The organism is Variovorax sp. GW821-FHT09B01 (genome assembly GCF_059418345.1).
In genome coordinates this window covers 170,494-227,242 of sequence record NZ_JBWKPQ010000001.1, presented here as the reverse complement: position 1 = coordinate 227,242, position 56,749 = coordinate 170,494, and the positions used below count along the sequence as shown (strand labels likewise).

The 56,749-nt window shown below is 71.0% G+C and carries 49 protein-coding genes (2 of these 49 running past the window's edge); 26 read left to right on the top strand and 23 right to left on the bottom strand.

Annotated features, from left to right (window positions below):
* On the top strand, positions 1–867 hold the 3' portion of the coding sequence (locus AC07RV_RS00900; protein ID WP_208508543.1) for a LysR family transcriptional regulator. The gene continues 78 nt to the left of window position 1, outside the view; 867 of the gene's 945 nt are visible here — the last part of the coding sequence; its start codon lies off the left edge, out of view; the stop codon is at positions 865–867.
* A gap of 3 nt (positions 868–870) precedes the next feature.
* On the opposite strand, the gene AC07RV_RS00895 is transcribed toward AC07RV_RS00900, so the two are convergent.
* On the bottom strand, positions 871–1,989 hold the full coding sequence (locus tag AC07RV_RS00895) for a Fic family protein (RefSeq protein WP_296783649.1): 1,119 nt from the start codon (positions 1,987–1,989) through the stop codon (positions 871–873).
* Positions 1,990–2,243: 254 nt separating this feature from the next.
* Here AC07RV_RS00895 and AC07RV_RS00890 point away from each other — a divergent pair, with 254 nt between their 5' ends.
* From AC07RV_RS00890 to AC07RV_RS00875, 4 genes are read left to right on the top strand one after another with little or no spacing between them, the layout of a single operon-like run.
* The gene (locus tag AC07RV_RS00890; protein ID WP_296783651.1) at positions 2,244–4,136 is read left to right on the top strand and encodes a diguanylate cyclase; all 1,893 of its coding nucleotides are present in this window, start codon (positions 2,244–2,246) and stop codon (positions 4,134–4,136) included.
* A 32-nt stretch (positions 4,137–4,168) separates the two neighbouring features.
* Positions 4,169–5,227, top strand: coding sequence for a TRAP transporter substrate-binding protein (locus AC07RV_RS00885; protein ID WP_296783653.1), 1,059 nt, complete (start codon positions 4,169–4,171; stop codon positions 5,225–5,227).
* Complete coding sequence (locus tag AC07RV_RS00880) at positions 5,224–8,244, top strand: bifunctional diguanylate cyclase/phosphodiesterase (RefSeq protein ID WP_296783655.1); 3,021 nt, start codon at positions 5,224–5,226, stop codon at positions 8,242–8,244. The genes AC07RV_RS00885 and AC07RV_RS00880 overlap by 4 nt, the downstream gene beginning before the upstream one ends.
* Positions 8,245–8,289: 45 nt before the next feature.
* Entirely contained in the window at positions 8,290–8,922 is a 633-nt protein-coding gene (locus AC07RV_RS00875) for an NAD(P)H-binding protein (RefSeq protein WP_296783658.1), read from the top strand.
* A gap of 102 nt (positions 8,923–9,024) precedes the next feature.
* On the opposite strand, the gene AC07RV_RS00870 is transcribed toward AC07RV_RS00875, so the two are convergent.
* The 4 genes from AC07RV_RS00870 to AC07RV_RS00855 form a co-directional block, all read right to left on the bottom strand.
* Positions 9,025–10,029: a Bug family tripartite tricarboxylate transporter substrate binding protein gene (locus AC07RV_RS00870; protein WP_296783661.1), complete on the bottom strand. Its 1,005-nt coding sequence runs from the start codon at positions 10,027–10,029 to the stop codon at positions 9,025–9,027.
* A gap of 131 nt (positions 10,030–10,160) precedes the next feature.
* Positions 10,161–10,766, bottom strand: coding sequence for a thiamine pyrophosphate-dependent enzyme (locus tag AC07RV_RS00865; RefSeq protein WP_093346141.1), 606 nt, complete (start codon positions 10,764–10,766; stop codon positions 10,161–10,163).
* 8 nt (positions 10,767–10,774) lie between these two features.
* On the bottom strand, positions 10,775–11,293 hold the full coding sequence (locus AC07RV_RS00860; RefSeq protein ID WP_296783664.1) for a thiamine pyrophosphate-binding protein: 519 nt from the start codon (positions 11,291–11,293) through the stop codon (positions 10,775–10,777).
* A 48-nt stretch (positions 11,294–11,341) separates the two neighbouring features.
* Positions 11,342–12,820 carry an aldehyde dehydrogenase gene (locus AC07RV_RS00855; RefSeq protein ID WP_296783667.1) on the bottom strand — a complete coding sequence of 493 codons (1,479 nt, stop codon included), beginning with the start codon at positions 12,818–12,820 and terminating at the stop codon, positions 11,342–11,344.
* 185 nt (positions 12,821–13,005) lie between these two features.
* On the opposite strand from AC07RV_RS00855, the gene AC07RV_RS00850 reads away from it, so the two are divergent.
* Positions 13,006–13,848 (top strand): HpcH/HpaI aldolase/citrate lyase family protein, encoded by an 843-nt coding sequence (locus AC07RV_RS00850; protein WP_296783670.1) that lies wholly within the window; start codon positions 13,006–13,008, stop codon positions 13,846–13,848.
* A gap of 49 nt (positions 13,849–13,897) precedes the next feature.
* On the opposite strand, the gene AC07RV_RS00845 is transcribed toward AC07RV_RS00850, so the two are convergent.
* The 15 genes from AC07RV_RS00845 to AC07RV_RS00775 form a co-directional block, all read right to left on the bottom strand.
* Positions 13,898–14,824: a LysR family transcriptional regulator gene (locus AC07RV_RS00845; RefSeq protein ID WP_093345440.1), complete on the bottom strand. Its 927-nt coding sequence runs from the start codon at positions 14,822–14,824 to the stop codon at positions 13,898–13,900.
* Between the two features lie 46 nt (positions 14,825–14,870).
* Positions 14,871–16,247, bottom strand: a complete 1,377-nt coding sequence (locus AC07RV_RS00840) for an MmgE/PrpD family protein (RefSeq protein WP_296783675.1) — start codon at positions 16,245–16,247, stop codon at positions 14,871–14,873.
* Positions 16,248–16,260: 13 nt separating this feature from the next.
* On the bottom strand, positions 16,261–17,457 hold the full coding sequence (locus AC07RV_RS00835; protein WP_296783677.1) for a CaiB/BaiF CoA transferase family protein: 1,197 nt from the start codon (positions 17,455–17,457) through the stop codon (positions 16,261–16,263).
* Positions 17,458–17,462: 5 nt separating this feature from the next.
* Positions 17,463–18,626, bottom strand: a complete 1,164-nt coding sequence (locus AC07RV_RS00830) for an acyl-CoA dehydrogenase family protein (RefSeq protein WP_296783680.1) — start codon at positions 18,624–18,626, stop codon at positions 17,463–17,465.
* 22 nt (positions 18,627–18,648) lie between these two features.
* A complete protein-coding gene (locus tag AC07RV_RS00825) occupies positions 18,649–19,503 on the bottom strand; it encodes an HTD2 family dehydratase (protein WP_296783683.1) in 855 nt (284 codons plus the stop codon).
* Positions 19,504–19,626: 123 nt separating this feature from the next.
* Positions 19,627–21,384, bottom strand: coding sequence for a sigma-54 interaction domain-containing protein (locus AC07RV_RS00820; RefSeq protein WP_296783685.1), 1,758 nt, complete (start codon positions 21,382–21,384; stop codon positions 19,627–19,629).
* Positions 21,385–21,508: 124 nt separating this feature from the next.
* Positions 21,509–22,639 carry a branched-chain amino acid ABC transporter substrate-binding protein gene (locus AC07RV_RS00815; protein WP_208510110.1) on the bottom strand — a complete coding sequence of 377 codons (1,131 nt, stop codon included), beginning with the start codon at positions 22,637–22,639 and terminating at the stop codon, positions 21,509–21,511.
* A 35-nt stretch (positions 22,640–22,674) separates the two neighbouring features.
* A complete protein-coding gene (locus AC07RV_RS00810) occupies positions 22,675–23,361 on the bottom strand; it encodes an HAD family hydrolase (RefSeq protein WP_203207648.1) in 687 nt (228 codons plus the stop codon).
* A gap of 14 nt (positions 23,362–23,375) precedes the next feature.
* Positions 23,376–24,134, bottom strand: coding sequence for an enoyl-CoA hydratase/isomerase family protein (locus AC07RV_RS00805; protein WP_296783691.1), 759 nt, complete (start codon positions 24,132–24,134; stop codon positions 23,376–23,378).
* 42 nt (positions 24,135–24,176) lie between these two features.
* Positions 24,177–25,499: a phenylacetate--CoA ligase family protein gene (locus tag AC07RV_RS00800; protein WP_296783694.1), complete on the bottom strand. Its 1,323-nt coding sequence runs from the start codon at positions 25,497–25,499 to the stop codon at positions 24,177–24,179.
* The gene (locus tag AC07RV_RS00795; protein ID WP_296783697.1) at positions 25,496–25,981 is read right to left on the bottom strand and encodes a thioesterase family protein; all 486 of its coding nucleotides are present in this window, start codon (positions 25,979–25,981) and stop codon (positions 25,496–25,498) included. The genes AC07RV_RS00800 and AC07RV_RS00795 overlap by 4 nt, the downstream gene beginning before the upstream one ends.
* 199 nt (positions 25,982–26,180) lie before the next feature.
* On the bottom strand, positions 26,181–26,633 hold the full coding sequence (locus AC07RV_RS00790) for a PaaI family thioesterase (protein ID WP_296783700.1): 453 nt from the start codon (positions 26,631–26,633) through the stop codon (positions 26,181–26,183).
* A gap of 16 nt (positions 26,634–26,649) precedes the next feature.
* Entirely contained in the window at positions 26,650–27,366 is a 717-nt protein-coding gene (locus AC07RV_RS00785; protein WP_296783704.1) for a helix-turn-helix transcriptional regulator, read from the bottom strand.
* Between the two features lie 7 nt (positions 27,367–27,373).
* The gene (locus tag AC07RV_RS00780; RefSeq protein WP_296783707.1) at positions 27,374–28,369 is read right to left on the bottom strand and encodes a LysR substrate-binding domain-containing protein; all 996 of its coding nucleotides are present in this window, start codon (positions 28,367–28,369) and stop codon (positions 27,374–27,376) included.
* 94 nt (positions 28,370–28,463) lie between these two features.
* Positions 28,464–29,504 carry a VWA domain-containing protein gene (locus AC07RV_RS00775; protein ID WP_296783709.1) on the bottom strand — a complete coding sequence of 347 codons (1,041 nt, stop codon included), beginning with the start codon at positions 29,502–29,504 and terminating at the stop codon, positions 28,464–28,466.
* A 229-nt stretch (positions 29,505–29,733) separates the two neighbouring features.
* Between AC07RV_RS00775 and AC07RV_RS00770 the strand changes: the two genes are divergently transcribed.
* From AC07RV_RS00770 to AC07RV_RS00680, 19 genes are all read left to right on the top strand, one after another.
* A complete protein-coding gene (locus AC07RV_RS00770) occupies positions 29,734–30,243 on the top strand; it encodes a DinB family protein (RefSeq protein WP_296783712.1) in 510 nt (169 codons plus the stop codon).
* 171 nt (positions 30,244–30,414) lie between these two features.
* Positions 30,415–31,455, top strand: a complete 1,041-nt coding sequence (locus AC07RV_RS00765; protein WP_209544432.1) for an ABC transporter substrate-binding protein — start codon at positions 30,415–30,417, stop codon at positions 31,453–31,455.
* Positions 31,456–31,465: 10 nt separating this feature from the next.
* Entirely contained in the window at positions 31,466–32,557 is a 1,092-nt protein-coding gene (locus AC07RV_RS00760; protein WP_296783717.1) for an ABC transporter ATP-binding protein, read from the top strand.
* Positions 32,554–33,408 carry an ABC transporter permease gene (locus AC07RV_RS00755; protein ID WP_296783721.1) on the top strand — a complete coding sequence of 285 codons (855 nt, stop codon included), beginning with the start codon at positions 32,554–32,556 and terminating at the stop codon, positions 33,406–33,408. Before AC07RV_RS00760 ends, AC07RV_RS00755 begins: the two co-directional genes overlap by 4 nt.
* Positions 33,405–34,199 (top strand): ABC transporter permease, encoded by a 795-nt coding sequence (locus AC07RV_RS00750; RefSeq protein WP_296783723.1) that lies wholly within the window; start codon positions 33,405–33,407, stop codon positions 34,197–34,199. Before AC07RV_RS00755 ends, AC07RV_RS00750 begins: the two co-directional genes overlap by 4 nt.
* A 2-nt stretch (positions 34,200–34,201) precedes the next feature.
* On the top strand, positions 34,202–35,128 hold the full coding sequence (locus AC07RV_RS00745; RefSeq protein WP_296783725.1) for a polysaccharide deacetylase family protein: 927 nt from the start codon (positions 34,202–34,204) through the stop codon (positions 35,126–35,128).
* Positions 35,125–35,835 (top strand): GntR family transcriptional regulator, encoded by a 711-nt coding sequence (locus AC07RV_RS00740; protein WP_093345398.1) that lies wholly within the window; start codon positions 35,125–35,127, stop codon positions 35,833–35,835. The genes AC07RV_RS00745 and AC07RV_RS00740 overlap by 4 nt, the downstream gene beginning before the upstream one ends.
* Positions 35,832–36,485 (top strand): aspartate/glutamate racemase family protein, encoded by a 654-nt coding sequence (locus AC07RV_RS00735; protein ID WP_296783728.1) that lies wholly within the window; start codon positions 35,832–35,834, stop codon positions 36,483–36,485. Before AC07RV_RS00740 ends, AC07RV_RS00735 begins: the two co-directional genes overlap by 4 nt.
* Positions 36,486–36,652: 167 nt before the next feature.
* Positions 36,653–37,378, top strand: a complete 726-nt coding sequence (locus AC07RV_RS00730; protein ID WP_296783730.1) for a DUF3348 domain-containing protein — start codon at positions 36,653–36,655, stop codon at positions 37,376–37,378.
* 10 nt (positions 37,379–37,388) lie between these two features.
* Positions 37,389–40,046, top strand: coding sequence for a DUF802 domain-containing protein (locus tag AC07RV_RS00725; RefSeq protein WP_296783733.1), 2,658 nt, complete (start codon positions 37,389–37,391; stop codon positions 40,044–40,046).
* Complete coding sequence (locus tag AC07RV_RS00720; RefSeq protein ID WP_208508727.1) at positions 40,046–40,717, top strand: OmpA family protein; 672 nt, start codon at positions 40,046–40,048, stop codon at positions 40,715–40,717. The genes AC07RV_RS00725 and AC07RV_RS00720 overlap by 1 nt, the downstream gene beginning before the upstream one ends.
* Positions 40,710–41,393 (top strand): DUF2894 domain-containing protein, encoded by a 684-nt coding sequence (locus tag AC07RV_RS00715; RefSeq protein ID WP_296783738.1) that lies wholly within the window; start codon positions 40,710–40,712, stop codon positions 41,391–41,393. The genes AC07RV_RS00720 and AC07RV_RS00715 overlap by 8 nt, the downstream gene beginning before the upstream one ends.
* A 129-nt stretch (positions 41,394–41,522) precedes the next feature.
* On the top strand, positions 41,523–42,512 hold the full coding sequence (locus AC07RV_RS00710) for an SMP-30/gluconolactonase/LRE family protein (RefSeq protein WP_296783741.1): 990 nt from the start codon (positions 41,523–41,525) through the stop codon (positions 42,510–42,512).
* Complete coding sequence (locus AC07RV_RS00705; protein WP_296783744.1) at positions 42,509–43,204, top strand: GntR family transcriptional regulator; 696 nt, start codon at positions 42,509–42,511, stop codon at positions 43,202–43,204. The genes AC07RV_RS00710 and AC07RV_RS00705 overlap by 4 nt, the downstream gene beginning before the upstream one ends.
* 54 nt (positions 43,205–43,258) lie before the next feature.
* A complete protein-coding gene (locus tag AC07RV_RS00700) occupies positions 43,259–44,242 on the top strand; it encodes a Bug family tripartite tricarboxylate transporter substrate binding protein (RefSeq protein ID WP_296783746.1) in 984 nt (327 codons plus the stop codon).
* A gap of 8 nt (positions 44,243–44,250) precedes the next feature.
* Positions 44,251–45,318: a hypothetical protein gene (locus tag AC07RV_RS00695; protein WP_296783748.1), complete on the top strand. Its 1,068-nt coding sequence runs from the start codon at positions 44,251–44,253 to the stop codon at positions 45,316–45,318.
* Positions 45,315–46,421, top strand: a complete 1,107-nt coding sequence (locus AC07RV_RS00690) for an isocitrate/isopropylmalate dehydrogenase family protein (RefSeq protein WP_296783752.1) — start codon at positions 45,315–45,317, stop codon at positions 46,419–46,421. The genes AC07RV_RS00695 and AC07RV_RS00690 overlap by 4 nt, the downstream gene beginning before the upstream one ends.
* Entirely contained in the window at positions 46,414–47,502 is a 1,089-nt protein-coding gene (locus AC07RV_RS00685) for a Gfo/Idh/MocA family protein (protein WP_296783754.1), read from the top strand. Before AC07RV_RS00690 ends, AC07RV_RS00685 begins: the two co-directional genes overlap by 8 nt.
* Positions 47,503–47,523: 21 nt before the next feature.
* Complete coding sequence (locus AC07RV_RS00680; RefSeq protein WP_296783757.1) at positions 47,524–47,808, top strand: putative quinol monooxygenase; 285 nt, start codon at positions 47,524–47,526, stop codon at positions 47,806–47,808.
* Between the two features lie 10 nt (positions 47,809–47,818).
* Here AC07RV_RS00680 and AC07RV_RS00675 read toward each other — a convergent pair whose 3' ends face one another.
* Complete coding sequence (locus AC07RV_RS00675) at positions 47,819–48,139, bottom strand: ArsR/SmtB family transcription factor (protein ID WP_093345369.1); 321 nt, start codon at positions 48,137–48,139, stop codon at positions 47,819–47,821.
* Positions 48,140–48,239: 100 nt separating this feature from the next.
* Here AC07RV_RS00675 and AC07RV_RS00670 point away from each other — a divergent pair, with 100 nt between their 5' ends.
* Positions 48,240–49,331, top strand: coding sequence for an NADH:flavin oxidoreductase/NADH oxidase (locus tag AC07RV_RS00670; RefSeq protein ID WP_296783760.1), 1,092 nt, complete (start codon positions 48,240–48,242; stop codon positions 49,329–49,331).
* A gap of 49 nt (positions 49,332–49,380) precedes the next feature.
* Here AC07RV_RS00670 and AC07RV_RS00665 read toward each other — a convergent pair whose 3' ends face one another.
* Both AC07RV_RS00665 and AC07RV_RS00660 read right to left on the bottom strand, forming a co-directional pair.
* On the bottom strand, positions 49,381–50,064 hold the full coding sequence (locus AC07RV_RS00665; RefSeq protein ID WP_093345365.1) for an RNA polymerase sigma factor: 684 nt from the start codon (positions 50,062–50,064) through the stop codon (positions 49,381–49,383).
* A gap of 68 nt (positions 50,065–50,132) precedes the next feature.
* Positions 50,133–56,749, bottom strand: partial view of a filamentous hemagglutinin family protein gene (locus tag AC07RV_RS00660; protein WP_296783764.1) — the 3' portion only. 5,116 nt of this gene lie beyond the right edge of the window; 6,617 of the gene's 11,733 nt are visible here — the last part of the coding sequence; its start codon lies off the right edge, out of view — the gene reads right to left on this strand; its stop codon occupies positions 50,133–50,135.

The following is a 56,749-nucleotide window of genomic DNA, read 5'->3' as shown; positions in this document are numbered from 1 at the left end:
CATCTCGGCATCGCGCAGGCGACGGCCAGCATCGCGCTGAACAAGCTGCGCGCGCATTTCGACGACAAGCTGTTCACGCGCACGCCCTCAGGCATGCAGCCCACCGCCCGCGCGAGCGAGATCCTGCCCTCGATCCGCAAGGTGCTCGAGCTGCTCGAGCAGACCCAGAGCGAGCGCATCGCTTTCGACCCGCAGGCCTCGGCGCGCGTCTTCCGCGTCGGCATGACCGACATCCGCCAGGTGGTGATGCTGCCGCTGCTGGTGAACCGGCTCAAGCAGATCGCGCCCGCGGTGCGCATCGAGGCTGAGACGATCTCGAGCGACAGCCCGCGGCTGATGGAGGAAGGCCGGCTCGAGCTCGCGATCGGCTACATGCCGCAGCTCGAGGCCGGCTTCTTCCAGCGCACGCTGCTCGACGAGGGCTTCGTCTGCCTGGTGTCGGAGCGCCATCCGCGCATCCGCCAGCGCATCGACAAGCGCGCCTTCCTCGCCGAGAGTCACATCCTCGTCACGATGTCCGGCACCGGTCCGTCGATCGTCGAGCGCACCCTCGCGGCGCTGAAGATCAAGCCCGGCATCGGGCTGCGCGTGCCGAGCTTCCTCGGCGTGTCGCGCATCGTGGCCGAGACCGAGCTGCTGGTGGTGGTGCCGCGCAGCCTCGGCGAGGCCTTCGCGGAAAGCGAGAAGCTGCGCGTGCTCGAATCGCCGATCGCGTTCCCGCCCTACTCGGTGCGGCTGCACTGGCATGAGCGCCAGCATGCGGATCCGGGCAACGTGTGGCTGCGGCAGCTGGTGGCGCAGATGTTCGCGCGCGACGAGCGGCTGCCGGCCACGGCGAGCGGGAAACGGGCCGCGGGTGCGCGTTGAGGCTCAGGCGTCCATCAGCTCGTAACCGGTACTGCGCCCACCTCCCATCGACTTCTTCAGCACCCCCAGCGCCAGCAACTGCGTGATGTCGCGCAGCGCCGTGTCCGGCGAACACTTGGCGATGGCCGCCCACTTGCTGCTGGTGAGCTTGCCTTCGAAGCCGTCGAGCAGACGGTTGAGCAGCTTCGACTGGCGCTCGTTCATCGGCGTGCCGGCCCAGCGCTGCCAGAAGCGCGCCTTGGCCAGCACGCCGTCGAGCGTGAGCTGCGCGCTGGCGGTGGCCCGGCCCAGCGTGCCGAGGAACCAGGCCAGCCATGCGGTGACGTCGAGCGAATCCTTCTGGGTGCGCTCGAGGATGTCGTAGTAGGCCTTGCGCTCGCGCTGGATCTGCGCCGACAGGCTGTAGAAGCGCTGCCCCGCGCCATCGGCGCGGGCGAGGAACAGGTCGCCGACGGCGCGCGCGATGCGGCCATTGCCATCGTCGAAAGGATGCAGGGTGACGAACCACAGGTGCGCCAGGCCCGCCTTGAGGAGGGCCGGCTCGTCCGTCTCGCGGTTGGCCCAGGCCAGGAAAGCGTCCACCTGCGCGGGCAGCGTGTCCGCCGGCGGCGCCTCGAAGTGGACCTTGCGCCGGTTCACCGGACCCGAGACGACCTGCATCGGACCGGCCGCGTCGTCGCGGCAGCGGCCCACGGCGATCTTCGACAGGCCCGAGTAGCCGGTCGGGAACAGCGCAGCGTGCCAGCCGAACAGGCGCTCGGCGGTCAAGGGCTCGCCGCTGCGCGCGCTCGCGTCGTGCACCATCTCGACCACGCCTTCCACCTGCCGGTCCACGGGCGCCAGCGCGCCGATGTCCAGCCCGAGCCGACGCGCGATGGACGACCGGACCGAGGCCACGTCGAGCAGCTCGCCCTCGATCTCGCTGGTCTTGACCACGTCGTCGGTCAGCGCCGCCAAGCTGGCCTGGTCGCGCAGCGCGAGCCCCACGTCGGCCAGTCGGCCCAGCAAGGTGCCTTGCGAGCGGCTGACATCGGCCAGGGGCTGGACCAGGGCCGACAGGTCGTAGCGCCATCGCGGCCAGTCGCCGGCCTGCCAGATGTAGAGGTTTTCTCCGCTATCCATGCGGAGATTAGACGCCGGATTCGCCGCAGGGGCAACTTATTCACCGCAGAATGTGCGGTGAATTGACCGCGCAATCTCCGCGCGGGAGCGCGGGAATGGGCTCGAAACCGCCTGCCTCTGGAAGACTCCCGAACCGTTCGTCGGCCACCCGTGGCAACCAGGCCACGCCCCGGCCCACCCACCGAAGTCCGTAGGACACAATTGCAAACTTCTTCATTCATGCCGCCTGGCAGCGGCGCGTCTCCGTTTGCCCCATGTCCCTGGAATCCGCGTTCGTCCGGTCTCGCGCCTTCGAGGATGAGGACGGACCGGCACGCCCACGCGCCGCGCACCGCGCGCCCCGGCACTGGCTGCTGGCGCTGTGGCTGCTGTTCGCCGCGCTGACGCCGGCCCTGGGCGCGCCGCCGCCCGACACCCGAGCGCCGGTGCTCTCGCTCGCGCGCCAGGCCGCCGGCCTGCCCGCGGTGCTGCAGCTCCAGTTCTTCGAGGACACGACCCGCGCCCTGAGCATCGACGAGGTCCGCACCCCGGCCCAGGAAGCGCGCTTCACCCTGCCCGACCAGCCGCTGCGCGGCCAGGAATCCGACCGCGTGCTGTGGTTCAAGCTGCAGATGCAGCTGCAGGACCCGGCCGATGCGGCGCGCGAATGGCTGATGCTGGTGCCCACGGTGTCGACGCGCGACATCCGCTTCTACGGCCCCTTCGACACCACCGGCCACGCGCTGGCCGAGCCGGTGGTCACCGGCATGCGCCACCCCTGGGCCACGCGGCCGGCCGCCTCCGAGCAGATGGCCTGGCGCTTCGAGCTGCCGGGGCCGGGCGTCTACACGGTGTACTTCCGCGTCGAGTCGACCTTCGCGCGCATCTACGACGTGACGCTCTGGGACCCGGCGGACTACCTGCAGTCGACGCAGGACAAGCGCATGTTCGACGGCGTGAGCTACGGCCTGCTGCTCGGGCTCACGGTTTACGGCCTGGTGCTGTTCGTGGTGTTCGGCGAGGCGCTCTACGCCTACTACATGCTCGCCTGCCTCTGCGGCCTGCTGGCGCTCGCGAGCATCAACGGCCATGCGCTGCGCTATCCGTTCGCCCACTGGCCGGCCGGCGCCGGCTTCGCCTACACGGCCGGGCCGGCGCTGTGGGCGCTGTGCAAGCTGCAGTTCGGCCGGCGGCTGCTGCGGCTGTCGCACTTCGCGCCGCTGCTCGACCGGCTGGTGCAGGCCTTCTCGGTCGCGCTGCTGCTGGCCATTCCCTACGCGCACTGGGGCGCCCATCCGCTGATCACCTTCCGGCTGGTGCAGATGTCGGTGGTGGCCTCGACGGCGGTGATGGTGATCGGCGCGATGTTCGCGATCCGCCGACGCTACTGGCCGGCCGTGCTCTATTGCATCGGAGTCGGACTGCTGCTGGCCGGCATCGGCGCGATCGTGTTCGCGAGCTGGGGCTGGATCGAATGGGCGCCCGGCCAGATGAACGTCTCGCAGGCGGCGCTGGTGGCCGAGTTGGTGGTGTTCGCGGTGGCGATGGCCTCGCGGCTGCGGCTGGTGCTGCGCTCCGAGCAGGCGCTGACGGCGCGCACGCAGCAGCTGGTGGAGGCGCTGGGCACCGACGCGCTGACCGGCGCCGCGAGCCGCGCCGGCCTGGAGAGCCGCGGCGAGGAATGGCTGCGCAATGGCCAGCCCTTCGCGCTGATGCTGCTCGACCTCGACGGCTTCAAGGAGGTCAACGACGGCCACGGCCATGCGGTCGGCGACGCGGTGCTGGTGCAGACGGTGGCGCGGCTGCGCTCGCAGCTGCGCGCGAGCGACACGGTGGCGCGCCTGGGCGGCGACGAGTTCGCGATCCTGGTGCCGGGCCGGCCCTCGCGCGAGGCCCTCGCGCAGATGGCGCGCCGCATCGTCGACGCCGGCCTGCAGCCCATCGAGGCCGATGGCGCCGAAGTGTCGGTCGGCATGAGCCTGGGCATCGCCTGCAATCCCGAGGACGGCCGCACGCTGGCACAGTTGCTGCGTTGCGCCGACCAGGCGATGTACCGCGTCAAGCAGCAGCGCCAGGGACCGGGCTTCGCCTTCTTCGGCGACACGCACGCGGGCCCGGCGCGCCCCACCCAGGCCGGGCCGCTGGCCGGCGGAACGGGCATCGCCTGATGCGCCCGCCCACGCGAAGAAGGAGCCACGCCATGCCCCGCCTGCTCGCCGCCCTGCTGCTGCTCGCCGCGTTCGCCTGCCAGGCCCAGACCACGCCGGCGCCGGACACCCCGGTGCAGCGCCTGCGCATCGTCGGCGGGCTCGGCGGCATCACGCAGTACACGCGGCACGAGGAGAACTTCTGGGCCCGGGAGCTCGCCGAACGCACCGGCGGGCGCTACAGCGCCAGCATCGTGCCCTTCGACCGCGCGGGCGTGCCGGGCCAGGAGATGCTGAGCCTGATCCAGCTCGGCGTGGTGCCTTTCGGCACCGCGCTCATGAGCCAGATGGCGATGCAGTTTCCCGAGCTCGGCACGCCCGACATGGCCGGACTCAACCCCGACATCGCGACCCTGCGCCGGGTGGTCGCTGCCTTTCGCCCCTACCTCGCGGGCGCGCTGCGCGAGCGCTACGGCGCCGAGCTGCTGGCGATCTACATCTACCCGGCGCAGGCCGTGTTCTGCAACCGGCCGGTCGCGCGGCTGGCCGACCTCGCGAAGCGGCGCGTGCGCGTGTCGAGCGCCACGCAGGCCGACTTCATCCGCGCGCTCGGCGCCACGCCGGTCTACACCGAGTTCGCGGCCATCCTGCCGAACATGCGTTCGGGCAACACCGACTGCGCGATCACCGGCACCATGTCGGGCCACACGCTGGGCCTGCATGCACTCACGAGCGCGCTCTACACCATGCCGCTGAGTTGGGGCCTCGCGGTGTTCGCGGCCAACCGCGAGAACCTCGAGGCGCTGCCGCCCGACCTGCAGGCGGTGCTGCGCCAGGAGCTGCCGAAGCTCGAGGCCGCGGTGTGGGCCGAGTCCGAACGCGAGACCACCGAGGGCATCGCCTGCAACACCGGCGCCGACGCCTGCACCAAGCCCGTCCGGGGCCGCATGACCGCGGTCGCGCCCACGCCGCAGGACGAGGCGCGGCGGCGCGAGATCTTCGCCACCCGCGTGCTGCCGGCCTGGCTGCAGCGCTGCGGCCCGGTCTGCGCGCAGGTCTGGAACGACACCGTCGGTCCCGTGGTCGGCATCCGCGCCCCGCTCGTGCGATGACGCAGCGCTTCTCCCGTCGCGTCGCCGCCGTGGTCTATGGCGTGGCGCTGCTGTTCCTCGGCACGCTGGCGACCGTGGCCGCCAGCATCACCTGGGAGGCGCGCGGCCGGGCGATCGAGAACGCCGAGACCCAGGCCATGCGCTTCGTGGGCGGCTCCGAGGCGGCGCTCAACCGCGCGCTGCTGAGCATCGACATGCTGCTGGCCGGCGCCGGCGAGCAGCTGCGCGCCGTGCCGCGCGAACGCCTCGCCGAGGAGGCCGGCCGGCCCGAGGTGCAGCGGCTGATCGTCAACCTGGTACGGCAGAACCTGCTGGTGCGCTTCGTCGCCTTCGTCGACGCGGACGGCACGCCGCTCGCTTCCTCCGACCGCCGCGGCGCGCGGCTGCCGATGGCGCTGCCCGAGGGCTTCGCGCGCTCGGTGCTGGCGCAGCCGCTGTCGACCATGGCCGTGAGCGCGCCGATCGCCAGCCCGGCCACGCTGCAGAAGGTGGTGTTCTTCGCGCGCGCCGTGCCGCTGGCCGACGGCAGCCGCGTGCTGGCCGTGGCCGAGGTGCAGATCTCGCTGCTGGCCATGGTGACGACGCAGGGCGCGGCGATCCCGGGGCTGGAGATCACGCTCGAGCGCGATGCCGGTCCGCTGCTGGTGAGCGTGCCGGCGCGCGACGACCTGCTGGGCCGGCAGCTCGGGCCCGCGCTCAGCGAACAGACCAGCGACGGCAAGCCCGTGCGCATGGCCGCGCGCCTGAGCGGCGTGCCCGCGATCCTGGTGGCGCGCCCGACGCTGCACCGCAACCTGCTGATCGTCGCGAGCATCCCGCTGGCCGCGGCGCTGCGCGACTGGCGCGAGGAGCGCGACCGCATCGCGTGGACCGGCGCCGTCATCGGCGCGCTGATCCTCGCGATCGCGGCCTTCACCCACCTGCAGCTGCGGCGCCAGTGGCAGTCGCGGCAGGAACTGGTGCGCTCCAAGGCCACGCTCGACCAGGCGCTCGAATCGATGATCGGCGGCTTTGTGCTGCTCGATGCCGACGACCGCGTGCTGGCCTGGAACCGCAGCTTCGTCGCGATGTTCCCGTGGGCGCGGCCGCTGCTCGCGCCGCAGCTGCCGTTTCGCGAGCTGGTGGCCGAGACCGCGCGCCACGTGGTGCACGAGGGCGGCCCGCCCGGCTGGATGGCGCTGAACATGCCGCAGCTCGCGCAGGACCACTCCGAGCAGGAGGCGGTGCTCGAGGACGGCCGCGTGCTGCATGCCACGCGCAGCCGCACGCCCGACGGCGGCACCGTCTGCGTCTACCAGGACATCACGGAGAAGCGGCGCCACATGGCCGCCATCGTCGAGAGCAAGGCCCAGCTGCAGGCCACGCTCGAGGCGCTGCCCGACCTGCTGCTCGAGGTCGGCCTCGACGGCATCTGCCACGGCCACCATGCGCCGCGCGTGCCGCTGCCGGGCATCCAGGTCGACCAGCCGGCCGGGCGCCGGCTGCAGGAGCTGCTGCCGCCGCAGGCGAGCGCGGAGGTCATGGCGGCATTGAAGGAAGCCAATGAGACCGGGCGCTCGAGCGGCCGCCAGTTCGAACGCCGCTACGCGCGCAGCAAGGCCTGGTTCGAGATCTCGGTCTCGCGCAAGGCCAGCGGCGCGCAGGCCGATCCGCGCTTCATCGTGATCCTGCGCAACATCACCGAGAGCAAGCAGGCGGCCGACGAGGTCGAGCAGCTCGCCTTCTACGACACGCTCACCGGCCTGCCCAACCGGCGGCTGCTGGTGGACCGCATCAAGCACGCCATCGATGCCGTGCCGGGGCGCTCGCGCTGGAGCGCGCTGCTGTTCCTCGACCTCGACAACTTCAAGACCGTGAACGACGCCCACGGCCACGACACCGGCGACGTGATGCTCAAGCAGGTGGCGCAACGCCTGACCGCCTGCCTGCGCCGCGGCGACACGGTGGCGCGGCTGGGCGGCGACGAGTTCGTCGTGATGCTGGCCGAGCTGCACGAGCGGCGGCTGATCGCGACCTCCGAGACCGAGGCCATGGGCGCGGCCATCCTCGAGCAGCTCAACCGGCCCTACCAGCTCGGCGGCCAGCAGCACCACAGCACCTGCAGCATCGGCGTGGCGCTGTTCGACACCGCCGATGCCTCGCTCGACGAGGTCATCAAGCAGGCCGACATCGCGATGTACTACGCCAAGACCGCCGGCGGCAACGCGCTGCGCTTCTTCGAGACCAGCATGCAGACCAGCATCACCGCGCGCGCGGCGCTGGAGAACGAACTGCACGCGGCCGTCGAGCAGCGGCAGTTCGTGCTGCACTACCAGAGCCAGGTCACGAGCGAGGACCGCGTGGTCGCCGCCGAGGTGCTGGTGCGCTGGCAGCATCCGACGCGCGGCCTGCTGGCGCCCGGCGAGTTCATCGCCGCGGCCGAGGACACCGGGCTCATCATCCCGCTCGGCCTCTGGGTGCTCGAGACCGCCTGCCGCCAGCTCGCGGCCTGGAGCGAGGACCCGCGGCGCGCGCACCTGCAGCTGTCGGTCAACGTGAGCGCGCGGCAGTTCCGCACCGACGACTTCGTCAAGCAGGTCGCCCGCGTGCTCGAGCGCACCGGCGCCGATCCGCGCCAGCTCAAGCTCGAGCTGACCGAGAGCCTGCTGCAGTTCAAGGTCGCCGACACCATCGCCAAGATGAAGACCCTGGCCGGCATGGGCATCCAGTTCTCGATGGACGACTTCGGCACCGGCTTCTCGTCGCTGTCGTACATGATCCAGTTGCCGCTCAACCAGATCAAGGTCGACAAGTACTTCGTGCACGGCATCGGCCTGAACCCGAAGGTGGAGCTGGTGATCCAGACCATCATCGGCATGGCGCTCAACCTCGAGCTGCAGATCGTGGCCGAGGGCGTGGAGACGCAGGCGCAGCGCGAGTTCCTCGCGCGCCACGGCTGCCACCTGTACCAGGGCTATCTGTTCGGCAAACCGAAGGCGCTGGAAGCCTACGAGCAGGACCTGGACGCGCAGGCCTGATCGGGCCGCACAATGGCCTCCGGTGAACCACGCGAGGCGATCGACATGAAACTGCTGCTGTTGGGTGCGACGGGATTGGTGGGCGGCCGGGCACTGCAGCTCGCGCTCTCGAATGACGCCTTCTCCGAGGTGATCGCGCCGACGCGAACGCCGCTCGCGGCCCACGCCAGGCTGGTCAACCCGGTCGCCTCGCGGCTCGAGGACCTGGTGCCGGCCTGCATCGCGCACCGGCCCGATGCCGTGGTCTGCGCACTGGGCACGACGCAGGCGAAAGCAGGGTCGAAAGAGGCCTTCCGCCACGTCGACCACGAACTGCCGGTCGCCTTCGGCCAGGCCGCGCACGCCGCCGGCGTGGGCACCTTCGTGATCGTGACGGCCATGGGCGCCTCGGCCAGCTCGCTCTTCTTCTATCCGCGCACCAAGGGCGAAGTGGAGCGGGACGTCCGCGCGATCGGCTTCCGCTCGCTGACGATCTGCCGGCCCAGCCTGATCGGCGGCGAGCGCCATGAAGAACGGCGCGCGGAAGGCATGGCGCTGACCTGGGCGCGGCGCCTGGGGCCGGTGCTGCCGGCGCGATGGCGTGTCAATCCGGCAGCGGCCATTGCCGCGGCACTGCTCGACGCGGTCATCGCCGCGAAGCCCGGCTGCCACTTCATCGCCTCCGACACCATGCATTGAGCGGCAACGCGAAGGCCACGGGTGACCGGGTCCTTCGCAGCGCCCCCAACCTTCGACTGGGCCACGAGTTCGACCGGGTTCATGCGAGCCCCATCGGCCGCGTCACTCGGGCTTGATGCCCGCGGCCTTGACCAGCGGGCCCAGCCGGTCCATGTCCGCGCGCAGGGCGCGCGCGAGCTGCTCGGGCGCGCCGCCGAGGATCAGCGCGCCATCGGCCTCGAGCCTGGCCTTCACGTCGGGCGTGCGCAGCGTCTCGTTGAGCCTGGCGTTGAGCGTCGCGACGATCGCCGCCGGCGTTCCGGCCGGCGCCACGATGCCGTACCAGCTCACGAGCTCGAAGCCCGGGAAGCCGCTCTCGGCGATCGTCGGCACGCCCGGCAGCGCGGGCGAGCGCTGCGCCGAGGTGACCGCGATGCCGCGTACCTTGCCGCCGTCGATGAAGCCGCGCATCGTGACGCTGGTCCCGACCCAGGCGTCGAGCCGGCCGCCGAGCATGTCCGGCATGCCCTGCGCGATGCCGCGATAGGGAATCAGGTTGAACTTCGCGCCCGACTGCTTCTGGAGCAGCTCGGTCGCCAGCAGCGGGCTCACGGTCGGATAACCGATGCTCACCGAGCCCGGGTCCTTCTTCGCCTTCGCGATGGCGGCCGCGAGATTCGCCGCGCCGCTGGCCGCGTCGACCGTGAACACATAGGGCGTGGAGGCGATCAGCCCGATCGGCTGGAAGTCCTTCACCGGGTCGAAGGGCAGCTTGTCGTAGAGCGAGGGACTGAGCGCGATGTGATCGGTGAGCGTCAGGCCGAGCGTGTAGCCGTCGGCCCTGGACTTGGCCACCGCCTGCAGCGCGATGTTGCCGTTGGCGCCCGCGCGGTTGTCGATGATGACGCTGGTCTTGAGCAGCTCGCCGAGCGTCGGCGCGAGCACGCGCGCCAGCTTGTCGCCGCCGCCGCCCGGCGGGAAGGGCACGATCAGGCGCACGGGCTTGTCGGGGTAGTCGGTGTCGGCGCGCGCCGGCAGGCACGAGGTGAAGGCGAGCGCGAGGCCCAGGAGGCTCGCGACGGCGAGGCCGCGGCCCCGCGTGTTCGATGCGCTGTGGGTGTGGCCCATGAGATGTCTCCGGTGGGTTGTTGTGTGGCAGGCGGCCGCGCCCCGGCCGCCGGCGTTCGAGCCAGCCGTTGTCCGGCCTCCACGCATCCGCGACGTTGCGGTGCACGAAGGGATTGCCGGGGCCGCGGGCCTCAGACGTGCGCTTCGGCGCCCAGCAGCGCGGTGCGAAAGCGGCTGCGCAGGAACGGGCCGTCGCGCGGCGGCAGCGCCGTGGGCGCGGGATCGGTCGTGACCTTGATGGTTGCGAGCACCGGGCCCTGGCCGTGGAGGATCCTGTCGACCGCCTCCTCGAGCTCCGCGGCCGTGCGCACCGTCAGCGCCTGCGGGAAGCCCGTGGCCTTCGCGACCTCGGTGATGTTGACGCCCCGGCCCGCATGGGCCGGCTGCATGCCGGTCTCGGCGTAGTGCTCGTTGTCGATCACGACGACCGTGAGGTTCTCGGTGCGGTCGACCGCGGCGGTCGCCAGCGAGCCCAGGCCCATCATCATCTCGCCGTCGCCGACGAACACGATGACGCGCTTCTTCGGCTGCGCGCGCGCCAGGCCCAGGCCCACCATCACGGCGCCGCCCATCGCGCCCCAGAGGTAGAAGTTCTGCGGACCGTCGCCCGCGGCGGCCACGTCGAAGGTCGGGTTGCCCAGGCTGGTGATGGCCAGCGCCTCGCCCCGGTCGCGCAGGATGCGCGCCACCACTTCGCGGCGATTCAGGACGGCTTGGTTCTTGGCTGTGGATGACATGGCGGTGCTCACTTGTTGAAATTCTTCGTGCCGATGACGCGCTGCCCGATCAGCACCGCGACGCTGCGCCCGGTCTGGTAGGCGAACTTCGCGCCGGCGATCACGGTGGGCGGAACCTCCTCGGGCGAATCGGCGCGGTACACGTAGACGCCCGAGTCCTCGAGCACCGCCTGCGTCGACTTGCCCATCGCGACCTGCCAGGGGTTGAACTCGCCCCACTCGCCGCGCATCGTCACGATCATGAACAGCGGCATGCGCGTCTCGTGCTGCAGCGACAGCATGTTGATGCAGTTGCCGACGCCGCTGGACTGCAGCAGCAGCACGCCGCGGTCGCCGCCGAGCCAGGCACCGCCCAGCATCGCGACGCCCTCCTCCTCGGTGGTGAGCGAGACCGCGTGGATCTCGGGGTCCGCCTCGCACAGGCGGATCAGCTGGCTGTGGCCCGCGTCGGGGACGTAGGCGACCTGCCGGACGCCGAGGTTCTTGAAGCCTTCGAAGATTTGCTGAGGCCAATCGATGGTGGACATGGGAGTGAGTGGGGTGGTGAATGATGGAAGGAAGGGATCGATCGATGCTCAGCGCATGACGAAGGGGTTGGCCGTCGCCGCGCCGGTGTTGATCCAGACGCTCTTGGTCTGCAGGTATTCGTTGATCGCGTCCATGCCGTTCTCGCGGCCCAGGCCCGAATCCTTGTAGCCGCCGAACGGCGACATGAAGCTCACGGCGCGGTAGGTGTTGATCCACACCATGCCGGCCTGCAGCCGCTCGGACATGCGGAACGCGCGGCCCATGTCGCGCGTCCACACGCCCGAGCCGAGCCCGAAGCGCACGTCGTTGGCGATGCGCACCGCGTCGTCCTCGTCCTGGAAGCGGATGATCGAGAGCACCGGGCCGAAGACCTCTTCCTGCGCGATGCGCATGCCGTTGTCGACGTCGCCGAAGATCGTCGGCTGCACGAACCATCCGGTGCCGCAGGCCTCGCCCGTGGCGGGACCGCCGCCGAGCAGCAGCCGGGCGCCCTCGTCCTTCGCGATCTGGATGTAGCTCAGCACCTTGTCGTACTGGGGCCGCGTGGTCACCGGGCCGACCTGGGTGTCCAGCGACATCGGGTCGCCCATGCGCGCGGTGCGCGCCAGCGCCAGCAGGCGCTCGACCACCTCGTCGTACACCGCGTCCTGCACCAGCAGGCGCGAGCCCGCGATGCAGGTCTGGCCGGTGGCGGCGAAGATGCCCGAGACCGCGCCGTTCACGGCGTCGTCGAGGCTCGCGTCCGCGAAGACGATGTTGGGCGACTTGCCGCCGAGCTCCAGGCTCACGTGCTTGAACTGGCGCGCGGCCGCCTCGTTGATGGCGCGGCCGGTGGCGTCGGCGCCGGTGAAGGTGATCTTCGCGACCCGCGGATGCTCGACGAGCGTGGCGCCCACCTCGCGGCCGAAGCCCGTGACCACGTTGACCACGCCGGCCGGAAAGCCCGCCTCCTCGAACAGCCGCGCGAACTCCAGGCTCGATGCCGAGGTGAATTCCGAGGGCTTGATCACCACCGTGCAGCCGGCGGCGAGCGCGGGGGCGATCTTCCAAGTGGCCAGCAGCAGCGGCGAGTTCCAGGGCGTGATGGCGGCCACCACGCCGAGCGGCTCGCGGCGCGTAAAGTTGAAGTAGCCCGGCTTGTCGAGCGGCATCACGCGGCCCTCGACCTTGTCGGCCAGGCCGCCGAAGTAGTAGAACCACTGCGGGATGTAGTGGAGCTGCCCCAGCATCTCGGCCAGCAGCTTGCCGTTGTCGCGCACCTCGATCTCGGCCAGCCGGCGCGCATCGCGCGCGATCAGGTCGCCGACGCGGCGCAGCAGCGCACCGCGCTCGGTGGCCGTGAGCTTCGACCAGGGCCCCTCGGTGAAGGCCCGGTGCGCCGCCTGCACGGCGGCATCGACATCGGCCGCGTTGCCCGAGGCGATCTCGGCCCAGGCCTCGCCGGTGTAGGGGTTGTGTGTTTCGAACCAGCTGCCGCCGAGGGGGGCGGCATCCTGGCCGTCGATCCAGTGTGAGTAGCGTTTCATATCGGTGGACGAAGCTTCCTACATCGATGCGCGCGGCGCCATTTGCGATTCGCAAACAGGCACTTCAGGAGTGATCAAGACGGCCCGGCCGGTGTTTGGCCACGCGCAATGGCGGCTTGTGGAAGCGCAAATTGCGCGGCCCGCGCGCGGTGGGCATTCTTCAGGGCGAACTCACTGGCGAAACCATGACACTGCCCCAACGCTCCTTCCTCTTCGTGCCCGCGAACCGTCCCGACCGCTTCGACAAGGCGCTGGCCTGCGGCGCCGATGCCGTCGTCATCGACCTCGAGGACGCGGTGCCTCCCGAGAACAAGACCGAGGCGCGCCATGCCGTGGCCGCCTGGCTGGCGGCCCACCATCGCGTGATCGTCCGTATCAACGCGGCCGACACGCCCTGGTTCAAGGACGACCTCGCGCTGGCCCGGCTGCCCGGTGTCGCGGGCATCATGCTGCCCAAGACGGAGCGCATCGACGAGGTGTTCAGCGTGTCGTGCATCGGCGCGGGCACGGCGGTGTTTCCGATGATCGAGACCGCGACCGGGCTGCACAACGTCCACACCATCGCGCGGGCGCAGGGCGTGCAGCGGCTGGTGTTCGGCTCGATCGACTTCCAGCTCGACCTGGGCATCTCGGGCGACGAGCTCGAACTGCTGCCCTACCGCGCGCAGCTGGTGATGGCCTCGCGCCTGGCCCGGCTGGCCGCGCCCATCGATGGCGTCAGCACGTCGATCGACGACCAGGCCGCGCTCGCGGCCGACACGCTGCGTTCGCGGAGGCTCGGCTTCGGCGCCAAGCTGTGCATCCACCCGAAGCAGGTGGGCGCGGTGAACGCGGCCTTCTGCGCCACCGCCGAGGAACTCGCCTGGGCGCGCCGCGTGCTCGAGGCGGCCGCGCGTTCGGCAGGCGCCGCCGTCGCGGTGGACGGCAGGATGGTGGACCGCCCCGTCATGATGCGTGCCCAGGCGATCGTGCAGGAAGCGGGCGAACGTGCGTTGCGGCTGGCCGGCGCGGCAGCGGCGCAGTCATGAAGAAGAGCGACCCGGTGCTCGCGCCCTGCTCGAGCCCGGGGTCCGAAAATCAATCGGCCTCGCCGCCCGAAGACCGCGTGGCCGACAACGCATCGGCCTTCAGCAGCTCGACCAGGTCGCGCGCGAAGCCCGGCAGCGCCTCGAGGCTGCGAAAGCAGATCTGCAGGTTGCGCAGGGCCCAGTCGTCCTCGAGCTGGATGACCTGGACCGCCATGTACTGCCGGTAACGCTCGGCCGAGGTGCCCGGCATGATGCTGATGCCGACGTTCGATTCGGTCATCTTGCAGCAGGCCTCGAAGTTGCCGACCTGGATGCGCGGCTTGAGCACGCGGTTCATGTCGCGGGCGATCTGGTTCAGGAACGAATGGATGGCCGTGCCCTCGTTGAGCACCACGTGCTCGTATTCGAGGGTCTCGGCGAAGGGCACCGGCGAGCGGGCCGCGAGCGCATGGCCATCGGGCACCACCAGCACCAGCCGGTCCTCGCGATAGGGCACGACCTCGAGCCCCTCGGTGCGCACGCGTCCCGAGACGATGCCGATGTCGGTGTGGCCGTCGGACACCGCGCGCACGATGTCGCCGCTGCCGCGCTCGCGCAGGTCGACGTTCACGTCGGGATGGGTGATGAGGTAGCGGCTCATCACGGCCGGCAGGAAATCGGTGATGGCGGTCGTGCTCGCGAACACGCGCAGATGGCCCTTGATGCCGCTCGCGTACTCCTGCAGGTCGTTGCGCAGGTGCTCGAGCTGGCCGACCACCAGGCGCGCGTGATAGGCCAGCGCCTGGCCCGGCGGCGAGAGGGTCACGCCCTGGCTGCTGCGGTACAGCAGCTTGGTGCCCACGCTTTCCTCGAGGTTCTTGACGCGGATGCTCGCCGCCGAGACCGACATGAACGTGGCCTCGGCGCCGCGCGTGAGGCTGTTGGCTTCGGCGATGGCCAGGAACAGCCGCAGGTCTACCAGATCGAAATGGATCATCTTGCTTTCCGACTTTGCCCCTCGCCCGCCGCCGCCCTTGCCTGCGTCAACGAGGAACGACGGGCTCCAGCAGGGGACCGACGCGCGGCACCGACATCAGCGACCAGACCCAGCCGATGACGCTCTGCATCTCGGCGGCCGTGGCGCCGTGGCGGTAGAGCGCCAGGCGCGTCGCCTTCTCTTCCAGTTCATGGCGCTCGAGGGTGTTGCCGGGATCGCCCTTGGGTTCGTCGACGCGGCCCTCGAGACGACGGCCGTCGATGGTATCAACATGCACCTTGCCGATCCATCGCGCCGGGTAGGCCCGGTCCACCTCGGGGTCGAGGACCATGCGCACCTTGTCGTGGAAGGCCGAGACCGCGGCGTCCTTGAAGTGCCCGTCGAACTCCGCCAGGCCCGCACGGCCATGCACGGCCACCAGGCCGAGCACGGTGCCCATCGAGAACTTCGACTGGTGCACGGTCTGCGGATCCGTGACCGGGCCGAGGACGTCGATGGCGGCCTGGTGCACCTGCGCCGTCACCGCCTTCACGTCGCCGGCCGCGAGCTGGTGGCGCTGCAGGAGCTGCTGCAGTGCATCGGCCGCGGGATGCGTGTGGCGGCACGAGGCGTGGAACTTGAACGAGGTCTCGGGCAGCGCCCAGCGCGTACCGAGGCCGTCCGTGAGCCGGGCCGGATCGGCATCGATCGACATGCCCGCGGCCATGCCCTGCGCGCCGGTCAGGATGCGCCGCGCGCCCGTGAAGTCGTCCTTGGCGAGGTAGGCGGCCGTGAGGCCGGCGCCGGCCGCGTGCGCCGTGTGCAGCTGCTTCGAATCGGCGGCGTCGCGCAGGAACTCCCACAGGCCCGAGGCCTGGGTGCCCGCGGAACCGATCGCATGCAGCATCTGGTCGGGCGTGAGCGCCAGCAGGTGGCCGGCCGTCACCGCGGCCGCCACCGCACCCGCGGTGCCGGTGGTGTGGAAGACCTTGTAGTGCGAGCGGCCCAGGAACTCGCCGACGCGGATGCCGACCTCGTAGCCGGCGACCGCCGCGGTCAGCAGCTGCGCGCCGCTGAGGCCATGCGCCTGGGAGATCGCCAGCGCCACCGGGAACACCACGGCCGCCGGATGGAACACGGAGCCGTTGTGCACGTCGTCCTGCTCGGCGAAGTGCGAGGCGGCCGCGTTCGCCATCGCGGCCATCAGGGGGCTGGAGCGCGTGCGGTGGATCAGGATCTCGCTGCGGCCATCGCCCGCGCCCATGGCGGATGCGAAGCGGGTGATGGTCTCGACCGGGCGCGCGCCCTTGCCGGCCAGTGCCGAGCCGATCCAGTCGAGGAACAGGTCCTCGGCGCGGCGCAGCACGGCCGGCGGGATGTCCTCGGCCTTCAGGTCGGCGGCGAAGCGCGCCAGGATGGACTCGGGGGTGTTCGAAGTCGTCATGTCGGAGGTTCTTTCAGAGGATCTGGCTGGCACGCAGGCGCGCGATGTCTTCGGGACCATAGCCCAGCGCTTGCAGGATGGCATCGGTGTGCTCGCCCAGCGCGGGAACCGGGTCCATGCGCGGCGCGAAGCGGTCGTTGTCGGCCGGCGGCTTCAGCGCCGGGATCGGCCCGACCGGCGACCTCACCTCGCGCCAGCGCTCGCGGGCGCGCAGCTGGGGATGGGCCCACACGTCCGCGATGTCGTTGACGCTGGCGTTGCCGATGTGGGCGGCATCGAGCCGCTCGATGCACTGGGCCGCCGTCAGCGGCTGCAGCAGCGACTCGATCAACTGCTTGAGCTCCACCCGGTGGGCGCTGCGCTTGGCATTGGCATCGAAGCGCTCGTCGGTGGCCAGCTCCGGGTGCGCGAGCACCTGTTCGCAGAAGGCCTTCCACTCGCGCTCGTTCTGCAGGCCGAACAGCACGGTCTTGCCGTCGCCCGCGGTGAACGGGCCGTAGGGATAGATGCTCGGATGGCTGGCGCCCGCGCGCGCGGCCTGCGGCTGGCCCTCGAAGCCGTAGTAGAGCGGGTTGCCCATCCATTCGGCGAGGCACTCGAGCATCGACACGTCGATGTGGCTGCCCTCGCCGGTGATGCCGCGCTGGATCAGCGCCGCCAGCACCGCGCTGTAGGCATACATGCCGGCGGCGATGTCGGCCACCGAGATGCCGGCGCGCGCCATCTCCTCGGGCGATCCGGTCACCGACAGCAGGCCGGCCTCGGCCTGGATCAGCAGGTCGTAGGCCTTCTTGTCGCGGAACGGTCCCGCGCTGCCGTAGCCCGAGATGTCGCAGACGATCAGGCGCTTGTGCGCGGGGCGCAGCGCTTCCTCGGACAGGCCGAGCCGCGCCGCGGCGCCGGGCGCGAGGTTCTGCACCAGCACGTCGGCCTGGCCCAGCAGCTTGGCGAGCACCTGCCGCGCCTCGGGCTGCTTGACGTCGAGGGTGATGCTTTCCTTGGACCGGTTGATCCAGACGAAATAGGAGGCCTCGCCCCGGACCCGCCGGTCGTAGGCGCGCGCGAAGTCGCCGGCGCCCGGGCGCTCGATCTTGATGACCCGCGCACCCATGTCCGCGAGCTGGCGAGTGGCGAAGGGCGCCGCGACCGCGTGCTCGAGCGTGACGACGGTGATGCCTTCGAGCGGACGCCTGCCTTGGGTTCGCGTCATGGCGCTCAGAAGGAACGCGGCAGGCCGAGCAGGTGCTCCGCCACGTACGCGTAGATCAGGTTGGTGGAGATCGGCGCGACCTGGTAGAGGCGCGTCTCGCGGAACTTGCGCTCGATGTCGTATTCGTTCGCGAAGCCGAAGCCGCCATGGAACTGCAGGCAGGTGTTGGCCGCTTCCCAGCTCGCCTTGGCCGCCAGGTACTTCGCCATGTTGGCCTGCGCGCCGCAGGGCTGGTGCGCATCGAACAGCTCACAGGCCTTGAAGCGCATGAGGTTGGCGGCCTCGACCTCGATGTAGGCGTCGGCGATCGGGAACTGCACGCCCTGGTTCTGACCGATCGGGCGGCCGAACACCACGCGCTCGTTGACGTACTTCGTCACGCGGTCGATGAACCAGTAGCCGTCGCCGATGCACTCGGCCGCGATCAGCGTGCGCTCGGCATTGAGCCCGTCGAGGATGTACTTGAAGCCCTGGCCTTCCTCGCCGATCAGGTTCTCGGCCGGGATCTCGAGGTTCTCGAAGAACAGCTCGTTGGTCTCGTGGTTCACCATGTTCGGGATCGGCCGCACCGTCATCCCGCTCTTCTCGGCCGCGCGCAGGTCGACCAGGAAGATCGACATGCCCTCGGACTTCTTCCTGACCTCGGCCAGCGGCGTGGTGCGCGCGAGCAGGATCATCCAGTCCGAATGCTGCACGCGCGAGATCCAGACCTTCTGGCCGTTGACGACGTAGCGGTCGCCCTTCTTCACGGCCGTGGTCTTGATCTTGGTGGTGTCGGTGCCGGTCGTGGGCTCGGTCACGCCCATGGACTGCAGGCGCCATTCGCCCGAGGCGATCTTGGGCAGGTAGAGCTGCTTCTGCTGCTCGGAGCCGTGGCGCAGCAGCGTGCCCATGTTGTACATCTGTCCGTGGCAGGCGCCGGAGTTGCCGCCCGAGCGGTTGATCTCCTCCATGATCACCGAGGCTTCGGTCAGGCCCAGGCCAGAGCCGCCGTACTCGGCGGGGATCAGCGCCGCGAGCCAGCCGGCCTTGGTCAGCGCATCGACGAAGGCCTCGGGATAGGCGCGCTGCTCGTCGATCTTGCGGTGGTATTCGTCGGGAAACTCGGCGCAGAGTGCGCGCACGGCATCGCGGATGTCCTGGTACTTGTCGACGGCGTTCTTCGTCATTGGATCGCTGCTTGCTTGCTGGTTAGAAAAAACTGGCGCGGGCTTCCATCGCCAGCGCGCCGTCATGGTTGCGTGCCCACAGTTTCTGGGAACCGTCGGCCTCGGCCTTGCCGCACAGCTCGAAGGCGGCGGTGTCGAACAGGGGACGCACGGCCCGGAAGGCGAAGCCGCGCACGCGGCGCTGCGGCAGCCGTCGGCTCGCGAGCCCCAGCAGCAGCGTGGCCACCATCGGGCCATGGACCACCAGGCCCGGGTAGCCCTCCACCTCGGTGGCGTAGGGCCGGTCGTAGTGGATGCGGTGGCCGTTGAAGGTCAGCGCGGAATAGCGGAACAGCAGCACCGGATCGGGCACGACGGTCTCGCGGTAGTCCTCGTCCGTCGCCGCCTTCGTTCCCGCCGGGGCGGGCGCGCCCGCGGCCGGCATGTCGCGATAGACGATGTCCTGCTCCTCGGTGATGGCCAGGCCCCTGGCATTCGAGATCTCATGGCGGACCTTGACGAAGACCAGCGGCCCGCTCTTGCCCTGCTTGGCATCCACGTCGAGGATCCGCGACTGGCGCGTGATCTCGTCGCCCACCTGCAGCGGATGATGGAACTGCAGCTCGCCGCCGGCCCACATGCGGCGCGGCAGCGCGATCGGCGGCAGGAAGCCGCCGCGCACCGGGTGGCCATCGACGCCGATCTGGTCCTGGCGCGCCAGCGGGATGAAGTGCAGCCAGTGCCACAACGGGGGCACGTCGCTGCCCAGGTTGAAGGCGAGGTCATCCCGGTCGAACGTGGCGGCCAGCGCCGACAGGGACGCGGCGCCCACGTCGTCGCCCCTGCGCTCGGTGCGGCCGATCCAGGCCCGAAGGTCGACGGAGGTCTCGGTAGTCATGGCCGCAGCATTGCCCGATCCGGCGGAATGCGCAATTTGCCATTCGCAAAGTGCGCCTTGTTGGACATTCAACGCGCTGGCAGCCGCCCGGTGCCGGACGCCTTCGCGCCCATGCCATCGGGGTCAGTGCCCGGCCGGCCGCGCCTCCTCGGCATCGAAGGCGCCGCGCCCGCCGCGCTGCAGCCGCAGCCCATAGCCGCGGATCTTCGCGTAGAGCGTGGGCTTGGCGATGCCGAGCCGGCGCGCGGTCTCGGTCACGTTGAAGCCGCAGGCACGCAGCGCATTCGCGATCGCCTCCTTCTCGACCTCCTCGAGCGTGCGCACCTCGGAGGCCGGGCCCACCGGCGGCGGCGGCGCGGCGTCGGGCTTCGGGCCGCCGGAGAACCATGCGGGCAGATCGTCGACGCAGGCGGTCTCGGCATCGGTCATGTTCACCAGCCGCTCGACGGTGTTCTCGAGCTCGCGCACGTTGCCGGGCCACGGATGCGCGACCAGCCGCTGCATCAGGGCCGGCGAAACGCGGAACACGTTCTTGCGCAGCAGCTGCGCGTACTTGCGCAAGAAGTGGTGCACCAGCACCGGCACGTCCTCGGGCCGCTCGCGCAGCGAGGGCAGCTCGATGCCGATCACGTGGCAGCGGTAGTAGAGGTCCTCGCGGAACTCGCGCCGCTCGATCATGGCCTGCAGGTCGCGGTTGCTGGCCGAGATCACGCGCACGTCGATCGGGATGCTGCGCGTGTCGCCCACGCGCACCACCTCGCGCTCCTGCAGCACGCGCAGCAGCTTGGCCTGCACGTCGATCGGCAGCTCGGAGATCTCGTCGAGGAAGATGGTGCCACTGCTGGCCGCCTCGAACTTGCCGGGCCGGCCCTCGCGCGTGGCGCCCGTGAAGCTGCCGGGCGCATAGCCGAACAGCTCGCTCTCGATCAGGTCGCGCGGCAGCGCGGCGCAGTTGATCGCGATGAAAGGCCCCGCGGCGCGCGCGCTGGCGTTGTGGATGGCCTGGGCGAAGACCTCCTTGCCGACGCCGCTCTGGCCGATCAGCAGCACGTTGGCGAAACCGCGCGCGGCCTTGCGCGCGGCCTCGACGGCGGCCACCAGCGGCGGCGCCGTGCCCACCACGTCGTCGAAGCTGTAGCGCGCATGGTTGCCCGCGATGCGGTCGGCCATGCGGCGCGCGCGCTGGATCTCGCGAAACGAATTCACGATCGACACCACCTGGCCCGCCGCGTTCTTGATCGGCACCGCGGTGTCGACCAGGTGCAGGTGCCGCTGCGGCGAGTCGATGATCAGTTCGCGGTCGATGTAGCCCTCCCCGGTTTCCAGCAGCGGCTGGATGATCGGCGCGAAATCGAGCAGCGAGCCGAAGGGCTTGCCGATGCTCTCGCGCGGATGCAGGCTCAGGATGCGGCCGGCCGCGGCATTCATGTGCTTGACGATCAGCTCGCGGTCGACCACCAGCAGACCGTCGGTGATGTGCTCGACGATCGCCGACTGCTCCTGCAGCAGCGCGCCCTGCTGCTCGGCCACCAACTCGGCCGAATGCGCCGCGGCCCACAGGTGGGCCAGCAGGCGCAGTTCGTCGCCGAGCTCCGCGCTGTCCGGCCGCGCGAGCAGCGCCACGAACAGCGCTTCGCCGCTCTTCGAGGCGGCGGCGCGCAGGTGCAGGCGATCGAAGCCCCGCGGCTGCGCCACCGGCAGGCAGGGCGCCCACGCGGCGCCCTCGGCCGGCAGCGCGGCCATCAGCGCCGAAGCCTCGATGCCGGGCGCGGTCCAGGCGCGCCGCAGCACGCGCCCCGCGCCGAACAGCAGCGCGCCGTGGTCCTGGGCGACCGCCCGCTCGACCAGCACGTCCCAGACCTCGTCGAGCATCGGCGTCATCGCGTTCCTTGTCCTCGTCAGCCCGGTGCGCGTGGCGAGGACGCCGCGGCCGACCGGTCGCGCCGATTCTGCCAAGGAAGCGCGGGCGGCGGAACGCTGGCGCCATCCGCCGGGGCGCGCGCGCTCACGGCTTGCGCTCGACCGGCACCAGCTTGCCGCCGGCGATCTGGTAGGCCGTGACCGGCGCCTTGAGCCACTCGCCGGTGGCATCGAACTGCACCGGGCCGAGCATCGACTCCATCTTCAGCGTCTTCAGCGCGGCCGTGACCTTCTTCGGCTCGTCGCTGCCGGCCTGCTGCATCGCGCGCGCGACCACCAGCGTCGCCACGTAGAAGGCCGGCGCATAGGCATCGATCGGCGCGTCGAAGGTCTTGGTGAAGCGCTCGCGGAAGGCCGGGCCGCCCGGCAGGCTGTCGAGCGGGCGCCCGCTCTGCGCGCAGAAGTAGCGGCCTTCGAGCAGCTTGCCGCCCAGCGGCACCACCTCGGCCGTGCAGATGCCGTCGCCGCCGAGCAGCAGCGCGTTGATGTCGAGCTGGCGCATCTGGCGCGCGACGCCCGCGCCCTGCGCGTAGTAGCCGCCGAGGAACACCGCCTCGGGCGCGAGCCCCTTGAACTTGGTCAGGATGGCGGTGAAGTCGGTGGCCTTGTCGTTGGTGAACTCGCGCCCCACCACCTCGAGGCCCAGCCCCTTGGCGGTCTGCACGAAGATGTCGGCCACGCCGGTGCCGTAGGCGGTGCGGTCGTCGATCACCGCCACCTTGCGCAGGCCGCGCGCGGCGGCGAACTCGGCCATGGCCGCGCCCATCACGTTGTCGTTGGCCGCGAGCCGGAAGATGCTCGCGAAGCCCTGGCGCGTGAGCTGCGGGTTCGAGGACGCGCCCGTGATCATCGGGATGTCCTCCTGGCTGTAGATGCGCGAGGCGGGAATCGAGACGCCCGAGTTGTAGTGCCCGATGACCGCGCGCACGCCGGTGTCGACCATCTTCTGCGCCACCTGGGTGCCGGTGCGCGGGTCGCCCTGGTCGTCCTCCGAGACCAGCTCGAAGCGCGCGCGCCTGCCGCCGATGCGAAAGTCCTGCGCGTTGAGATCGGCGATGGCGAGCTTCACGCCGCGCTCGTTGTCGCGGCCCGCGTTGGCCTGCGGACCGCTGAGCGGGCCGGCATGGCCGATCTTGACGACCAGGTCCTGCGCGCTGGCCGGCAGGAGGGAGGCCCACAGGCCCAGGGAAGCAGCAAGAAGCAGGAGACGGCGCATGGTTCTGTACCTCGAAGTGAATGGGAAAGATCGGACTAATCCAGGAGGGCGAGCACGCCCTCGAGAGTGGGGAACTCGTGGTCGGGCCGCGGCTGCCAGACGCTCAGCCGCTCGGCGCCGCGGTTGATCCAGGCCACCTGCATGCCCAGCGGCTTGGCGCCGTCGATGTCGGCCCAGCTCGCGAGCGAGCAATGCAGCACCGACTCCGCCGGCACCGCGAGGCGGTCGAGCGCGAGCCTGAAGATCGATTCCGAGGGCTTGTAGGCCCGTGCCATCTCGGCCGTGGTGACCTGGTCGAAGAAGCGCACGAGCTGGCTGCGCTGCCACAGGTCGCTGTCCATGTTGGTGATGGGCATCAGCGGAAAGCGCTCGGCCAGCCGTTGAAGAATGGCCTCGACCTCGGGATGGGGCGGTGCCGACTCGACCAGGTGGCCGAGGTACAGCTCGTTGAGCAGGTCGATGTCGAGCCGCGCCGTGACGCCGGGCTCGATGGCCTCGAGCGTCTCGCGCAGCGCCTCGCGCGCCACCTGGCGGTAGGGGCGCCAACGCCCGCCGCGGTAGCGCTGCACGTTGCGGATGTCCCAGTCGAGGTAGAGCTCGAACAGCGGCCGCTCGGTGCGCAGGCCGGCCTCGGCCAGCACGGCCTCGATGCCGGCCATGCCGCCGCGGTCGACGTCGACCAGCGTTCCGAAGTAGTCGAAGGTGATGGCGCGGACGTTCATCGCGGTCTCCCTGCTCAGGCGCGACGGCCGAACTTCAGCACGCGCTCGGCGGCGTCAGGCGTGGCGAAGGCGGCCACGGTGGCCTCCTGCTCGAGCTCGAGCGCCACCGCGAGGTTCGACTGCGCCTGCATCGTCACCACGCGCTTGAGCCGCGACACCGAGCCCTGCGACTTCGAGGCCACCATCGCCGCCACCTCGAAGGCGCGCGCCAGCACCCGCTCCGGCGGCACCACCCAGTTCGCGAGCCCGAGGCGCAGCAGGTCGGCGGCCGACTGGCGCTCGCCCAGCAGCCAGAGCTCCATCGCGCGCTGGTGGCCCACGGCCTGCGGCAGCAGCCAGGTCACGCCGCCGGTCACGAACTGGCCCCAGTCCATTTCCGGAAAGAAGCACACCAGGTCCTCGGAGGCCACCACCAGGTCGCAGTTCAGCAGCCATTCGAAGCCGCCGCCGACCGCGAAGCCGTGGATCGCGCCGATCACCGGCGTGCCGCCGAACATCAGGTCGCGCGTGATGGTCTGGATGCGCTCGATGTGATGGCGGATCGAGGCCGGCGTGCGCGTCTGCTCGCCGAACTCCTTGAGGTCGTCGCCGGCGCAGAAGGCCCGGCCCGCGCCCGAGAACACGATTGCGCGCACGTCGGCCGAGGACTGCGCCTCGCGCAGCGCCTCGTGCAGGTCGTCGAGCACCACGGCGCTGATGGCGTTGAGGCGCTCGGGCCGCTGCAGCCGCACGTGCGCGATGCCGTCGCTGGTTTCGAGGGTGACGTAGTCCATGGCGAAAAATCCTTTGCTCGTTCGTTGGTCCCTGGCGGGTCTTCAGTGCTTCTCGACCCACTGGGTCTTGCCGTCGGTGCGTTCGTAGAACTCGAACGGCACCATCTCCACCAGCGCACTGGCGCCCGCGCGCTCGCGCACCGCGATCTCCAGGCGGCGCGCGGCCGCGTCCCAGTCGGCCGGCGCGAGCCCCGCGGCGGCCTCGGCCCGCACCTCGACGCGGTCGTAGGGGCCGGGCCCGCGCAGCACGATGCGAAAGTGCCCCGAGCTCAGCGCGGGCAGCGATTCGATCGCCGCGCGCACAGCGCTCGGAAACACGTTGATGCCGCGCACGTTGAACATGTCGTCGGTGCGCCCGCTGACGCGGAAGCGCCAGGCAGTGCGGCCGTCGGGACCGGGCTCGGTGCCGGTCACCGTCACCACGTCGCGCGTGCGGTAGCGCACCAGCGGCTGGCACTCCTTGCGCAGGTGGGTGCAGACCAGCTCGCCGACCGTGCCTTCTCGGATCGGCAGCCGCTGCAGGGTGGCGGGATCGAGGATCTCGGCGAACACCACGTCGCCGGCATGGAACAGCAGGTCGGTGGTCCAGTCGGTCTGGCCGCCGAGGATGCTCATCACCTCCGACAGGCCGAAGTTCGCGTTGCGCACCTTGAAGCCCCAGCGCGCCTCCATCTGCGCGCGGAACTCGGCGTTGTCGAGCCCCGCCTCGCCGCCGAACAGGCCCAGCTTCAACCCCAGGTCGGCCGGCTGCAACCCCGGATAGTGCTGGCGCAGCACGCTCTCGAGCAGCGCCGGATAGGACGGCGTGCACGAGATCGCCGTGATCTTCAGGTCGAGGATGGCATCGATCAACTGCCGCGTGTTGCCCACGCCGAAGGGCAGCACGGTGGCGCCGGCCGCCTCGAGCGTGGTGTGGTCGGTGAAGCCGCCGGTCCACATGCAGTAGTTGAGGCAATGCACCACGCGGTCGCTGGGTCGCAGGCCCGAGGCCCACATCGAGCGGCCGCCGACCTCGGCCACGATCTCGGCGTCGCGGCGCGAATTGGCGAGGATCAGCGGCCGGCCCGTGGTGCCCGAGGTGCGGTGCAGCCGCACCACGCGCTTCTCGGCGCAGGCCACGTAGTCGCCGAACGGGTAGTCGGCCTCCTGGCTCAGGCGCAGTTCGTCCTTCTCAGTCAGCGGCAGTTCCTGCAGCTCGTCGAGCGTGAGCGCGCGGTCGAGCCAGCCCGACAGCTTGCGCCGGTAGAAGACCGAGCTGGTGCGCACGTAGCGCCACTGCTCGGTCCAGCGCGCTTCCTGCAGCGAACGCAGGGTCGCGGGCGCGAGCGTCTCGACCTCGGGATGCAGCATCGCGGCGGTGCTCATCGCGCAGCCTCCGCGGCGTCGTTCGCGCGGCGCAGCGCCGTGGCCTCCACCGCGGCGGCCGGCACGATCGCGCGCGAATGCTCGCCCGTGGCCACGACGCCCGCGTCGTCGCGCGCCTCGACCTCGAACACGTAGAGGCGCTTCTCGCGGCGCAGCAAGGTCGCCTTCGCGCGAACCACCTGGCCGGGCGCCGTGGGCGCGCCGTGCACGAGCTGGACCCGGTGGCCGACCGACATCTCGCCCGCGCGCAGGGCGGGCACGAGGATCGCCGCGCAGGCGCGCTCGAGCAGGCCGACCAGGGCCGGCGTGGCGAGCACCCGCGGATAGGCTTCGCCGCTTTCTTCGGCGAAGGCGCTGGCCAGGTGCTTCGGTGCGACGACGAGCGCCGCGCTGCCGGTCGCGCCCTCGCGGATCGCGGGCCGGCCATCGGGATCGGCGCCGTGCGCGCCGGGTGTTTCGGGGGTGGCTGTGGTGGAGGTCATGCACACGACATGGCAAGCGCCGTGCCAACGCCAAACCTCGTGTTTTGCACGCCGAAAGCGATGGTTTCGAGGCTTTTCAGCGCCTTTGGACGCCCTTCATGCCGTCCACGCGCGGCCACCGAACAACTCTTGAACGTTCAGCTTCTGAACGGGCGGCAGCATTCGACCCACCCGCCATGGTGGCGGTCGCCGCAGCCTGTCAGTGCCGGATGTCTTCGCGCCCCACCACCGCCATCAGCGTGGCCGTCATGGTCGCGATCAGCGACTCCTTTCCTTCGCGCAGCGCATAGGCGCGACCGTCGCTCACGCTGATCGTGCGGCCCGCCTTGGTCACGCCGGCGCGGAACACGAAGCGCTCGCCGGCCGCCGGGGCCAGCAGGTTGATCTTGAACTCGACCGTGAGCACGGCCGCCTCGGGCGGCATCAGCGAGAAGGCCGCATAGCCGCAGGCGCTGTCGAGCCCGGTGGCGACGATGCCGGCATGCAGGAAGCCGTGCTGCTGGGTCAGTCGCTCGGAGGCCGGCATCGCGAGTTCGACCTCGCCGGCCCGCACCTCGACCAGTTCGATGCCGAGCGCGCGCATCGCGTTCTGCCGCTCGAAGCTGGCCCTCACCCGTTGCGCATCGGCGGGGTCGATCGTCTCTCGCACCATGGAATCGCTCCGTTCATCACGTGGAAACCAGGGTGTGTACCCGCTGCCGCAGCGCCGGGTCTTGGAAGAATCGGCCAACATCGCCGCCGGCCTCGGCGCGCGAGCGCGCGGCGAAGCGTCCGGGCGAGGTGCCGGCGCGGCGCTGGAAGTCGGCCGACATGTGCGACTGGTCGGCATAGCCGCGCGCCTGCGCGGTGTCGGCGAGGCTGGCCGGCGAACGCGCGAGGTCGAGCAGCGCGCCGCGAAAACGGTGCAGCGCCTGCCAGGCCTTCGGGCCCAGGCCAACACTGGCGTCGAAGCGGCGCCGCAGCGTGCGTTGCGACACCGCAGCCATCGCCGGTGCCCCGCCGAGGCGTGGGCACAGGTCGGCCGCGAGCGCATCGAGCGCATGGACCACCGCGTCGAGCGATCCCTCGATGCCGATCGGCCCGAGCTCCGGCAGCGCGCCGGGCGATGGCTGCGCATGCGCGCGAAAGCCGACCACCATGCCCGCGAGCGCGCGCTGCCGGGGCCGCGCGGCGGCCACGGGTCGCGACCACGAGGCCTGCCATGGCGGATCGTCGTCCGGCCGCCGCAGATAGCGGATCTCGGAGAACGGCGTGGCGAAGCGATGCCGGCCCGGCGCGGTCAGGGTGCCGTCGTCGACGAGGATGAACAGGTGGTCGAGCAGCGCGCGGTGCGCCGCGAGCGGCGCCAGCTCGACGTAGACGCTGTTGCCGCGCCCGCCGCTCACTCGGCGCTCATGCGGCACTCTGGCACCGTGCCACCGGCGCCTCGTCGTCGACCGCATCGCCGATCGCCGCGCGCGTGAGCACCGCCTGCTGCTGCAGCCATGCGCCGAAGGCCTGGAGCTCGGGCCGGCCGGCGCTGCGCGGGCCGCTCACGAGCCAGTAGGCCATCGGCGAATCCATGCGCTGGCGCGGCAGCACCTCGACCAGGTCGCCGTTGGCCAGGCTCTCGGCGATCAGCGGGCTGCGCGCGAGCACCACGCCCTGGCCGGTCAGCGCGGCCTGCGCCATCTGGTAGTCGTAGTTGAAGTAGAGCCAGCGGCGCGGCTGGATCCGGGCCAGGCCGTTCGATTCGAACCAGCGGCGCCAGACCAGCCACTCGACATAGCTGGGGTGCGCATCGCCGACCTCGATCAGCGTGAAGCGCGCGAGGTCCTCGGGCTTCTCGATCGGCGGGTTGCTCTTGATGAGCCAGGGGCTGGCCACCGGCGTGAGGTGCTCGCCGAACAGCCGCACCGCGCCCTCGGGCATGTGCTCGGCGCGGCCGTAGCGCAGCGCGAGGTCGATGTCGCTGACCTCGAGGTCGATCACCGCGTCGGAGGCATCGATGCGGATGTCGATGTCGGGATGGTCGCGCTGGAAGGCCTCCAGGCGCGGGATCAGCCACATCGAGGCGAACGAGGCGAAGGTGGTCAGCCCCACGCTCTTGCGCGACGCGCTCTGGCGAATCTGGCGGATGGTGGCGTCGATGCGCGGCAGCGCCTGCTGCACCGACAGCAGCAGCAAGGCGCCCGCGCTCGTGAGCTCGACCGCGCGCGTGTGGCGCAGGAAGAGGCGCACGCCCACCTCCTCCTCGAGCGCCTGGATCTGGCGGCTCACGGCCGGCTGCGTGAGCGACATCTCCTCGGCCGCGGCGCGGAAGTTCAGGTGCCGCGCCACGACCTCGAAGGCGCGCAGGTTGCCAGCGCCGATGGGGCGCGTGCGCAGGAGGAACGGGGAATGCTGCATGGAGGATCGGCCGGTGGATGCGACACGGTGGCCGGCGGGCCAGCGGGTGCAGCCGCGATTGTGGCGCCGCCGCGCGGGAGCGGCAAACCGCGGCTCAGACGATGCGCCCGAACCACAGCACCGACAGCCCCGCGCCCGTGATCGCGAGCAGCGCCGACAGCAGCGCCAGCAGGCCCGAGAGCTCGTTCTCGCGCGGCTGCACCTGCACGCGCGAGCCGAGCTTCTCGTAAACGCCGTGCAGCGCCTCGGCGGTGCCGGCATGGTGGTACTCGCCGCCGGTCATGCGCGCCACCTCGCGCAAGGTGGGCTCGTCGAGCTTCATGTAGATCGCCATGCCGTCGGGCGCGGCGATGTCGCCGTCGAGCGTGCCCATGCCGATCACGTAGACGCGCACGCCGCGGTCGGCCGCCATCTTCGCGGCCTCGAGCGTGTCGATGCCGGTGGTGCGGCGGCCGTCGCTCAGCAGGATGATCGCGGCGGCATCGTAGGAGCCGGGCGCCACCGGCGTGATCTGGCGCGGCGGCGGCTTCGCCTTGTCGTCCAGGCTGCGCCCGCGCGGCGCGTTGCCGCCGAAGGTCATCTCGCCGAGGCTGATGTTGTCCTGCGGGAACAGCTCGGCCAGGCACAGCACGATCGCGTCGCCGACCGCGGTGCCCATCTGCATCTGGAAGGCGTCGATGCTGGCCGCGAGCGCGTCGCGGTCGAGCGTGGCGCGCTGCGCGACCTGGCTGCTGCCGGCGAAGGTGACGAGCCCGACCTCGATGCGCCGCGGCAGCTCGCGCAGGAAGGACTTGGCCGCCGCCTGCGCGGCCTCGAGCCGGGTCGGCTTGACGTCGTTCACGCGCATGCTCAGCGAGACGTCCATCGCCAGCATGATCGAGGTGCGCGCCCAGGGCAGCGGCACGCGCGCCACCGGCCGCGCGGCGGCGAACAGCAGGCCGGCGCAGGCCAGCAGGAACAGCGCGGGCGGCAGGTGCCGGCGCCAGCCACGCCGCAGCGACGCGGCGCCCTCGGTCTGCAACCGACCATAGCGCTGGGCCAGCCGGCCGCGGCGCCGCAGCAGCCAGGCATAGGCCAGCGGCAGCGGCGCGAGCGCCAGCAGGAACCAGAGGTAACCGGGCCACAGGAAGGACATCGGCGCTGCCTTGGAGGTGGAGGATGCGGATCGGTCGTACGCCGGCGCATCCGCAAGCATCGTGCCCATGAAGCCGCGCCCGCGCAATCGGCCGCCCGGCCAGTCCCTGCATTGATGCGGGGCTCTTATCAGTGGGGCGGCTGCATTTCATTGGACCGCGCCAGGGGCGCCGGGGATCATCCTGCCCCGAAGCGCGCCGCGCCGCGGCGCCTCGCCAGGAGACTCCCCGATGAGCGCACGCACGCTGCTGACCTCGATGTTCCGCTACAAGGCCTGGGCCGACGAGGGCCTGTTCGCGGGCCTGCTGGCCGCGCGAGGCCGGCTGCCCGAGGACGACCTCGAGGCGGCCTGGGCCACCCTCGACCATGCGTACGCGGTCGACGGCATCTTCAGGGCCCACCTCGAGGGCCGGCCCCATGGCTACGGCGGCACCCATTCGCCGGCGCGGCTCGCACCCGGGCACCTGCTGCAGGCGGTGCGCGACAACGACCGCTGGTTCCTCGCGCACGTGCAGGCGATCGGCGACGACGAGCTGGCGGCACCCCTCGCCTTCGACTTCACCGACGGCTCGGCCGGCCGCATGTCGCGCGAGGAGATGCTGGGCCACGTGATCGCGCATGGCGGCTACCACCGCGGCGAGGTCGGGCAGATCCTCACGCGCCACACGGGTTCGTCGCCGCGCGACACCTTCACGGCCTACCTGCACGAGGCCGAGCCGGCGCGCCGGCTGCGCGCTTAGCGCCTTCCTTTTTTTCTGCGACACCCCCGCGCCTGCGGGTTGGCACGGATTTGGCTTCCTGCATGGATTGTGCACAATTTCTTTTGAAGAGCGCACAATTTTTGGGCTGACTGGCGGCTGCCACGGCCTTCCATCCACCCATTTGGGGCATCGCCCCCCAAGGACATGCAGATGAATCGCTCAGCATCCGGCCTCTCGCGCCGCGCCTTCGGGCAGGGACTCCTCGCCGCCTCCACGCTGGCCGCGCCGGCCTGGGTGCGCGCCCAGGGCAAGGGCCGCGAACTCGTGGTCGGCGGCGCGGGCAGCCACAAGGCCTTCCTCGATCCGCTGATCCCGGTGTTCGAGAAGCAGACCGGCTGCAAGGTGATCTTCGAGGGCACGCGCTCGCTCGTGAACCTCGAGAAGATGGTCAACAACAAGGGCCGCCAGTACATGTCGGTGGTGCTGATGGACGATCCGGTGATGATCCCGGCCGTCAAGGAAGGCGTGCTGGAGCCGCTCACCGCCAAGGACATCCCCAGCCTCGCGAAGCTCAAGCCCGGCACGGTCCACATGGACGGCATGTGGGCCAACTACATGCAGTCGACCACCGGCGTGGCGGTCAACACGGGCAAGCTCAAGCAAATGCCCTCGTACGCGGCGCTGTGGGAGCCGGCCAACAAGGGCAAGGTCGTGATCCCCTCGCTGCAGAACACCGAGGGCCTGTCGATGTTCCTGGTGGCGGCCGCGCTCGAGACCGGCAAGCCGATGAAGGATGCGCAGTACCAGCCTGAGGCCGCCTTCCGCAAGCTCAAGGCGCTCAAGCCCAACCTGCTGACCGTCTACACCCAGCTGCCGCAGGCGCTGAACCTGCTCGAGCAGGGCGAGGCCACGGCCATCGCGGGCATGATCGGATTCAACGCCTTCGACCGCAAGGCCAAGGGCGCGCCGATCGACTTCGTGCTGCCGAAGGAAGGCGGCATGGCCATGCCGACCGGCATCGCCAAGGTCCGGGGCGGCCCGCAGGCCGACCTCGCCAATGCCTTCGTCGAGGCGATGCTCGGTGCCTGGCAGCAGCAGATCGCCGAGATCTCGCTCGCGATGCCCACCAACACCGGCGTGGCCGCGCCGGCCGGCCTGCCCAAGGGCGAGGTGTTCATTCCCGACTGGGCCTACATCGCCGAGAACCGCAAGGCTTGGGTCGAGCGCTGGGACCGCGAGATGGCGCTGTGAGGCGCATCTCATGAGCACCCTCGAACTGAGCGGGATCGTCAAGCGCTACGGCGCGCAGACGGTCGTGGACGGGCTGGACCTGCAGGTGGGTTCCGGCGAATTCGTGTCGCTGCTCGGCCCCTCGGGCTGCGGCAAGACCACGCTGCTGCGCATCGTCGCCGGGCTCGCGGCGTGCGACGCCGGCACGGTGCGCGTGGGCGGCAGCGACGTGACCGCGCTGCCCGCGCACCAGCGCAACATCGGCGTGGTGTTCCAGAGCTATGCGCTGTTTCCGCACCTCACGGTCAGCGAGAACATCGCCTTCGGCCTGAAGGCCCGCGGCACGCCGCGCGCCGAGCTCGCGCGGGCGGTGGACGCGGCGCTGCGCTCGGTGCGGCTCGCGGCGCTCGCGGACCGGCCGATCTCGGCGCTGTCGGGCGGCCAGCAGCAGCGCGTGGCGGTGGCGCGCGCGATCGCCACGCGGCCGCGGCTGATCTTGCTCGACGAGCCGCTGTCGGCGCTCGACCGCAAGCTGCGCGAGACCATGCAGGTCGAGCTGCGCCAGATCCTGCGCGACGCGGGCATGACGGCGATCTTCGTCACGCACGACCAGGAAGAGGCGCTGGTGATGTCCGACCGCATCGCGGTGATGAACCGCGGCGCGATCGAGCAGCTCGACGCGCCCGAACATATCTACGGCCAGCCGCGCACCGAGTTCGCGCTCAACTTCGTGGGCCTGTCCTCGCAATGGCGCGGCACGCTCGACGGCGCGCGCGTGCGCACCGCCTGCGGCGAGATCGAGGTGCCCGCCGAGCGCGCGCGCGACGTCGGCGCGGGCGGCCTGCGCCACGAGGTGCTGGTGGGCGTGCGCCCCGAGCGGCTGCGCGCCTCGCGCGATCCGCAGCCCGCGGCCGCGGGCATGAACCGGCTGTCGCTGGTGGTGAGCCAGACCGTCTACCGCGGCGCCAACCGGCTGGTCTACTTCAGCGCGCCCGGCGGCGGCGCGACGCTGCTCGCGGAATTCCCGGCCCACGACGACCTGGCGCCGCGCCCCGGCGAGACGCTGTCGGTGCAATGGCCGGTGGCCGACACGCTGCTGTTCGCGGCCGAGGCGGCGCCATGAGCCGCGCCGAGGGATCGCCGGGCTGGCTCGCCGTGCCGGGCGCGGGCTACCTCGTGCTGCTGTTCGTGCTGCCGTTGGCCGCGCTGCTGGCCACCAGCTTCCAGGGCGAGCAGGGCGGCTTCTCGCTCGCGGGCTACGCGCGCTTCGCGACCGATCCCTTCAGCGCCGTCGTGGTCTGGAACACGCTGAAGATCGCGCTGCTCGTCACGCTGCTGTGCCTGCTGATCGGCTATCCGGTGGGCTTCGCGATGGCGCGCGCCTCGCTGCCGGTGCAGGGGCTGATGTTCCTCGCGCTGATCCTGCCGCTGTCGGTGGGCGTGGTGGTCAAGAGCTTCGCCTGGACCATCCTGCTGCGCAGCAACGGCCTGGTCAACCAGGTGCTGCTGGGCCTGGGGCTGGTCGACGAGCCGGCACGGCTGCTGTTCAACGAGCGCGGGCTGGTGATCGCCGCGGTGCACGTGTTCCTGCCCTTCATGGTGCTGCCGGTGTTCACGGTGGCGCGCCAGATCGACTCGCGCCTGGCCGAGGCCGCCGCCACGCTCGGCGCGAAGCCGCTGCATGCCTTCGTGCGCGTGACCTGGCCGCTGTCGCTGCCGGGCGTGGTCGCGGGCTCGGCCTTCGTGTTCTCGATGGCGGTGTCGATGTACGTGATCCCCGCGCTGCTGGTGGGCGACCGCTACCAGACCCTGCCCGCGCTGCTGGCGCGCGCCTACCTGTTCATGCGCGACCGGCAGTCGGGCTCGACGCTGGCGGTGATCCTGCTGGCCATCGCGGTCGCGGTGGTGGTGGGCAGCACGCTGCTCACGCGCCGGCTGCAGGCGCGCGGGCAGGCGCAGGGAGCGGCAGCATGAGCGCGCGCTGGAACCGCATCGCGGGCGGGCTGCTGATGGCGGCGACCGCGGTCTTCATGCTGGCGCCGCTGGTGGTGGTGGTGCTGGTCTCGTTCAGCCCCTCGCCGGTGTTCAACCTGCCCGAGGGCCAGTGGTCGCTGCGCTGGTACCGCGCGATGCTGGCCAAGGAGGGGCTGGCCGACACCGTGCTGCTGTCGGCCGCGGTGGCCGCGGGCGCGACGCTCGCGGCGCTGGTGCTCGGCACGCTGTGCGCGATCGCGATCGAGCAGGGGCGCTTCCGCGGCCGCGAGGCGCTGCTGGCCTTCCTGGTATCGCCGCTGATGATGCCGGGGCTGGTGATCGGCGTGGCGCTGCTGCAGGCCTTCCGCGCGGTCGGGCTGGCCAACGTGTTCTGGAGCCTGCTGATCGGGCACGTGGTCATCACCCTGCCCTACGTCACGCGCACGGTGCATGCGAGCCTGGCGCTGTTCGACACCCGGCTGCTCGAGGCGGCGCAGACCTTGGGGCTGTCGCGCCCGCGCGCGCTGCTGCAGGTGATGGTGCCGGCGCTGGCACCGGCCTTCCTGACCTCGGGGCTGTTCGCCTTCCTGGCCTCGATGGACAACTACCCGATCTCGATCTTTTTGACCGACGCGCGCAGCAAGACGCTGCCGATCGAGATCCTGCACTACCTGGAGGAGTCGCCCGACCCCACCATCGCCGCCATCTCGGCCTGCCTGATCCTGCTGGCCGCCGTGGTGCTCTTCATCGCCGAAAGGCTGATCGGCCTGCGCCGGCTGGCCCAGTTCTGACCATGGCCGATTCATCCCCTGCTTCCACTCCACCCTCCACGCGCGACTTCATCGGCTACGGCCGCGACCTGCCCGCCGTGCGCTGGCCCGAAGCGGCGCGCGTGGCCGTCTCCTTCGTCGTCAACTTCGAGGAGGGCGCGGAGTTCTCCATGACCGACGGCGACACCCGCAACGAGGCCATCTACGAGGTGATCGACGGCCAGCCGGTGCCCGACCGCTGCATCGACAGCCACTTCGAATACGGCACGCGCGTGGCCTACTGGCGCATCGCCGACCTGTTCGAACGACATGGCGGGCACTTCACGCTCAGCGCCTGCGGCCGCGCGGTGGAACGCTCGCCATGGCTGGCGCGGCATGCGGCGCAGGCCGGCCACGAGGTCTCGGCGCACGGCTGGCGCTGGGAGCGCGGCATCGACCTCACGCTCGACGAGGAGCGGCTGGCCATCGATCGCTGCTGCACCGCGATCGAGGCCGCCACCGGGCGCCGCCCCGTGGGCTGGCACACGCGCTCCAACCCGAGCCCGCACACGCGCCGCCTGCTGGTGGAGCGCGGCTTCCTCTACGACAGCGACGCCTACAACGACGACACGCCCTACCGCGTGGCGGTCGACGGCCGGCCGCACCTCGTGCTGCCCTATGCTTTCGACACCAACGACATGCAGTTCCAGAACACCCAGCGCTTCGATACCGGCGACGCCTTCGCCGACTATGTCTGTGCCGCCTACGACTGGCTGTGGCGCGAGGGCGGCCACGCGCCGCGCATGCTATCGGTGGGCCTGCACCTGCGCATGATCGGCCGGCCCGGGCGCATCGGCGCGCTCGAGCGCATCCTGCGCCACCTCCACGACAAGGGCGGCGCCTGGGTGACCAGCCGCGAACGCATCGCCCGCCACTGGCTGGCGCACACCAATGAGGGCAGCACCGCATGAAGGAACGCGAGGACGCGGTCTACGACACGCTCTCGCGCGCGCTGCTGGCCGGCGCGCTGGCGCCCGGTGCGCCGCTGCGCGAGACCGCGCTGGCCGAGGTCTTCGGCGTGAGCCGCGAGCGCATCCGCAAGATATTGCTGCGGCTGGGCACCAACCGGCTGATCGAGATGATCCCGAACCGCGGCGCCTTCGTGGCCGCGCCCTCGCTCGAGCAGGCGCGCTCGATCTACGACGCGCGCCGCATCCTCGAGGGCGGCATCGTCGCCCACCTGGCGCAGAACGCGGGCGCCGAGGCGCTGCGCCGCCTCGACGAGCACATGGAGCGCGAGCAGGCCGCGCTGGCCGAGGGCGACCGCGCCACCTCGGTGCGGCTGTCGGCCGACTTCCACATGATCCTGGCCGAGGCCACGGGCAACACCTTCATCCTGCAGCAGATGCAGGAGCTGGTGAGCCGGACCTCGATGCTGGTGGCGATGTACGAGGCGCCGCATTCGGCGCAATGCGCCTGCGACGAGCACCGCGACATCTTCACCTCGCTGCTCAAGGGCGACGGCGGCGGTGCCGCGCGCGCGATGCGCTCGCACCTGTCGCTCGTCGAGACCCGGCTGCGCCCCGGCGCGGCCGCGCCCTCGCAGGACGTGGTGGGCGTGCTGCTGCGCATGTGGGCCGGCCAGCGTGCCGCGCAATCCACGGACGAAGGGCGATGAGCGAAGCCACGCTGCTGGTGCTCAACCCGAACACCAGCGAGGCGATGACCGAGGCCGTGGTCTCGGCCGCCCGCGCGCTGCTGCCGCCGGGCCTGCGGGCCATCGGCTGGACCGCCTCCGCCGGCCCGCCGGTGATCAAGGACCGCCCGAGCTACGACGTGGCCGCGGCCGCGATGCCGGCGCTGCTGGCCGAGGCGCCGCGCGCCGACGCCATCCTGCTGGCCTGCTTCGGAGACCCCGGGCTGGCGGTGCTGCGCGAGCGCGCCGGCGTGCCCGTGACCGGCCTGGCGGAGGCCGCCATCCTGGCCGCGCGGCAACGCGGCGAGCGCTTCGCGATCCTCACGGCGGGCGCGGCCTGGGTGCCGATCCTCACGGACTGCGTGGCGGCCGGCGGCGCGTCGCACCTGCTGGCGGGCGTGTTCGCGCTCGATGGCGACGGCGCGGCGCTGCGCGCCGATCCCGAACGCTTCCGTGCGCAGGTGCGCGCGCTGTCGGCCCGCGCGCGAGCGGCCGGCGCAAGGCGGCTGGTGCCCGGCGGCGCGGCCTTCGAAGGGCTGCGCTTCGACTGGGCCGAAGGCCTGGCGGTGGACCGGCCGGTCGAGGCGGCCGTGGCCTTGCTCGCACACGCGCTGCCCAAGCCCCCGGCCTGAGCGCCGGGCCCGGCACGGGCAGGTTGGATTTCGATACAAAATTCCCGCCGCCTCGGCGGCCCGCGCCGCCCCTGGCGAAACGCGGTTCGCGCCACTGCCAGCGGGCCCGGCCCCGGGATTCCCCCGAGGGTCGGCGGTGTAGACTGCCGGGTTTTTCCGACTCTGGCATGGCGCACGTTCCACAGCGCACTGGTTTCAACGGTTCGGCGCTCGTCCGCTTGCTTTCCCGACTGACCGATGGCGACATCCGCGAATCCGAACAGGCTTCGGCGGACCGGCTGAGCCTATGGTTCGGCTGGACCGACGCGATCTCGCTGTCGGCCGCCCTCAACGGCACGCCGGCCAGCCTGCCGCCGGCCCCGCGGGGTTCGGTGCGCGCCGATGAAAGCGAATGCGCGCGCGTGCGCGCCGCGCTGGCCCAGGCGATCGCCGAGGACGGCAGCTTCGCGCCCGCCAAGGCACGCGCGGCCACCGCCGACGCCCAGACGCCGCCCGACTTCGCGCCGATGCGCCAGCGCTACCTCGCGCGGCAGCAGGCGATGGAGACGGCCATCGGCCCGCTGCGCGGCCGGCTGCGCGCGCGGCTCGCGGCCGGTTCGCACGACATGGCGCGGCTCGCCGCCGTCGACGTGGTGATGGAACAGGTGCTGGGCGCGCGCGAACGCAGCCTGCTGGCGAGCGTGCCGATGGCGCTCGAGAAGCGCTTCGCGCGGCTGCGCAAGGCCCGCCAGAGCGAGGAAACGACGGGGGAAGACCCCGGCGCCAGCGGCCATGCCGACTGGCTCGCGGTCTTCCGCAAGGACATCCAGGACGTGCTGCAGGCCGAACTGGACTTTCGATTTCAACCGGTCGACGGGCTGCTCGAAGCCCTGCGCACCGGTCACAAGGGCTGACTGGATACACATGACCCGATTTCTCCATCACGCCGTGTTCGTCGCGGGCCTGGCCGTCGTCGGCTGGGTCGGCGCCGGCTACATCGGCACGAACACGCTGGCGCTGGCCGTCACCGGGCTCGTGGCCGCGTTCTACCTGATGGGCGGGCTCGAGCTGCACCGCTTCCAGCAGGCCACGGGTTCGCTGGTGCAGGCGACGAACGCGCTGTCCGAGCCTCCGGCCAGCCTCGGCGACTGGCTCGCTTCCCTGCATCCCTCGCTGCGCAACGCCGTGCGCCTGCGCGTCGAGGGCGAACGCGTGGGCCTGCCCGGGCCGGCGCTGGCGCCCTACCTCGCGGGCCTGCTGGTGCTGCTGGGCATGCTCGGCACCTTCCTCGGCATGGTGGTCACGCTCAACGGCACCGGCGCGGCGCTGCAAGGCGCGACCGACCTCGAAGCGATCCGCGAATCGCTCTCGGCCCCGGTGCGCGGCCTCGGCCTCGCCTTCGGCACCTCGGTGGCCGGCGTGGCCGCCTCGGCGGCGCTGGGCCTGGTGTCGGCGCTGTGCCGGCGCGAACGACTGCAGGCCTCGCAGGCGCTCGACGCGAAGATCGCGAGCACCCTGCGCGTGCACTCGCAGGCGCACCGGCGCGACGAATCCTTCAAGCTGCTGCAGCGCCAGGCCGACCTGATGCCCGAGTTGGTCGGCCAGCTGCAGGCCATGATGGGCGCGATGGAGCGCCAGACCCAGGTGCTCAGCGAGCGCCTGATCGGCAACCAGGCCGAGTTCCACGGCAAGGCCGAGGCGGTCTACGCCGGCCTCGCGAGCTCGGTCGACCAGTCGCTCAAGCACAGCCTGATCGAGAGCGCGCGCGTGGCCGGCGCCGCGATCCAGCCGGTGGTCGAGGCCACCATGGCCGGCATCGCGCGCGAGACCGCCTCGCTGCACGGCAGCATCGCGCAGACGGTGCAACAGCAGCTCGAGGGCCTGTCGTCGCGCTTCGAGGCCAGCACCGGTCGCGCGGCCGACACCTGGCAGGGCGCGCTCGCCGCGCACCAGCGCACCAGCGAGGCGCTGTCGAGCGACCTGCGCGGTTCGCTCGAAGGCTTCGCGCAGAGCTTCGAGCAGCGCTCGACCGCGCTGGTCGATGGTGTGTCGACGCGGCTCGAGACCACGGTCGGCAAGGTGTCCGACACCTGGCAACAGGCGCTTGCGCGGCATCAGGAGACGAGCGACAGGCTCTCGGGCGACGCGCAGCAGGCGCTGTCGGCCGCCGCCACGGCCTTCGAGGCGCATGCGGCCTCGCTGCTGCGCACCGTGGGCGACGCGCAGGGCGAGCTGCAGGCCGCGCTGGCCGCGCGCGACGAGCAACGGCTCGCGGCCTGGACCGAATCGCTGACCTCGATGGGCGCGGCCCTGCAGAAGGAATGGCAGCAGGCCGGCGCGCAGGCGCTGATCCACCAGCAGAAGCTGCTCGACACCCAAGCCGATCTCTCGTCGCGCGACGAGGAGCGGCTGTCGGCATGGACCCGCTCGCTCGCGGCGATGGCCGCGTCGCTGCAACAGGAATGGCAACAGGCGGGCAGCCATGTGCTGGGCCATCAGCAGAAGCTGCTCGAAACGCAAGCCGACCTCGCCGCGCGCGACGAGGAGCGCCTCGCGGCCTTCACCGGCTCGCTCGAGGCCATGGCCGCTTCGCTGCGGCAGGAATGGCAACAGGCCGGTGCCCATGCGCTCAACCATCAACAAAAGCTGCTCGAGACGCAGGCCGACCTCTCGTCGCGCGACGAACAGCGCCTCGCCGCCTGGACCGGATCGCTCGAGTCCATGGCCGCCTCGCTGCAGCGTGAATGGCAGCAGGCCGGCGCCCATGCGCTCGACCATCAGCAGAAGCTGCTCGAGACGCAGGCCGACCTCGCCTCGCGCGACGAGCAACGCCTCGCGGCCTGGACCGGCTCGCTCGAAGCCATGGCCGGCGCGCTGCGCCAGGAGTGGCAGCAGGCCGGTGCGCACAGCGCCGACCAGCAGCGCCAGCTGCTCGATGCGCTGACGAGGACCGCCGGCGAGATGTCGTCGCAGAACGAGGCGCATGCCAAGCGCACCGTCACCGAGATCGCGCAGTTGCTGCAAGCGGCCGCCGAAGCGCCGCGCGCCGCCGCCGAGGTGGTGTCGGAACTGCGCCAGAAGCTGTCGGACAGCATGGCGCGCGACAACGCGATGCTCGAGGAACGCAACCGCCTGCTCGAGACGCTGGGCACGCTGCTCGACGCGGTCAACCATGCGTCGACCGAACAGCGCAGCGCGGTCGACGCGCTGGTCGCGGCCTCGGCCGAGGCCATGGAGCGCGCGGGCAGCCGCTTCGCCGAACAGGTGGAGACGCAGACCGGCAAGATGGCCGAGGTGGCCGCGCAGGTCACGGGCAGCGCGGTCGAGGTCGCGAGCCTCGGCGAGACCTTCGGCTTCGCGGTGCAGCGCTTCGGCGAATCGAACGACAAGCTGGTGGCGCACCTGCAGCGCGTGGAAGGCGCGCTCGGCAAGTCGATGGCGCGCAGCGACGAACAGCTGGCCTACTACGTTGCGCAGGCGCGCGAGGTCATCGACCTCAGCATCATGTCGCAGAAGCAGATCGTGGAAGACCTGCAGCAGATCGCCAGCCGGCAGCCCGCCGCCGTGGCCAGCGAGGCGTGATGCGCCAGGACGCGGACATCGACGACGCCGGTCTCGACACCAGCGTGCCGGTCTGGGCCGTCTTCGGCGACCTGATGTCGGGCCTGCTCGGCGCCTTCGTGCTGATCCTGGTCTGCGCGATCGGCATGCAGCTCGACCTCGCGGCCAAGCTCGAATCCGAGGTCAAGCAGCGCCAGGCCGAGGCGCAGCGCCGCGAGGCGCTCGAGAAGGCGCTGGCCGGGCCGCTGGCCGCGGGCCGCGTCACGCTCAACAACGGGCGCATCGGCATCAGCGGCAGCGTGCTGTTCGCCTTCAACTCCGCCGACCTGCAGCCCGAGGGTCGGCAGGTGCTGCGCAGCCTCGCGGCGCCGCTGGCCACCTACCTGCGTTCGCGCGACGAGATCCTGATGGTGAGCGGCTTCACCGACAACCGCCAGATGCGCGAGGGCGCACGCCTGTTCGCCGACAACTGGGAGCTCTCGGCCCAGCGCGCGCTGACCGTGACCCGCACGCTGATCGAGGAAGGCGTGCCCTCGTCCGCGGTGTTCGCCGCCGCCTTCGGCGCCGAACAGGCCGTGGCCTCGAATGCCGATGCCGATGGCCGCGCGAAGAACCGGCGCGTGGAGATGGCGCCGACGCCGCGCCCCTCCTATGCGGCAAGCACTGGCACCGCAGCGAAGGCCCGTGAGTAGCGACGCGCCCATCGACGCGAACGACGACCCGCTCGCGGCCGTCGCGGCCTGGCGCGCGCGCGGCGCCGGGCGCTTCGATCCCGTGCGGCTGCATTTCATCGAGACGCTCGCGAAGCGCACCGCGGCGCAGCGTGGCGAGGCCAGGCGGCTGCTCGACGAGCGGCTGCGGCAACTGCTGAGCGCGTATGGCGAGGACTTCGGGAAGGCGGTGCCGGAGGCGGCGGCCGCAACGTCGCAGCCATTGCCGCGCAGCGCGCTCGCCGAGCTCGTCGAACACATCGCGCGCCAGTCGCCGCTGCCCGAGGAAGCCCCGGCACCGAGCGGCGCCGTGCCGGCTCGCGCCACTTCGGCAAGCCTCGCCTCGTCCGTCGCCGCCGCGCCCGCCGAGCTCAAGACCATGCGCTACTTCCGCGGCACCTGGTCGCGCCTGAGCGCCGATCGCCGGCTCACGCAGTCGCTCGCGAAGATGCCCGAGAACGCGGGTCCGCTCAATTCGCACCACCTCGTGCACCGCGCGCTGATCCTCATGCGCGATCTCTCGCCCGAGTACCTCAACCGCTTCATGACCTACGTCGACACCTTGCTGTGGGTGGAGCAGTTGCAGGCCAGCCAGGCTTCGGCACCCACGGCGCGAGCCGAAGGCGCCAGGAAATCCGGTCGCGGCAAGACGCCCTGAGCGGGCACTCCCCTCGAGCCCACGCGGCTCTCCAGCTCATCGACCCGCTTCGTGACTTCGGGCGCACGCGCGTGCCCCGGGTTTACCCCAGATAGTGACGCGTTCATCAATGCATACATTAATAAATGCATGAGCACCCCACCCCCTGACATCCCGCGCCTCTCCCCCGCCAGCGCCGCCTGGACCGGCACCGGCCTGCACCGCCCCGAATGCGTGCTGGCCACGCGCGCCGGCGATCTCTACTGCGCCGACTGGCGCGGCGGCGTGACGCGCATCCATCCCGACGGCACCCAGACCGCCTACCTCGGCCACGAGATCGACGGCGAGGTCATGAAGCCCAACGGCATCGCGCTGCGCGCCGACGGCAGCTTCCTGATCGCCCACCTGGGCGCGCAGACCGGCGGCGTGTTCGCGCTCGAACGCGACGGCCGGGTGCAACCGCTGCTGCGCACGGTCGACGGCCTCGACCTGCCGCCGACCAACTTCGTGCTGCCCGATGCACGGGGCCGGCTCTGGATCACGGTCAGCACGCGGCAGACGCCGCGCGCGCTCGGTTATCGCCACGATGTGGCGGATGGCTTCGTGGTGCTGGTCGACGCGCGCGGCGCGCGCATCGTGGCCGACGGCCTGGGCTACACCAACGAGTGCCTGGTCGACCGCGACGGCGCCTTCCTCTACGTCAACGAGACCTTCGGCCGCCGGCTCTCTCGCTTCGCGATCCGGCCCGATGGTTCGCTGGGCACTCGCGAGACCGTGGCCCGCTTCGGCGCCGGCACCTTTCCCGACGGCCTGGCGCAGGACGTCGACGGCGACTTCTGGATCACGAGCATCGTGAGCAACCGCCTGATCCGCGTCGGCCGCGACGGCGCGCAGTCGGTGCTGCTGGAAGACGCCGACCCGGCGCGCCTCGACGCGGTGGAAGACGCCTTCCAACAGCACCGCATGGGCCGCGAGCATCTCGACACCGTGCACGGCCACACGCTGCGCAACATCTCCAGCCTCGCCTTCGGCGGGCCCGACCTGCGCACCGGCTACCTGGGCTGCCTGCTCGGCGACACGCTGGCCACCGTGCGCATGCCGGTCGCCGGCCTGCCGCCCCTTCACTGGAACCACGCATGAACACCAAGCCCTCCACCACCGCCGCGGGCGCCGACACCACCACGCTCGTCGATGGCGCCTACCAGGCGATCCGCCGCCGCATCCTCGACAACGTCTGGGCGCCCGGCTACCAGGCGATGGAGCAGGAGATCGCGCTGCAGCTCGGCATGAGCCGCACGCCGGTGCACGAAGCGCTGATGCGGCTGCACGGCGAAGGCCTGATCGAGGTGATCCCGCGCCGCGGCATGCGCGTGCTGCCGGTGTCGCCGACGGCCATGCGCGAGATCTACGAGATCCTCGGCGCGCTCGAGAGCGCCGCCGCCGAGAGCTTGGCGCGCAGGAAGCCCGACGCGGCCGAGCTGCAGCCGCTGGTCGAGGCCACCGAGACCATGGCCGCCGCGCTGCAGGCCAACGACCTCGACGCCTGGGCGCGGGCCGACGAGTCCTTCCATGCGCAGCTCGTGACCATGGCCGGCAACAAGCTGCTGGCCGACGCGGTCTTCAACCACTGGGATCGCGCGCACCGCGCGCGCATGGTCTCGCTGCGGCTGCGGCCCGTGCCCCACAACTCGACGCAGGAACACATGGAACTGGTCGAGCGCATCCGCGAGGGCGATGCCGAAGGCGCAGCCCGCGTGAACCTCGAGCACCGCCGGCGCGCGAGCCGCGAGCTGCTGGCCATCTTCGAGCACTACCGCTTCCAGCATCTCTGATGCACCCCGGGGGCGCCATGCAGGGCCCCATCCAAAAATCGACAGGAGACAGACTTGAAACGCAGGACTTTCATCCGTGCGGGCGCCGCCGCGCCCCTGGCCGCGACACTGGGACCGCGGGCCTTCGCGCAGAACGACTATCCCTCGCGCCCCGTGCGCATCGTCGTGGGATTCTCGGCCGGCGGCGGCGTCGACCTGGTCGCGCGCCCGCTCGCGCAGCGGCTCGGCGAGGCGCTGGGCCAGGCCACGATCGTGGAGAACAAGGCCGGCGCCAACGGCAACCTGGCCGCGATGTACGTCGCCACCGGCGTGCCGGCCGACGGCTACACGCTGCTGCAGATGAACTCGGCGATGGCGACCAACAACCCCTTCCTCTACAAGTCGGGCGTGCCCAACTACCTCGAGGAGTTCACGCCGATCACCGGCATCACCGAGACGCCGCAGGCGGTCATCGTGCCGGCCTCGCTGGGCGTGAAGACGCTCAAGGAATTCGTGGCGCTGGCGCGCGCGCCCAAGACCGAGATGAACTTCGCCTCGGGCGGCGTCGGCACGCTGGCCCACATCGTGTTCGAGCTCTTCAAGAAGGAAGAGTCGCTGCAGATGGTGCACGTGCCCTACAAGGGCACCGGGCCCGCGATCCAGGACATGCTCGCGGGCCGCATGCACCTGATGATCGACAACGTGAGCCAGGTCAAGGGCCAGGTCGAGAGCGGCAAGCTGCGCGTGCTGGCCGTCACGGGACCGCAGCGCGTGTCCTACCTGCCCGATGTGCCGACCACCGCCGAGGCCGGCTTCCCCAAGCTGCTGGCCATCGGCTGGCAGGCGCTGCTGGCACCGGCCAAGACGCCGCCGCAGGTGCTGCAGAAGCTGCGCACCGCCGCCAGGAGCGTGGTCGACAAGAAGGACTGGACCGACTTCATGGCCGAGCGCGGCGCCGTCGCCAAATGGGCTTCGCCCGAGACCGTCACGCAGCGCATCAAGGACGAGAGCGCCGTCTGGGGCGAGGTCATCCGAACCGCGGGCATCACCGCAGACTGAAAGAGAGCATGAGCGACACCACCGTTTCGATCCAGGGCGACCAGATCCTCATCAATGGCCGGCCGACCTACGAAGGCCGCCACTGGAAGGACCAGAAGATCCAGGGCCTGCTGTTCAACAGCCGCATGGCCAACGCCATCGCCGACGACGAGAACCCGAGCACGCGCGGCGTGTGGGCCTACCGCGACGGTCCGTGGGACGCCAATCGCAACACGCGCGAGTTCTGCGAGGCACTGCCCGAGTACCGCGCGCACGGCCTGCTGGGCGTGTGCCTCAACCTGCAGGGCGGCAGCCCGCACGGCTATTCGCAGATCCAGCCCTGGACCATCAGCGCCTTCGAGGCCGACGGCACGCTCAAGGCCGCGTGGGCCGAGCGGCTGCGGCGCGTGCTCGAGGTCACCGACCGGCTCGGCATGGTGGTCGTGCTCGGCCTGTTCTACGGCCCCGCCACGCGCCACCTGGCCGACGAGCAGGCGGTGCGCCGCGCGGTCGACCAGAGCGTGGACTGGCTGGTGACGCAAGGTGCGCGCAACATGCTGCTGGAGATCGGCAACGAGATCGATCACACCGTCTACCACCACCGCATCATCGAGGCGCCGCGCTGCCACGAGCTGATCGAACAGGCACAGCGGCGCTCCGAAGGGCGGCTCGACACGCCGGCCGGCCGGCTGCTGGTGGGCGCAAGCCTCTTGAAGCCGCGCACCGACGCGCACAACATCATCGGCGCGAGCGACTTCCTGCTGCCGCACGGCAACCACGTCAACGGCCTCGCGGGACGCGAGCAGTCGAACCCCGACGGCATCCGGCTGCAGCTGCTGCGCCTGCGCAACTCGCCCGCCTACCGCGGCCAGCCGATCTTCTACAACGAGGACGACCACTTCGATTTCGAGCACGAGGACAACCACCTGCTCGCGGCCGTCGAGGGCTATGCGGGCTGGGGCTACTTCGACTACCGGCGCTCGCGCGAGAAGCTCGAGGACGGCTTCCAGTCGCTGCCGGTGGACTGGCGCATCGGCTCGGCGCGCAAGAAGGCCTTCTTCGGCAAGCTCAAGGAAATCACCGGGGGTGCGGCATGAAGGCCAGCCACCACATCGCCGTGCTGCCCGGCGACGGCATCGGCCGCGAAGTCATGGACGCGGCGGCCCAGGTGCTGCATGCGGCGGGTGCCAGGGCCGGCATCGGCTTCGAGCTCGACACCCGCCCCGCGGGCGCCCAGCACTACCTCGACAGCGGCGTCGCGCTGCCCGACGAGACCCTGGCCGTGTGCGAGCGCGCCGACGCGATCCTGTTCGGCGCCATGGGCCTGCCGCACGTGCGCGGCAGCGACGGCACCGAGATCATTCCGCAGCTCGACCTGCGCTTCCACTTCGACCTCTACGCGGGCGTGCGGCCGATCCGCACCTTCCGCGGACTGCGCACGCCGCTGTCGGACCCGCGCGCGCAGCAGATCGACCTGGTGCTGGTGCGCGAGAACACCGAGGGCCTGTTCTATGCGCGCGGGCGCGGCGATGCGCGCCGCGATGCGCAGGGCCGCACTGTCGAGGTCTTCGACACCATGCGCATCACGCGCCACGGCACCGACCGCATCTGCGCGTTCGCCTTCGAGCTCGCGCAGCGGCGCGCCGAGCGGCTGGGCCGCGCGGGCCGGGTCACCAACGTCGACAAGGCCAACGTCTTCGAGTCGATGGCCTTCTTCCGCGAGGTGTTCGAGGACGTCGCGTCGCGGCACCCGGCGATCGGCGCCGACAGCGCCTATGTCGATGCGATGGCGCTGAACCTCGTGCTCAAGCCGTGGAGCTACGACGTGCTGGTGACCGAGAACATGTTCGGCGACATCCTCTCGGACCTGATCGCCGCGCTGGTGGGCGGCATGGGCATGGCGCCCTCGGCCGACCTCGGCGAGCGGCACGGACTGTTCCAGCCCGCGCACGGTACCGCGCCCGACATCGCGGGCCAGGGCAAGGCCAATCCCACGGCCATGATCCTGTCGGCCGCGATGATGCTCGACTGGCTGGCCGAACGGCATGGCGACGCGCGCCTGGGCGATGCGGCACGCGGCATCGAGCGGGCCGTCGAGGCCGTGTTCGCGGGCGGCGCCGTGCTGCCCTTCGAGTTCGGCGGCGGCGACGGCACGCGCGCGATCACCGAGGCGGTGCTGGAGCGGTTGCGCCATGCCTGAGGCGCGCGGCGGCACACGCCACCGGGTTGCAGTGGTCGGCGCCGGCTACTTCAGCCAGTTCCATCTGCGCGCATGGCAGGCGCTGCCCGGTGTCGAACTCGTCGGGCTCTGCGATGCGCAGCCCGAGCGCGCGGCCGTGGCCGCCCGCGGCTTCGGCGTGCCGCGCGCCTTCTCGCGCCTCGACGAGATGCTCGACGCCACGGCGCCCACGCTGCTGGACATCGTGTCGCCGCCGGCCAGCCATGCGACGCTGCTGCCGCAGGCGCTCTCATATGGCATCGCGACCATCTGCCAGAAACCCTTCTGCACCGACTACGCGCAGGCACGCGAGCAGAGCGAACGCTTCGCGCGAGCCGGCGTGCCCTTGGTCGTGCACGAGAACTTCCGCTTCATGCCCTGGTTCCGCGAGGCCCGGCGGCTGATCGACACGGGACGCATAGGCCGCCTGCACGGCGCGAGCTTCCGGCTTCGGCCCGGTGACGGACAGGGGCCACGCGCCTACCTCGACCGGCAGCCCTACTTCCAGCAGATGCCGCGGCTGCTCGTGGCCGAGACCGCCATCCACCTGATCGACAGCTTCCGCTTCCTGCTCGGCGAGGTGGCCGATGTCTCGGCGAGGCTGCGACGCCTCAACCCCGCGATCCAGGGCGAGGATGCCGCCACGATCGAACTGGGCTTCGCCGGCGATGCCATCGGCCTCATCGACGGCAATCGCCTCAACGAACACGCGGCCGCGAACCAGCGCCGCACCATGGGCGAGATGTGGCTCGAGGGCGAAGGCGGCGTGCTGCGGCTCGATGGCGATGCGCGCCTGTGGCTCAAGCCGCATGGCGAGCCCGAGGCCGAACTCGCCTACGACAGCGGGCCGTCCAGCGAATTCGGCGGCGGCGCGGTGGCCGCCCTGCAGGCCCATGTGCTCGACGCGTTGGAGCGCGGCATCGCGCCCGAGAACAACGCCTCGGACTATCTGCAGAATCTGCGCATCCAGGAAGCCGTCTACGAATCCCACCGCAGCGGCCGGCGCATCCGCATGAGCGACTTCGAGCCTGCGGCCGATGCGCATCTGCGGCCGGTCTTCTGATCCATCGAGAATCCATTCGCCATGCACATCGTCACCGTCCACTTCCACATCGCCCCCGACCACCGGGAAGACTTCCTCCGCGAGATCAAGGCCAACGCCTCGCGCTCGGTCGAGCACGAGCCCGGCTGCCGGCAGTTCGACGTCTGCGTGGCGCCCGACGACGCGGGCCATGTCTTCCTCTACGAGGTCTACGACGACCGCGCGGCCTTCGACGCGCATCTCGCGAGCGCGCACTTCCAGCGCTTCAATAGCCTGACGACGGACTGGGTGGTCTCGAAGCAGGTGGAGCGCTTCGAGCGGGTCTGAGGCAGCGCCCTCAGCCCTGCTTCGCGGCCGGTTCCTGGGCCGCGAGCACGGCCTTCAGCAGGCCGGGAAAGCGCTTGTCCACTTCCTTGCGACGCAGCTCGTTCACATGCGCGGGGCCGTCGGTGCGGGTGCGCACGATGCCCGCCTCGCGCAGCACCCTGAAGTGATGCGACATGCTCGACTTCGCCCTGCCCCCGCCCAGCGCGGCACAGCTGGCCTCGCCGCAGCCGGCCAGCTCGTGCACCACGCGCAGACGCTCGGGATCGCTCAGGGCATAGAGGACCTGGGTCAGCGAGACATCGTCGAGGGCCGGATGGTTGAGGCTGCGCATCGCGCGACCATAGCACGGATCGGCTTTTGTCCTATTGTTCGATAGTTATCGAACTAGTGTACGATCAATCCTTGTTCTTCACACGTTCTCCAGGGATCCGATGCCAAGCCTCTTCTCGCCTTTCACTCTGAAAGATGTCACGCTGAAAAACCGCATGGTCGTCTCGCCGATGTGCCAGTACTCGGCCGTCGACGGCGTGGTCAACGACTGGCACCACGTCCATCTGTCGGGTCTCGCGCGCGGCGGCGCGGCCCTGGTCATCGCCGAGGCCACGGCCGTCTCGCCCGAGGGCCGCATCACGCCCGGCTGCGCCGGGATCTGGACCGATGCGCAGGCCGAGGCGTGGCGCAAGATCGTCGCCTCGGTCAAGGCCGCCGGCGCCGTGCCCGGCATCCAGATCGCCCACGCCGGGCGCAAGGCGAGCGCCAACCGGCCCTGGGAAGGCGACGACCACATCGCCGCCGACGATGCGCGCGGCTGGCAGACCATCGCCCCCTCGGCCGTCGCGTTCGGCGGCGGCCTGCCGAAGGTGCCCGAGGCCATGACGCTGGCCGACATCCAGCGCGTCAAGGCAGACTTCGTGGCCGCGGCCCGGCGCGCGCTCGATGCGGGCTTCGAATGGCTCGAGCTGCATTTCGCGCACGGCTACCTGGCGCAGAGCTTCTTCTCGACCTGGTCCAACCTGCGGACCGATGCCTACGGCGGCGACTTCGAAGGCCGCGCGCGCTTCCTGATCGAAACGCTCGCCGCCGTGCGCGAGGTCTGGCCCGAGCGCCTGCCGCTCGCGGCCCGCTTCGGCGTGACCGAGTTCGCGGGCCAGGACGACCTCGAGGAAGGCATCGAGCTCGTGCGCAGGCTCAAGGCGGCCGGCCTCGATTTCATCGACGTCAGCATCGGCTTCTCGACACCCAAGGCGAAGATCCCATGGGGCCCGGCCCTGATGGCGCCGATCGCGCAACGCGTGCGCCGCGAGACGGGCCTGCCCGCCACCACGAGCTGGTTCATCAGCGAGCCCCGGCAAGCGGACGAACTGGTCGCCGGCGGCACCGTCGACCTGGTCACGCTGGGCCGGCCGCTGCTTGCGAATCCGCACTGGCCGTACCGCGCCGCGCTGGAGCTCGGCGTGGACAAGGCGGCCTGGACGCTGCCCGCGCCGTACGCGCACTGGCTGGAGCGCTATCGGTCTTCGTGATCGCCGGACGCGCCAGCCGAGCTGCGTGGATCCAATTTAGATCCCCTGGTCATTCGCGGCCGCTGGCACGCATCGGGGCGACGACTTTCTCCTGCCATCGTCGAGAAGGACCCGGTCGGGGCGAAGAGACTTCCGCCCACGCTGTCTGACCGGACGCATGGGCGCAATAGTCCAGGGCCTGACGAAGTGCAGTGTCCACCCTGCGCAGGGAGATGCAATGCCGGTCCGCCACGTCCTGGCGGGTCATCTCCTCTATTCGCAGCGCAACGAGTACCGAACGATGCCGATGCGAAAGCCGCTGCATTGCCTCCTCGACGGCCTCCACGGCCGAACGCGCCTCGGCGATGGCATCCGGGCCGGGCGCATGATCGACCAGGAGATCGAGCGCGCTATCCCACTCGGCCACGTACTGCCAGGACCGATCGTGGCGCAAGCGATCCATGGCCAGGTTGCGAGCCGTTCGGTAGACGTAGGCCCCGGGACTGCGCACGGGCTCCGATGCCGTCATGTCGCCCAGCCGCAGCCAGGCGTCGTGCAAGCACTCGCTGGCCCGATCGGAACAGCCGAGATCGCGGGCCAACCGGCGATGCAGGTACGCGTAGTTCGCCGTCAGGAACGCCCGCAGCACCACGCCGGGGAGCTCGCCGTTGCCCACGAACTCAGGATCGGGATCAAGAGACGATGCATCGGCCGCGCCGGCGACGCCCGGACAACACGAAGAATGTGCATTCATAGCGGACCGCCTTCGCTCATCGCCCCTGGGAGCAAGGACCGATACCGAAGTCGAGCGGGGAAAGCGTCTTACTTGGCATGCCGCAACCTGGTCTTCTCGGTTTCGGTCAGCAACGACATCACGGACGCGTCGAACTGGTTGCCGTGTCCGAAGACCTGCACGGAGTGGGCAGGGTCGTATCGAAGCGAAACGCTCGATGGCGAGCCGGGGCGCGGCGGCGGCGATGTATCCGCACCTCCCGGAGACAGGCTTTCGTTGCCGAAGCCCAGCACCCGCACCGTGAACACCGACGGCAGGCTGCGCCGCGCTGCGTCCCGCTCGTTTCGCAGGGATTCCTGCGCCGCCATGGCCGCCGACGCCGCCGCCGCGCTGGCGTTGGTCAGTGCACCGATGTTCACCGCCGCCACCATCGGCAGACCGGTCGCTTCGCCTTCGACTTGGATGTTGTCGGCGTTGAGCACCTGCAGCGCGGCAATGTTGAGGTTGCTGGCGACCCGGATGCCGGCATCGCCCGCATCGATGGTTCCCCTGGGCGCGACCAGGTCCACGTCGCCTTCGCCCACGGTGCCGATGCCGGCGCCGCTCATGTCGCGCTTTTCCTGCACGGTGATGTTGCCGTCCGCGTCCGACGTGACTTCCGGCGCCTGCGGGATGCGCACCGTCTTGGCGCCGCGGCCGGCGTCGATGTCGCCCTGGCTGGACCACAACACCTGGTCGCTGCCCAGGGGCTCGGCCTGCGAGACGAAGGACAGGATGCGCGAACGGTTCACGATGATGTCGCGGTCGGCGAACACATTGACCTGCCCCGGCGAGGCCAGCGTCACCAGGCCGTATCCGTCCGGCACCACCGCGCCCAGCCCCGCCACCTGCAGGCCGCCACCGGGGGTGAAGACGTTGATGTCGCCCCCCTGGTGGGTGCGCGCCGCCATCCGGGTCGCGGCGATGCTGCCCACGCCGGACCAACTGCTGCGCCAGTTGTCCGGCAGGTCCGCGGCGTAGCGAACGGGCTGGCCTTCGGCCGTCGCACCGCGGAACAGCGTGTCGATGGCCGCGGAGCCGCGGCGGTAGCCGCCGTTGATCGGACCGTTCTGCCCGTCGCCCCCGTTCTGGTCGCGCCCTCCTTCGCGCAGTTCATAGACGAAGACCTGGCGCAGGAACTGCTCGCGCACCAGGGACGGCAGTTGCCGGTATTGCTCCCACGCCTGCTGCGGGCTCAGCTTGCCGTCCGCGCGGCCGGTCAGGCCGGCGACCTTGTCGGCACCGAGCACGCCTTCCACGAAGGACACCAGGCCCCGGCGCGTGAGCTTGGGCAGGTCGCCGCGGTGGTCCACGCCGTCGGTCAGGTACAGCGGCGCCACCGTCCCGTCCGCCAGGGTGGTCTTCAGGTACTGCGGCATGGCGGCCACGTTGGCCGGGTTCAGGTAGGCCGACTCGAAGGCATCGTAGCTGGCGGCCTTGTTCATGCCGGCCATCAGGGTGATGTCGGCACCCTCGACGGGCAGGGCCTTGATGATGTTCGTTTCCTCGCCGCGCGGCGTGGCCGACACGTAGTCCCAATAGCGATTGCCGTTGGTGTACAGCGAGAAGTTGTTGCCCTGGATGTCGCGCCCGGCCAGCAGCAGCAGCTCCCCCGGCCCTTGCAGCGCGGTGCGGCTGCCCCTGTCGTAGTAGTACGAGGCCGCGCCTCCGCTGGCTCCCGCATAGGGATGCGACAGGAACCGGTTGGCGACAGCCAGGATGTCGTTGCCCGCCGCCAGCACCGTGCTGTCGGTGGCGCGCAGGTTTCGCGCGCTCAGCTCGAAATTGCGGATGTCGGTGCCGGCCTGCACGCGCACCGATTCCGACGCGATCAGGTTCAGGTCGCTGATGGAACCGCCCCCCGCGTAGAGGCGGCTGGGCGCGAAGTCGTGCGCCTGCATCGGCAGCGTCTCCGGGTTGTCGAACAGCTCCGCCCCCCCATTGGCGCTGTTCGTCAGGAAGGCATTCGTCACCGAGAAGCCTCCATAGACGGACTTCAGCGGCGCGCCAAACGCCGACGCACCGCCCAGCACGGTCGTGAGGCCTGTCCACGGGCGGAAGATCGAGGGCCACTTGTCCAGCGTGGTCTGGGTCATCACGATGGCCCCCGTGTTCAGCAGGCTGCTGCCGCGCAGGAAGCGCAGATCCTGGGCAGCCAGCAAGGAGAGGTCGGTGGTGTTCGCCGGCGCCATCGCCAGCAGGCCTGCGATGTCGATGCTTCCGCTCAGGGCCGACACGCTCAGCTTGGCCGGATACAGGCCCACCATGTCCGTCTGGAGCTTGGTGTCCGTCATGCCGTTCACCAGCTTGGTGGTGTTGCCCGTGTCGTTGCCCGCCACGTACTCCGACTGGTTTTCCAGGCGCACGTTGCCGCCGGTGGACACCAGCGTGACGGCGCTGCGCTCGGTCTGGCTGCTCATGAACATCGCATGGCTGGCCCCGCCACTGGTGTCCTTGTCGGCCTGGTCGATGTAGGCCCGGCGTATCTGCATGGGGTCGATCACGGTCTGCAGGACCAGGTCGCCCAGCGTCTGCAGCTTGAGCGTGGCGTCCGACAGCGCCAGCACGGGCGCGATGTCGTAGGCATAGGTGGCGCCGGACCCGTTGCTCGACGTGCCGGTCATGACGTAGCCGGCGGCGCTGGTGCCGGCGTCGATCTCGCCGGCGCCGCGGCCCACGTAGTACTGGCCGGCCTTCAGGGCGCCGCCTGCGCTCACCTGCAGCTGCCCGCCGTTGCGCGTCACGATGGAGGCCGCGGCATCGCCGGCGGAACGCCCGCCCGTCACGCGCATGGTGCTGGGCAAGGCCACCACCAGGTTCACCAGGTCGCCGCCCGCCGACAGCTTCACGTTGCCGCCGCCCAGCGCGCCCAGGCCCTGCTGGAAGCTGGCGTGGTTCACCCACCAGCTCGGTTGCTGGCCCCGCTCGGACATGACCGGCGCCCAGCTGTCGCCCATGTTGTACGCGTCGTAGTAGCCGGTGGGGCTGCCGAACTCGCCCCCGTAGCGCCCCTGGCGGAACAGCCATTCGGTCAGGATCTGGTCCGAACGCACGCCCTGCTGGGTCGGCGCGCGCACGCTGCCCTGGACCGCGACGTCCAGGTGACCGCCCGCGGTGCCGTACTGGGCATCGACGCTGGCGGTGTCGAAGCCGCCACCCAGGGTGGGATCGGCCTCGGCCCGGCCCGCCGTGTACAGCGCGGACTCCTTGTGGGCGAGCACCAGGTCGCGCCCGGCGCGCACCGTCAGGTCGCCGCTGCCGGTGCGCACCAGCTTGCCGGCGCCCGACTCGGCACCGGCCGTGCCCACGCGGATCGTGCCGGCATCGCTCGCGAGCGCACCCGGCGCCCGCGTGGCCAGTGCGTCGACCGAATTCAGGTCCGCGCCCGCCACCAGGCGCAGGTTCCACGACGCGGCCTGCTGCAGCCGCGCCGCCCGGCCCGCGCCGTTGTCGCGGCCCGCCACGTCGAAGCCGTCGCTCAGATGGCCGTCGATGTTCAGGTTGCCGCCGGCGCGCAGCGTGAGCGTGCCTTCGCGGTGCGCCGCACCGAAGCTGTCGAACAGATTCCAGTCGCGGCCCAGCGTCAGGTCGCCCGGGCTGGTGATCTCGATGCCCGCCGCCAGCGTATAGGCGCCGGCGTTGCCGCCCAGCCGCGTCAGGATGCCGGTATGGCCGGCAAAGGCATTGGCCTCGGCGATCGCCTGCGGGGCCACGGATTCCACCGTGCCGTCCGTGCTGGCATGGCGGCGCACGCCTTCGAGCACCGCGGAGCGCGCGCCCTGCACGGCGGCGTTCAGCGCCGTGACGTTCAGGCCGTCATTGCCTGCGGTGCGCTGTGCCCGCAGCCGCAGCTTGCCGCCTTCGCCGCCGCTCAGGTCCAGTGTGCCGCCGGCCAGGTTCAGTTGGCCGTCGACCGCTTCCAGGTCGATGCGGCTGCTGCCCAGGCCGTCGATGGCGTCGGTGGCATGGGCTGCCAGCACCGCGCCAGGCTGCATCGTCAGCCCTGCCCCGCCGACCAGGCGGATGCTGCCGCCGTAGGCCGCGTTGGCCTCGACGCGCGCCGTGCCGTCGACAGAGATCACGCCGCGGTCGGTGATGACTTCGAAGTCGGCCACCCGCGTGGTGCCCGCGATCGTCAGGTCGCCCTGGCGGACGCGGAACTGCCGCGACCGGCTGAAACCCGAATCGTTGAGCGTTCGCGCCAGCGCGCCGAAATCGTCCAGCCGATCGATGGCCAGCGCAAAGTTGCCGCTATTGCCGCCGGCACCGGCCTGCGCCTGCAGCGTGCCCCCGAAGTGGACCCGGCCGCCGGCCGATGCATCCACCGTCAGGCGGCCGGCGTCGCCGCCGTGCGGATGAGCGGACAGGTCCAGCAGGCTGCCCGCGGCCAGGTCGATCAAGCCGCCCCGCGTCGCGAGGCTGATCTGGCCCGCATCCACGTACCGGGCCGCGTCGAAGAAGACTTTTTCTAGGCCCCCCGCGTGCAGGCGGCCCGACTCTGCGACCGTGAGGTTGCCCGTGCCGGCATCGACCGCAATGCTGCCGCCCAGCGCGAGCACCGGCAGCGCCACGGTCACGCCCTGGCCCGACAGGCTCAGGCGCGCGCCCAGGCTGGCGCGGCCCAGTGCCGCCATTTCTTGCGCATCCAGTTGCGCCTCTTGCTGCAACACCAGCTGCCCCTGCGTTCGCAGGGCCTGCTCGGCGCCGGACACCCCTTGCAGCACCGGCGTGCGCAACGTCAGCGCCGCCGTCCCGGCGTCCAGGCCCCCGGTGCCTTCGCCGGCGATGCGCCGGCTGGCCGACAGCAGCACCTGGTCGAAACCGGACATCGTCTTGTCGCCCGCGCCCAGCACCAGTTCGCCTGCCGACAACTCGAGGCGACCACTGCCCGTGCCCGCGCTGCCGAGCGCCGCGCCCGTGTTCTGCAGCGTCAGGCGGGAGGCCTGTACCTGCACGGCATCGGCGCCATGACCGCGCAGGGCCGCGGCGTCGAACACCACCTGTGCCAGGCCGCGCATGTCCAGCGAGCGATAGAAGTCCAGGCTGCCGTAGCTGTGCAGCGTCAATGCCTGCGCGCGCGACAGCTGCGCCAGGGCGTCGGCGTCCAGCACCAGGCCGCCGCTGCCGCCGCCGATGCCGATGCGGCTCGCGGCCACCGACAAGGCCTTGCCCGACAGCTGCGCGCCGGCAGCCATCTCGGTGTTGCTGGTGGCGTCGAGCAGCAACGCCTCGCCGCCCTGCAGCAGCGCACCGGCGCCGATGCGCACCTGGCCGCCGACCGTGGTGTCGACGTTCTCGCGCAACGCCCGCACGGCCTGGCCGCTGCTCACGCGCACCAGCGCACCCCAGTCCCTGGAGGGTGTGACGATGTGGTCGTCGCTGGTGTCGTTCGGCGTGTTGTTGTCGCTCCACACGGCCGCCACCTGCGGCTTGAGCACCAGGTTCGCCTCGTCGCCCGAGGCCCGGCCGTCCGCGCGCAGCACGCTGCCCGACTCGATCGACACCGCATTCGCCGCGGCCAGGATCACCTCCGGGCCGCTCAGCGCGGTGCCTGCGGTGTTGCGCAGCACCACGTCGCTGGCGGCCACGTCCACCTGCAGGCCCCGCACATCGCCCGTGCGCGTGCCGCCCACCAGCAGGCTGCCCGCGCCGAAGCGCGTCAGGCTGCCGGCGTCCACGACCAGGTAGCCGTCGGCACGCAGGTCGTTGCTGTCCTGCCCCGCGCCGACGATGGCGATCTTCGCGGCGGCAATGTCCACCAGGCTGCCGCGCCCGCCCGCATCGGGTTGCGCGCGCAGCTCGCCGTCCAGCGTCAGCGCGCGGTCGGCCTTGAACACCACCGCGCCGCCATCGCGGGCCAGGCGCGGGGTCACGACGTCCTGCCCTGTCAGGCGGTATTGCGTCAGCTTGAACGCATCCGACGAGAAGAAGGCGTTGCCCCGCGCTTCGTTGTATTCGCTGACCTTGCGCACCAGGCTGCCGGGCAGCACGCGCCAGCCCGAGGCCGTGGCATCGCGCGCGCCGCTGATCGTGTCCTGTTCCCCCCCGGCCACGATCGTCGAGCCGTCACGCAGGTTCACCACCTCGCCACGGGACGCAGCCCACGCCGGCAAGGCCTGGCCCGTGCTCTGCACCGCAAAGGCGCCGGGCAGCAGCGCATAGCGTGCCGGCAGGAGCGTGTACCAGCCGGCCCCCAGGCCGCCGCCGGCCAGCCAGACCTTCCGGCCGGCCGCACCGCCCGCCACGGGCGACAGGCCCTGGTAGCCCGGCAGCACCGCGTACATGCCGGGCAGCGTCAGCACGTCGTGCGAGCCGCCCGAGCCGGGCACGTGCTCCCACGCATGCAGATCGCCCCCGCCCGCGATGTCCACCACCGCGCCCGCGGCCATGGCCACGTCCGGCGCTTGCAGGAGCACGCGCTTTTCCGGCAGGGACGACAGATAGCGGTTTTCGTCCAGGGAACTGGCATCGCCGGCATTCGCACGATTGCGGCCCTGCGGGTTGGCAGGGTCCAGCCAGTATTCGGCGTTGCGCAGGCTGCCGTAGAGCACGTCCAGGCCCGCGCCGGACACCGAGGTCAGGCTGTTCGTGCCCAGCGTCAGGCGCTCGCTGGCATTCAGCGCAATCTGCCCGAAGGGCGCGCGCAGCACGCCGTCCTGCTCGATGA

Excerpts from the sequence above, each read along its gene's own strand:
- AC07RV_RS00680 (WP_296783757.1), top strand. The coding sequence starts at position 47,524 with ATGCACATCGTCACCGTCCACTTCCACATCGCCCCCGACCACCGGGAA.
- AC07RV_RS00885 (WP_296783653.1), top strand. The coding sequence starts at position 4,169 with ATGCCCCGCCTGCTCGCCGCCCTGCTGCTGCTCGCCGCGTTCGCCTGC.
- AC07RV_RS00815 (WP_208510110.1), bottom strand. The coding sequence starts at position 22,639 with ATGCGCCGTCTCCTGCTTCTTGCTGCTTCCCTGGGCCTGTGGGCCTCC.
- AC07RV_RS00825 (WP_296783683.1), bottom strand. The coding sequence starts at position 19,503 with ATGACTACCGAGACCTCCGTCGACCTTCGGGCCTGGATCGGCCGCACC.
- AC07RV_RS00880 (WP_296783655.1), top strand. The coding sequence starts at position 5,224 with ATGACGCAGCGCTTCTCCCGTCGCGTCGCCGCCGTGGTCTATGGCGTG.
- AC07RV_RS00830 (WP_296783680.1), bottom strand. The coding sequence starts at position 18,626 with ATGACGAAGAACGCCGTCGACAAGTACCAGGACATCCGCGATGCCGTG.
- AC07RV_RS00895 (WP_296783649.1), bottom strand. The coding sequence starts at position 1,989 with ATGGATAGCGGAGAAAACCTCTACATCTGGCAGGCCGGCGACTGGCCG.
- AC07RV_RS00720 (WP_208508727.1), top strand. The coding sequence starts at position 40,046 with ATGCGCCAGGACGCGGACATCGACGACGCCGGTCTCGACACCAGCGTG.
- AC07RV_RS00740 (WP_093345398.1), top strand. The coding sequence starts at position 35,125 with ATGAAGGAACGCGAGGACGCGGTCTACGACACGCTCTCGCGCGCGCTG.
- AC07RV_RS00770 (WP_296783712.1), top strand. The coding sequence starts at position 29,734 with ATGAGCGCACGCACGCTGCTGACCTCGATGTTCCGCTACAAGGCCTGG.
- AC07RV_RS00730 (WP_296783730.1), top strand. The coding sequence starts at position 36,653 with ATGGCGCACGTTCCACAGCGCACTGGTTTCAACGGTTCGGCGCTCGTC.
- AC07RV_RS00765 (WP_209544432.1), top strand. The coding sequence starts at position 30,415 with ATGAATCGCTCAGCATCCGGCCTCTCGCGCCGCGCCTTCGGGCAGGGA.
- AC07RV_RS00845 (WP_093345440.1), bottom strand. The coding sequence starts at position 14,824 with ATGATCCATTTCGATCTGGTAGACCTGCGGCTGTTCCTGGCCATCGCC.
- AC07RV_RS00855 (WP_296783667.1), bottom strand. The coding sequence starts at position 12,820 with ATGAAACGCTACTCACACTGGATCGACGGCCAGGATGCCGCCCCCCTC.
- AC07RV_RS00750 (WP_296783723.1), top strand. The coding sequence starts at position 33,405 with ATGAGCGCGCGCTGGAACCGCATCGCGGGCGGGCTGCTGATGGCGGCG.
- AC07RV_RS00735 (WP_296783728.1), top strand. The coding sequence starts at position 35,832 with ATGAGCGAAGCCACGCTGCTGGTGCTCAACCCGAACACCAGCGAGGCG.
- AC07RV_RS00670 (WP_296783760.1), top strand. The coding sequence starts at position 48,240 with ATGCCAAGCCTCTTCTCGCCTTTCACTCTGAAAGATGTCACGCTGAAA.
- AC07RV_RS00705 (WP_296783744.1), top strand. The coding sequence starts at position 42,509 with ATGAACACCAAGCCCTCCACCACCGCCGCGGGCGCCGACACCACCACG.
- AC07RV_RS00800 (WP_296783694.1), bottom strand. The coding sequence starts at position 25,499 with ATGAGCACCGCCGCGATGCTGCATCCCGAGGTCGAGACGCTCGCGCCC.
- AC07RV_RS00745 (WP_296783725.1), top strand. The coding sequence starts at position 34,202 with ATGGCCGATTCATCCCCTGCTTCCACTCCACCCTCCACGCGCGACTTC.
- AC07RV_RS00850 (WP_296783670.1), top strand. The coding sequence starts at position 13,006 with ATGACACTGCCCCAACGCTCCTTCCTCTTCGTGCCCGCGAACCGTCCC.
- AC07RV_RS00840 (WP_296783675.1), bottom strand. The coding sequence starts at position 16,247 with ATGACGACTTCGAACACCCCCGAGTCCATCCTGGCGCGCTTCGCCGCC.
- AC07RV_RS00710 (WP_296783741.1), top strand. The coding sequence starts at position 41,523 with ATGAGCACCCCACCCCCTGACATCCCGCGCCTCTCCCCCGCCAGCGCC.
- AC07RV_RS00865 (WP_093346141.1), bottom strand. The coding sequence starts at position 10,766 with ATGTCATCCACAGCCAAGAACCAAGCCGTCCTGAATCGCCGCGAAGTG.
- AC07RV_RS00665 (WP_093345365.1), bottom strand. The coding sequence starts at position 50,064 with ATGAATGCACATTCTTCGTGTTGTCCGGGCGTCGCCGGCGCGGCCGAT.
- AC07RV_RS00775 (WP_296783709.1), bottom strand. The coding sequence starts at position 29,504 with ATGTCCTTCCTGTGGCCCGGTTACCTCTGGTTCCTGCTGGCGCTCGCG.
- AC07RV_RS00675 (WP_093345369.1), bottom strand. The coding sequence starts at position 48,139 with ATGCGCAGCCTCAACCATCCGGCCCTCGACGATGTCTCGCTGACCCAG.
- AC07RV_RS00875 (WP_296783658.1), top strand. The coding sequence starts at position 8,290 with ATGAAACTGCTGCTGTTGGGTGCGACGGGATTGGTGGGCGGCCGGGCA.
- AC07RV_RS00695 (WP_296783748.1), top strand. The coding sequence starts at position 44,251 with ATGAGCGACACCACCGTTTCGATCCAGGGCGACCAGATCCTCATCAAT.
- AC07RV_RS00685 (WP_296783754.1), top strand. The coding sequence starts at position 46,414 with ATGCCTGAGGCGCGCGGCGGCACACGCCACCGGGTTGCAGTGGTCGGC.
- AC07RV_RS00755 (WP_296783721.1), top strand. The coding sequence starts at position 32,554 with ATGAGCCGCGCCGAGGGATCGCCGGGCTGGCTCGCCGTGCCGGGCGCG.
- AC07RV_RS00805 (WP_296783691.1), bottom strand. The coding sequence starts at position 24,134 with ATGGACTACGTCACCCTCGAAACCAGCGACGGCATCGCGCACGTGCGG.
- AC07RV_RS00795 (WP_296783697.1), bottom strand. The coding sequence starts at position 25,981 with ATGACCTCCACCACAGCCACCCCCGAAACACCCGGCGCGCACGGCGCC.
- AC07RV_RS00690 (WP_296783752.1), top strand. The coding sequence starts at position 45,315 with ATGAAGGCCAGCCACCACATCGCCGTGCTGCCCGGCGACGGCATCGGC.
- AC07RV_RS00760 (WP_296783717.1), top strand. The coding sequence starts at position 31,466 with ATGAGCACCCTCGAACTGAGCGGGATCGTCAAGCGCTACGGCGCGCAG.
- AC07RV_RS00780 (WP_296783707.1), bottom strand. The coding sequence starts at position 28,369 with ATGCAGCATTCCCCGTTCCTCCTGCGCACGCGCCCCATCGGCGCTGGC.
- AC07RV_RS00725 (WP_296783733.1), top strand. The coding sequence starts at position 37,389 with ATGACCCGATTTCTCCATCACGCCGTGTTCGTCGCGGGCCTGGCCGTC.
- AC07RV_RS00870 (WP_296783661.1), bottom strand. The coding sequence starts at position 10,029 with ATGGGCCACACCCACAGCGCATCGAACACGCGGGGCCGCGGCCTCGCC.
- AC07RV_RS00860 (WP_296783664.1), bottom strand. The coding sequence starts at position 11,293 with ATGTCCACCATCGATTGGCCTCAGCAAATCTTCGAAGGCTTCAAGAAC.
- AC07RV_RS00835 (WP_296783677.1), bottom strand. The coding sequence starts at position 17,457 with ATGACGCGAACCCAAGGCAGGCGTCCGCTCGAAGGCATCACCGTCGTC.
- AC07RV_RS00810 (WP_203207648.1), bottom strand. The coding sequence starts at position 23,361 with ATGAACGTCCGCGCCATCACCTTCGACTACTTCGGAACGCTGGTCGAC.
- AC07RV_RS00820 (WP_296783685.1), bottom strand. The coding sequence starts at position 21,384 with ATGACGCCGATGCTCGACGAGGTCTGGGACGTGCTGGTCGAGCGGGCG.
- AC07RV_RS00790 (WP_296783700.1), bottom strand. The coding sequence starts at position 26,633 with ATGGTGCGAGAGACGATCGACCCCGCCGATGCGCAACGGGTGAGGGCC.
- AC07RV_RS00890 (WP_296783651.1), top strand. The coding sequence starts at position 2,244 with ATGTCCCTGGAATCCGCGTTCGTCCGGTCTCGCGCCTTCGAGGATGAG.